The sequence below is a fragment of the Actinoplanes sp. NPDC051861 genome (assembly GCF_040681145.1).
Lineage (GTDB): Bacteria > Actinomycetota > Actinomycetes > Mycobacteriales > Micromonosporaceae > Actinoplanes.
This window is the reverse complement of record NZ_JBFAYE010000013.1, coordinates 57,672-99,575: the sequence shown is the minus strand read 5'-3', so window position 1 is coordinate 99,575 and position 41,904 is coordinate 57,672. Positions and strand designations below refer to the sequence as shown.

At 70.7% G+C, this 41,904-nt stretch carries 32 protein-coding genes (1 of these 32 cut by a window edge); 17 read left to right on the top strand and 15 right to left on the bottom strand.

Annotated elements, in window-relative coordinates; all coding sequences use genetic code 11:
- Nucleotides 1-601 precede the first annotated feature (601 nt).
- From AB0M02_RS29150 to AB0M02_RS29140, 3 genes are all read right to left on the bottom strand, one after another.
- Nucleotides 602-940: an RNA polymerase-binding protein RbpA gene (locus AB0M02_RS29150; protein WP_014689763.1), complete on the bottom strand. Its 339-nt coding sequence runs from the start codon at nt 938-940 to the stop codon at nt 602-604.
- Between the two features lie 424 nt (nt 941-1,364).
- Nucleotides 1,365-2,474 carry a serine/threonine protein kinase gene (locus tag AB0M02_RS29145; RefSeq protein WP_364232390.1) on the bottom strand — a complete coding sequence of 370 codons (1,110 nt, stop codon included), beginning with the start codon at nt 2,472-2,474 and terminating at the stop codon, nt 1,365-1,367.
- Between the two features lie 116 nt (nt 2,475-2,590).
- A complete protein-coding gene (locus AB0M02_RS29140) occupies nt 2,591-10,501 on the bottom strand; it encodes a hypothetical protein (RefSeq protein WP_364232388.1) in 7,911 nt (2,636 codons plus the stop codon).
- A gap of 120 nt (nt 10,502-10,621) precedes the next feature.
- On the opposite strand from AB0M02_RS29140, the gene AB0M02_RS29135 reads away from it, so the two are divergent.
- The 3 genes from AB0M02_RS29135 to AB0M02_RS29125 are packed head-to-tail and all read left to right on the top strand — an operon-like array spanning nt 10,622 to nt 13,090.
- The gene (locus AB0M02_RS29135; RefSeq protein WP_364232386.1) at nt 10,622-10,933 is read left to right on the top strand and encodes a hypothetical protein; all 312 of its coding nucleotides are present in this window, start codon (nt 10,622-10,624) and stop codon (nt 10,931-10,933) included.
- Between the two features lie 12 nt (nt 10,934-10,945).
- Entirely contained in the window at nt 10,946-11,371 is a 426-nt protein-coding gene (locus AB0M02_RS29130; protein ID WP_364232384.1) for an MmcQ/YjbR family DNA-binding protein, read from the top strand.
- A 9-nt stretch (nt 11,372-11,380) separates the two neighbouring features.
- Nucleotides 11,381-13,090 carry a trehalase family glycosidase gene (locus tag AB0M02_RS29125; RefSeq protein ID WP_364232381.1) on the top strand — a complete coding sequence of 570 codons (1,710 nt, stop codon included), beginning with the start codon at nt 11,381-11,383 and terminating at the stop codon, nt 13,088-13,090.
- Between the two features lie 25 nt (nt 13,091-13,115).
- Here the strand turns inward: AB0M02_RS29125 and AB0M02_RS29120 are convergent, their stop codons facing one another.
- Nucleotides 13,116-13,376 carry a hypothetical protein gene (locus tag AB0M02_RS29120; protein ID WP_364232378.1) on the bottom strand — a complete coding sequence of 87 codons (261 nt, stop codon included), beginning with the start codon at nt 13,374-13,376 and terminating at the stop codon, nt 13,116-13,118.
- 59 nt (nt 13,377-13,435) lie between these two features.
- Here AB0M02_RS29120 and AB0M02_RS29115 point away from each other — a divergent pair, with 59 nt between their 5' ends.
- Nucleotides 13,436-13,870, top strand: a complete 435-nt coding sequence (locus tag AB0M02_RS29115) for a VOC family protein (protein WP_364232376.1) — start codon at nt 13,436-13,438, stop codon at nt 13,868-13,870.
- Nucleotides 13,871-13,877: 7 nt separating this feature from the next.
- Here the strand turns inward: AB0M02_RS29115 and AB0M02_RS29110 are convergent, their stop codons facing one another.
- Both AB0M02_RS29110 and AB0M02_RS29105 read right to left on the bottom strand, forming a co-directional pair.
- Nucleotides 13,878-15,296: a DUF2993 domain-containing protein gene (locus AB0M02_RS29110; protein ID WP_364232372.1), complete on the bottom strand. Its 1,419-nt coding sequence runs from the start codon at nt 15,294-15,296 to the stop codon at nt 13,878-13,880.
- A gap of 115 nt (nt 15,297-15,411) precedes the next feature.
- On the bottom strand, nt 15,412-16,857 hold the full coding sequence (locus AB0M02_RS29105) for a family 43 glycosylhydrolase (protein WP_364232369.1): 1,446 nt from the start codon (nt 16,855-16,857) through the stop codon (nt 15,412-15,414).
- 202 nt (nt 16,858-17,059) lie between these two features.
- Between AB0M02_RS29105 and AB0M02_RS29100 the strand changes: the two genes are divergently transcribed.
- Nucleotides 17,060-18,547 carry a family 43 glycosylhydrolase gene (locus tag AB0M02_RS29100; protein ID WP_364232367.1) on the top strand — a complete coding sequence of 496 codons (1,488 nt, stop codon included), beginning with the start codon at nt 17,060-17,062 and terminating at the stop codon, nt 18,545-18,547.
- Here AB0M02_RS29100 and AB0M02_RS29095 read toward each other — a convergent pair.
- Both AB0M02_RS29095 and AB0M02_RS29090 read right to left on the bottom strand, forming a co-directional pair.
- Nucleotides 18,478-19,362 carry an NAD(P)-dependent oxidoreductase gene (locus AB0M02_RS29095; protein WP_364232365.1) on the bottom strand — a complete coding sequence of 295 codons (885 nt, stop codon included), beginning with the start codon at nt 19,360-19,362 and terminating at the stop codon, nt 18,478-18,480. The genes AB0M02_RS29100 and AB0M02_RS29095 overlap by 70 nt on opposite strands.
- A 10-nt stretch (nt 19,363-19,372) precedes the next feature.
- Complete coding sequence (locus tag AB0M02_RS29090; protein ID WP_364232364.1) at nt 19,373-20,611, bottom strand: saccharopine dehydrogenase C-terminal domain-containing protein; 1,239 nt, start codon at nt 20,609-20,611, stop codon at nt 19,373-19,375.
- Nucleotides 20,612-20,665: 54 nt separating this feature from the next.
- Here AB0M02_RS29090 and AB0M02_RS29085 point away from each other — a divergent pair, with 54 nt between their 5' ends.
- A complete protein-coding gene (locus AB0M02_RS29085; protein WP_364232361.1) occupies nt 20,666-21,391 on the top strand; it encodes a TetR/AcrR family transcriptional regulator in 726 nt (241 codons plus the stop codon).
- A 63-nt stretch (nt 21,392-21,454) separates the two neighbouring features.
- On the opposite strand, the gene AB0M02_RS29080 is transcribed toward AB0M02_RS29085, so the two are convergent.
- Entirely contained in the window at nt 21,455-21,862 is a 408-nt protein-coding gene (locus AB0M02_RS29080; protein WP_364232360.1) for a hypothetical protein, read from the bottom strand.
- A gap of 94 nt (nt 21,863-21,956) precedes the next feature.
- Between AB0M02_RS29080 and AB0M02_RS29075 the strand changes: the two genes are divergently transcribed.
- The 3 genes from AB0M02_RS29075 (at nt 21,957) to AB0M02_RS29065 (ending at nt 23,573) form a co-directional block, all read left to right on the top strand.
- Nucleotides 21,957-22,433 (top strand): GNAT family N-acetyltransferase, encoded by a 477-nt coding sequence (locus tag AB0M02_RS29075; RefSeq protein WP_364232358.1) that lies wholly within the window; start codon nt 21,957-21,959, stop codon nt 22,431-22,433.
- 88 nt (nt 22,434-22,521) lie between these two features.
- The gene (locus tag AB0M02_RS29070) at nt 22,522-23,232 is read left to right on the top strand and encodes an energy-coupling factor ABC transporter permease (protein WP_364232750.1); all 711 of its coding nucleotides are present in this window, start codon (nt 22,522-22,524) and stop codon (nt 23,230-23,232) included.
- Nucleotides 23,229-23,573 carry a PDGLE domain-containing protein gene (locus AB0M02_RS29065; RefSeq protein WP_364232356.1) on the top strand — a complete coding sequence of 115 codons (345 nt, stop codon included), beginning with the start codon at nt 23,229-23,231 and terminating at the stop codon, nt 23,571-23,573. The genes AB0M02_RS29070 and AB0M02_RS29065 overlap by 4 nt, the downstream gene beginning before the upstream one ends.
- A 121-nt stretch (nt 23,574-23,694) precedes the next feature.
- Here AB0M02_RS29065 and AB0M02_RS29060 read toward each other — a convergent pair whose 3' ends face one another.
- The 3 genes from AB0M02_RS29060 to AB0M02_RS29050 form a co-directional block, all read right to left on the bottom strand.
- A complete protein-coding gene (locus AB0M02_RS29060; RefSeq protein WP_364232353.1) occupies nt 23,695-24,252 on the bottom strand; it encodes an alpha/beta fold hydrolase in 558 nt (185 codons plus the stop codon).
- 56 nt (nt 24,253-24,308) lie between these two features.
- Nucleotides 24,309-24,638, bottom strand: a complete 330-nt coding sequence (locus AB0M02_RS29055) for a hypothetical protein (protein WP_364232352.1) — start codon at nt 24,636-24,638, stop codon at nt 24,309-24,311.
- Nucleotides 24,639-24,709: 71 nt separating this feature from the next.
- A complete protein-coding gene (locus AB0M02_RS29050; protein WP_364232351.1) occupies nt 24,710-24,865 on the bottom strand; it encodes a hypothetical protein in 156 nt (51 codons plus the stop codon).
- Between the two features lie 174 nt (nt 24,866-25,039).
- On the opposite strand from AB0M02_RS29050, the gene AB0M02_RS29045 reads away from it, so the two are divergent.
- A complete protein-coding gene (locus tag AB0M02_RS29045) occupies nt 25,040-28,498 on the top strand; it encodes a WD40 repeat domain-containing protein (RefSeq protein ID WP_364232350.1) in 3,459 nt (1,152 codons plus the stop codon).
- Nucleotides 28,499-28,558: 60 nt separating this feature from the next.
- Here AB0M02_RS29045 and AB0M02_RS29040 read toward each other — a convergent pair whose 3' ends face one another.
- Nucleotides 28,559-29,125: a hypothetical protein gene (locus AB0M02_RS29040; RefSeq protein ID WP_364232348.1), complete on the bottom strand. Its 567-nt coding sequence runs from the start codon at nt 29,123-29,125 to the stop codon at nt 28,559-28,561.
- Between the two features lie 199 nt (nt 29,126-29,324).
- On the opposite strand from AB0M02_RS29040, the gene AB0M02_RS29035 reads away from it, so the two are divergent.
- A complete protein-coding gene (locus AB0M02_RS29035; protein ID WP_364232345.1) occupies nt 29,325-29,903 on the top strand; it encodes an STAS domain-containing protein in 579 nt (192 codons plus the stop codon).
- A gap of 243 nt (nt 29,904-30,146) precedes the next feature.
- Here AB0M02_RS29035 and AB0M02_RS29030 read toward each other — a convergent pair whose 3' ends face one another.
- Entirely contained in the window at nt 30,147-31,385 is a 1,239-nt protein-coding gene (locus AB0M02_RS29030) for a serine hydrolase domain-containing protein (protein WP_364232343.1), read from the bottom strand.
- 97 nt (nt 31,386-31,482) lie between these two features.
- Between AB0M02_RS29030 and AB0M02_RS29025 the strand changes: the two genes are divergently transcribed.
- From AB0M02_RS29025 to AB0M02_RS29005, 5 genes are all read left to right on the top strand, one after another.
- A complete protein-coding gene (locus AB0M02_RS29025; RefSeq protein ID WP_364232340.1) occupies nt 31,483-32,016 on the top strand; it encodes an NfeD family protein in 534 nt (177 codons plus the stop codon).
- Nucleotides 32,017-33,522, top strand: a complete 1,506-nt coding sequence (locus AB0M02_RS29020; protein ID WP_364232338.1) for an SPFH domain-containing protein — start codon at nt 32,017-32,019, stop codon at nt 33,520-33,522.
- A 38-nt stretch (nt 33,523-33,560) separates the two neighbouring features.
- Nucleotides 33,561-33,929 (top strand): response regulator, encoded by a 369-nt coding sequence (locus AB0M02_RS29015; RefSeq protein ID WP_364232337.1) that lies wholly within the window; start codon nt 33,561-33,563, stop codon nt 33,927-33,929.
- A 169-nt stretch (nt 33,930-34,098) separates the two neighbouring features.
- On the top strand, nt 34,099-36,102 hold the full coding sequence (locus tag AB0M02_RS29010) for a transglycosylase domain-containing protein (protein ID WP_364232747.1): 2,004 nt from the start codon (nt 34,099-34,101) through the stop codon (nt 36,100-36,102).
- A gap of 48 nt (nt 36,103-36,150) precedes the next feature.
- A complete protein-coding gene (locus tag AB0M02_RS29005) occupies nt 36,151-38,871 on the top strand; it encodes an alpha-amylase family glycosyl hydrolase (RefSeq protein WP_364232335.1) in 2,721 nt (906 codons plus the stop codon).
- Nucleotides 38,872-38,875: 4 nt separating this feature from the next.
- On the opposite strand, the gene AB0M02_RS29000 is transcribed toward AB0M02_RS29005, so the two are convergent.
- Nucleotides 38,876-39,274: a hypothetical protein gene (locus AB0M02_RS29000; protein WP_364232333.1), complete on the bottom strand. Its 399-nt coding sequence runs from the start codon at nt 39,272-39,274 to the stop codon at nt 38,876-38,878.
- 76 nt (nt 39,275-39,350) lie between these two features.
- On the opposite strand from AB0M02_RS29000, the gene fxsT reads away from it, so the two are divergent.
- On the top strand, nt 39,351-41,904 hold the 5' portion of the coding sequence (gene fxsT / locus AB0M02_RS28995; RefSeq protein WP_364232331.1) for an FxSxx-COOH system tetratricopeptide repeat protein. It continues 2,171 nt past the right edge of the window; 2,554 of the gene's 4,725 nt are visible here — the first part of the coding sequence; it begins with the start codon at nt 39,351-39,353; its stop codon lies off the right edge, out of view.

Below are 41,904 nucleotides of genomic sequence, written 5' to 3'. Positions count from 1 at the left end.
CGCCGGCCGAAAAGGCGCCTGACGCACGGCCCACCCCCACGAGCCGTCCGACTGAACCCTCCCGCCGGCCGAAAAGGCGCCTGACGCACGGCCCACCCCCACGAGCCGTCCGACTGAACCCTCCCGCCGGCCGAAAAGGCGCCTGACGCACGGCCCAGCGCTGTTTTCGGCCGCGCCGTTTTGGCCGCCCGCCGCTTCTGTCGCGCTGCTTCGGGCACGTCTCGCTCCGGACGCGCTGCTCATGGCGCGTCTCCGCGCGTGCCGCTTGCCCCTCGCCGCGTTCCCCGCGTCACCATGCTGGGGTCGTCGTCGGCTGGCATCCGCGCAGGTCCGCCGCCGCTGAATGCTGCCTGCCAGCCAGCTGGCCCTGGGCGGCTGGCGGTGGGGTGGGTTTCGCGGGTGCGGGGTGGTGCGTGGGCGCCAGCTGGTGGGGGCCTGGCAATGCGGGGGCGGGGTAGGTGGGCTGTGGGGGAGCTGGGTGGGGTGGAACTGTGCGGAAGGTGGCGTTCTGGTTCGTTTTGTGGATAGCTGGGAGGGGGACGGCCGGAGCGACGAAAAGGCCGCCCCGGGAGTTCCGGGACGGCCTTTGGGCTGTTGGTGGTCAGCGGCCTCGGCGGGTGCGGACCTCCTGCAGCCGCTCGTTGAGGATGTCCTCGAGCTCGGCGATGGAGCGCCGCTCGAGCAGCATGTCCCAGTGAGTGCGCGGCGGCTTCGCCTTCTTCTGTTCCGGCTCGCTGCCGTCGACCAGGCGTGCCACGCTGCCGTCGAACTTGCACTCCCAGGTGGTGGGCACCTCGGCATCGACGGCGAACGGGACCTCGAACTGGTGACCCTTGACGCACAGGTACTCACGGGTCTGTCGGGGCGCCAGCTCGGTGTTACGGTCGGACTCGTAGCTGACTGCGCCTAGACGGCTGCCGCGCAGCATGCGTTCGCCCATGATCGGCTTTCCCCTCGCTCGTGGTGCTGCTCTCGTTGGTGTAACGAAAGGGGCGGCCGCTGGATTCCTGTCACGAGCCTGGATCCGGCGCCCGCCGAGTTGTCTGTCCGGACCGCCTGTATCGGCGGTGTTAACGCTATGAGCGTAACCGGCCACACCCATTACCCGGCAAACCGAGCCGGTGCGCGAGTGGACCTTGGTCCACTTTACGCACGTTTGCCCTATGTGCGGGTGGTGCGATGTTGGTCACTCACTCCGATTCATCAGTAATTTACTCACGCTTCGGTTAGCGTCCGGTCGTCAACCGGTAGCCATCTGGTAGCGGTAGGTGCCCTGTTTGGCCACACTTACCCCATCTCGGGGCTGCCCATACGTGAGAAATCTCGCCCTGTCGAGATGGTCGAGACGGTCGACGCGCCGGAGCTCAGCTGCCACTCGTTGGGACAGGCTGCGCGGGGGGCCGCATCCCGCCGAGCGATGCCAGCGCCGACGCGAGATCACTGACCTGGGACGTCAGTTGCGCCACTCGCTCCTGTGCCGCCGCGGCCTCGGCCTGTGTCCCGGTCAGCCGCCGCTCCAGATCCGCACGATCACGCGTTGCACGTTCAAGACCTTCTATGGTACGCCGGAGGCGGTCCCGCTCAGAAATCACGCCGGCCAGCTCTGACCGCACCTCGGCCAGTGATCCGGCAGTCGAATGCGCCGCCGCGACCGCCTCGTCCCGGCCGCGCTCGGCCGCGTCGGCCCGCGCCGCCGTCGCGGACTCGGCCGAGCGGGCGTGCGCGACCTCCGCGCGAGCGGCCGAAAGTTCCTCCTCGGATCGCAGTCGCGCGGCTTCCGCCGTACGCCTCAAATCTGACGCATCCTTGAGCGCCGCGGCCAGGTCTCGCTCCGCGGCGTCGCGTGATCCTCGCACCTCGGTGAGTTCGCGACGGGCCGCGCCCAGTTCCTCGGCCGCCGCGTCCCGTTCCGTCTCGGCCCGCTCACGCAGCGCAGCCGCCGCCGTCGCCGCCCGGACCGCCTCGTCGCGCGCTGTCGCCGCCTCCGCCGCCCGCTTGCCCGCTTCCTCGGCCGCGCGGTCCGCATCCGCCGCACGCTGCCGGGACTCGTCGCGTTCCGCGGTGGCCGCGTTGGCGATCTGCTGAGCCGCCGCCGTCGCCGTGGCCGCCTGCTCGGCGTCACGGCGCGCGTCGTCCCGCTCCGCGTGCGCCGCCGCCACCTGCCGCGACGTCTCCGCGCGCACCTCGGCCACCTGGCGCTCGACGCCCGCCGGGGACATCTCCGAGTGCAGCGCCTCGGTGAGCGTGCCGACCAGCGTGTCCAGGCGGTCGACCACCTCCCAGGTCCGGGCGACCGATCCGGCGAGGCCGGGGGAGGAGCGGTGGCGCATCCGGACGTTGCGGGACGCCCGCTGGCAATCGCCGTCGTTGTCGCGGCAGTAGCGGAACGGGCGGCCGGCGGAGGCGCGCTGCGGCACCGGGCGCCCGCAGTGGGCGCAGGGGCGGGTCTCGGATTCGGGTTCAGGCGCAGTCATAGCGCACCTACCCTAGGCCCGGGATCCGCCCCTGCCCGGTAACCACACCGGCGCGGTCACCGCCGGCGGCGATGCGACGCCCGCGGTCACCGCCGGCGGCAATGCAGCGCCCGCGGTCACCGCCGGCGGCGATGCGCGCCCGGACGGCCGCCGGTGGTCAGCACCAGGACGAAGCCGATCGCGAGGAACGCGGTGCCCGCCAGCATCACTCCGGCGATGTTGCTGCCGGTGATCGGGAGGGAGCCCTCGTCCGGGTCGGGCGCCGCGGTCTCGGTGACACCCGCCGTCGGGGTTGCCGAGGTCGTCGGGTCGGCCGTCGGTGCGATCGTCGCGGTGGCGGACACCGTCGGCGACGGGGTGACGCTGCGGGTCGAGGTGGGCGTGCCGGTCGAGGTGGGCGTGCCGGTCGCGGTCGACGACGTGCTCGGAGCCGGCGCCACGATGGTGGCCGGCGCCTTGCCCTCCGCCTGCGGACCGGCCTGGGTCGCGCCGGTCACGGTGGCCTCGTTGCGGTGTACGCCCTCCGCGATCTGCCCAGCCGTGAGGTGATAGGGCTGAGACACACAGGTGGCCCGCTCACCCGGAGCCAGCACCGTCGGCGTGCACACCACGTCGGCCGGCACCCCCGCCACGGTCAGCGCCCGGATCGTGACGTTGCCCGTGTTCACCACGATCAGCGTCGAGGTGATGGCGTCGGCCGGCCCGAGCAGGCCGTCGCCGTCCACGTCCTGCCAGATGGCGTTCTGCTCGGCCGTCAGCTGGGGCGCGGGCGGGTCGAGCGGCACACTCGCCGAGTCGGGCGCGAACGTTGCCGGGCTGCTCGCGCCGGGCTGCACACCGGTGGCCGCCGCCGTACGCCGCAGCGCCAGACCGGCGTCGATGTCCGCCTGGGTCACCTCGTACGTCCGGGTCGCCGTGCAGGTCATCGACGCTCCCGGTGCGAGCGTGCCGGCCGGGCAGTCGACGTCGTCGCCGAACGCGTCGGCCACCTCGACGTTCCGCATCGTGACGTTGCCGTCGTTGGTCACCACGTACTGGTAGGTGACCGTGTCACCGGCCACCGCGGCGGCCTGGTGCGCGGCCGGGCTGACCAGCGGGTTCACCTTGACGGCCAGGTCGGGCGCGGCGGCGATGACGGGCGTGTCGGTGCGCGTCGGCCCGTACGTCCGAGGGGTGCTCCCACCCGGCGGCAGGCCGGCGACGGTGGCCGACCGGGGCAGCGGCTGCCCGGCGTCGATGTCAGCCTGTGTGACCGGCCGCGAGCCCACCGACTGGCACGTCATCGAGGCGCCGACGGCCAGGACGGTGGCCGGGCAGTCGATCGCCCAGTCGCTCTTGATCCGGACCCGTTTCGCAGAGGCGGCAGCAGAAGCGGCGGCGGACGGCTCGTCGGTGACGACCACGTTGCTCATGGGCCGGTTGCCGTTGTTGGTCACCAGGTACCGGTAGGAGACCCGGTCACCGGCCCGCACCGCGTCCTGGTGCTCGGACGGCGTGACCACCGGCGAGATCAGCACGGTCAGCGACGGCACGCTCTGCACCACCGGGACGGCGGCGCTGAACGGCCCGAAGCTGTCGTCCGAGGACGCGCCCGGTGCCCGGCCGGTCACGGTTGCCGCGTCGCGGACCGGCGTGGTGGCATCCACGTCCGCCGTGGTGACGCGGTACCCGGCGGCCGGCGACGTGCAGGTCATCGACGCGCCGGCGGCCAGCGTGGCCTGCGGGCAGGTCGCCGCGCCCACCGGGGTGTCGTCCAGCGCGATCTGGCTCATCGTGACGTTGCCGGTGTTGGTGACCAGGTAGGAGTAGGTGATCTTGTCACCGACCTCGGCCGAGCCCTGGTGCGACGCCGGGGCGACGGCCGGGGTGACGGCGACGGTCAGCTGCGGTGCGGCCGTCGCGACGGTCACGGCGGTGGTCACCGGCGCGAACGGGGAAGGGCTCGCCGCGCCCGGCTCGCGGCCGGAGACGGTCGCGGTCGCGGAGATCGGTGCGGCAGCGTCGATGTCGGCCGCGGTGACCTGGTACGCCCCACCCGACACACAGGTCGTCGAGGAGCCCACGGCGAGGACCGTGACCGGGCAGGAAGCGGCCCCGGTCAGGCTGTCCTGGACGCCGACCTGGGTCATCGTCACGTTGCCGGTGTTGGTGACCAGGTACGAGTACCCCAGGTGCTCACCCGCGCGCAGCCCACCGGCGATGCCCGGCGTGACGGCCATGCTCAGCCGCCCGTCCGCGGCAACGACTCCGGTCCCACCGCTGGCCAGGGCCGACACGGTGGGGAGAGCGGCGCCGGGGGCGTACGCCTCGGCACTCGCCGACCGGTCGAGAGACTGTCCCGCGTCCACGTCGTCCTGGGTGACGTCGTACCGCAGCGTCGAGGTGCACCTGACGGTGGCGTTGACGTGCAGCGTGCCGGCCGGGCAGGTCACCGCGGCACCGGCCGAGTCCGTGACTCCGACCGTGTACAGGCTGACGTTGCCGTTGTTCGTGACGTGGTAGCGGAACGTGACCGTGTCACCGGCCTCCGCGGCACCCTGGTGCCCGGCGGGCGAAACCACCGCCTGGACCGTGGTGCTCAGGGCGGGGCCGCTGGCGACCACCGGCGTACCGGCCGTGACCGGCGCGAACGTGGTCGCACTCGGCGCGCCCGGTGCCCGGCCGCTGGCCTGCGCGGTCTCGGTGACCGGCAGACCGGCGTCCACGTCGTGCTGGGTGACCACGTGCGGGTGCGCCGCGGTGCAGGTCATCGACGTGCCGGCGCCCAGCGACGCCTGCGGGCAGGTGACCGTCCCGCCGAGCTGCGCGTGGATGTCGATCTGGTTCATCGTGACGTTGCCGTTGTTGGCGACGACGTACTGGAAGTCAACGCTGTCACCGGCCGCGACCGGGCCGGGCACCGACGGGTTGATCGTGACGGTCAGCGAGGGTGCGGCCGGCGCGGGCAGCGTGGTGGCGGTGAACGGGCCGAACGTGCGGGCGACGACCGAGTTCGGGATGCGGCCGGAGACGTACGCCGAACCCACGATCGGCGACTGCGCGTCGATGTCCGCGTTCGTGACCAGGTACGTGCCGCCCGAGGTGCAGGTCATCGACGCGCCCACGGCGAGCGGGGCGGCCGGGCAGGTCGCGGCGCCGGTCGACGCCTCACCCACGGCGATCGTGTTCATCGTGACGTTGCCGGTGTTGGTGACCACGAACGTGTAGCCGAGCGAGGTGCCGGCCGGGACCGGGCCGCCCGCCGTCGACGTGACCACCATGCTGAGCTGCCCGGTGGCCGGCGCGAGCGCCACGACGCCGGTGAACGGGCCGAAGCTCGCGGGCACGGCGTTCGTGTCCTCCGCGGTGACCGTGACCGACTCGGTGATCGGGTTGCCGGCGTCCATGTCGCCCTGCGTGATCGTGTAGCCGGTCGACGCCGTGCAGGTCATCGAGTCGCCCACGTTGAGCGAGGTCTGCGGGCAGGAGGCGGTGCCGCCCCGGCTGCCGGCCACGACGATCTGGTCCATCGTCACGTTGCCGTTGTTGATCACGGTGTAGGTGTAGGTGATCACGTCACCGGTCACCGCGGCGTTCGGGTGCGCGACCGTCGGGTCCACGGTGGCGTTGAGCGCGGCGGCCGCGACCGCGAGCGGCACGCTGACGGCGGCTGGCGACGACGTGGTCGAGCTGAGCGCGCCCGGACCGGTGCCGGTGGCCGTCGCGGTACGCGCGATCGGCACCTGGTTGTTCACGTCCTGCTGGACGACCGTGTGCACGTCGGTCGACTCGCAGGTCATCGACGCGCCCACCGCCAGCGTGGCGGCCGGGCAGGTGACCGGCTGGTTCGCCGAGTCGGTGACGGTCACGGCGTGCATCGTCACGTTGCCGTTGTTGGTCACCGTGTACCGGAACGTGATGGTGTCGCCGACGTCCGCCGCGCTCTGGTGCGAGCTGGGCGTGACCACCGCGTTCGCGGTGACGGTCAGCGACGCGATGGCGTGCGCGACCGGGATCGTCGCGGTGTGGGTGGCCGACGTGGTGGTCGTGCCGCCGGGGGTGCGGCCGGTGGCGGCGGCGGTCTCGGTGATCGGCAGGCCGGCGTCGATGTCCGCCTGGCCGACCGGGTACGCGCCGGTGCGGCTGCAGGTCACCGAGGCACCGACGGCCAGCGTGCCGGCCGGGCAGGTGATCGTGCCGCCGAGCGTGCCGGTCACGCCGATCGTGTTCATCGTGACGTTGCCGTTGTTGGTGACCACGTACTGGTAGGCGATCGTGTCACCGGCCTCCGCGGCGCCCTGGTGCGCGGCGGGGGAGACCGTCGGCTTGACCGTGACGGCCAGCGCTGATGAGACACCGGCGACCGTGACGCTCGCGTTGCCGGTCGCGGTGGCCGACGTGCTGCCCGGCCCGGACGCGGTGGCCGTGGCCGTGTCGGTCAGCGGCAGCCCGGCGTCCACCTGGGACTGGTTGACCGTCCACGCCTGGCCGGTGCAGATGACGTGCGCGCCGACCGCGACCGGCGCCGACGGGCAGGTGGCGGTCCCGCCACGGGTGCCGCTGACGGCGACCGCGGTGACGGTGACGTTGCCGGTGTTGGTCACCCGGTATCCCGGGGTCACGGTGTCACCGGCCTCCACGGCGTTCTGGTGCGCGTTCGGGGTGACGACCGGGTTCACCGTGACGGTGACGGCCGGGGCGGGCGCGGCGACCGGCACCGAGACGAGCGTGGGGCCGAAGCTCGACGCGCTGGTGGCGGCGGGGGCGTACCCGGAGACGAAGACCGTGTCGGTGACCGGCGAGGCGGCGTCGACGTCGGCCTGCCTGATCGTGTACGGGGTACCGGACGTGCACGTCATCGACGCGCCCGAGGCGAGCGAGCTCTGCGGGCAGGAGATCGTGCCGCCCAGCCCCGCGGTGACCGCGACGTTCGACATGGTCACGTTGCCGGTGTTGCGGACCAGGTAGGAGAACGCGACTGTGTCACCGGTCTGCGCGGCGCCCTGGTGCGCGGCCGGCGAGACCGCCGAGGTGACGGTGACGGCCAGCGACGATGCCGACGGGTCGATGGTCACGGACCGTGCAGCGGTGTCGTTGGAGCTGTCCGGGTCGGTGCTGTCCGCGGAGAGCACCCGAACCGTGTTGGTGCCGGTGCCGGCCGTCTGCGCGACACCGGAAAGGGTCAGCGTGGCCGTCGCGCCCACCGGCAGCGACGGGATCTGCCAGCGGCGCTGGCCGTCGTCGTACGTGCCGGTGCTCGGCGTGCCGCCACTGATCGCCAGGCTGCTCTGCGGCTGCTCGGAGACGATGACGTTGGTGGCGTCGGACGGCCCGTCGTTGCGGATCGTCACCTGGAACTGCACCGGGCTGGACTGGATGACCTGCGGGGTGCTGGTGGTCTGCGTCAGGCTCAGGTCGGCGACGTGCGCGACCGGGGTGCTCGCGGTGACCGTGTTGTCGGTGGTGTCCGGGTCCGGCGAGGTGGCGGTCAGCACCGCCGTACGCGAGTAGGTGTTGCCGCTGAAACCGGCCGGGATGCTCCCGGTGAACGTGATCTGCCACGTGCCGGCGGCGGCCAACTGGGAGAGCGTGCAGACGAAGTTGCCGCCGTCCGGGGTGACCGTCCCGGCCGCGCCGGTGCCCTGGAAGTCGCAGTGACCGGCGCCGGCCGCGACCGACGGGACCACCGCGCCGGCCGGGATCGACTGGCGTACCAGCAGGCCCTCGGCCCGGGTCGGCCCGTCGTTGGTGACCGTGACGACCTCCTGCATCGCCTGGCCGGCGACGGCGCCGCCGGTCAGCGTCTCGGAGACGCGCAGGTCGGCGTCGAGCAGGATGGTCAGGTAGACCGTGTCGGTGTCGTTCGCGTTGTTGTTGTCGGTGGTCGGCGACACGACGGTCGTGCTGGTCGAGCCGGGGCCCGCGGCGGCGTCGGCCTCGATCCGGGCCTTGCCGGTGATCACGACGGTGCTCTGCGGGTGCGGCGCGGGCGGCAGCGTCGGGATGGTGCAGCCCGAGGTGGTGCAGATCGCGCTGGGCGTACGGATGATCGTCACGCCCGGCGGCACCACCGTGTTGAACGAGACGTTGCGGGCCACGGACGGGCCGTGGTTGGTGACGGTGAGCGTGTAGTCGACCAGGTCACCCGGCTTGGCCGTGGCGACGTTGATGTTCAGGTCCACGCCGACGTCCGCGATCGCCGTGCCGGCCGTGCTGACCGAGGCGTTGTTGTTCGCGATCACCGGGTCGGGCGTCGACGACGCGATCGAGACCGCGTTGTTGATCGCGCCGCTGGACGGCAGCTGGAAGTTGATCGTGACGGTGCTGGTCGCGCCGGGCGCGAGGTTGGGCAGCGAACAGTCGATCGTGCGGGCGGTGCTGACGTACGCGCACGTGCCGCCGGTGACCGACGCGGCCGGGTCGGGCGCGCCGGCGTCCAGCGTCGGGATCGGGTTCGCCAGGGTGATGCCCCGCGCGGTCGACGGGCCGTTGTTGGTGACGGTTGCCTGGTAGGTGGCCATCGCACCGGCGACCGGGTTCGCCGGCGGTGTCAGCGTGACGGCGAGGTCGGCGCTGGCGGTCACCGGGTAGCTCAGCGAGGTGGTGTTGTCGACGCTGTTCAGCTCGAACGTGCCGGCCGTGACCGCGGCGGAGAGCTTGTACTGGGTGCCCACGGTCGCGCCGGCCGGAACCGACCCGGCGATCGTCATGACGTTCGAGGCGCCCGAGGCCTGGGTGGCGTACGTGCACTTCGCGGTCGTGCCGGTGATCGAGCAGCTGCCGCCGGGCGAGGTGGCGGTCACGCCGGTCAGCCCGGACGGCACGTCCGCGGTGAGCTGGACCGCCGACGCGGCGCTCGGGCCGCCGTTGGTCGCGGTGACCGTGTACGTCGCGGTGCTGCCCGCCACCACCGCCGCACCCGAGAGCGCGGCCGTGACGGCGAGGTCCACGGCCGGGTTGATCGTGGTGCCGGCCTCGTTGGAGGTCGACGTCCGGGCCGCGTTCGCGAGCGGGTCGGTGTAGTTGCTGGTGGCGTCGTTGAGCATCGTTGTGCCGGCCGCCGCCGAGGTCACCTTCACCTGGTACGACATCTGCCGCGACTCGCCCGGCAGCAGCGTGCCGCCCACCGACGAGGAGGCGTTGAGTCCCACGCGGGCCTTCACGGTGCGCGACGCGGCGTCGTACTCGCCGGTGTCGTCGCCGGCCGCGTCGGTCGGCTTGACCGTCGTCGACCCATTGATCGACTTCAGCGAGCCGGCCACGTACGTGGTGCCCGCCGGCAGCGTGTCGACGATGCTGCTCAGGTTCGCCGGGTTGCCGCCGTCGTTGCGCGCGGTGACCGTGTACGTGATCGTGTCACCCACGTTGGCGCTGGTCGCGCTGGCCGCCGTCGTCGTGAACAGGCACGCCGCCGTGCCGAACGAGATCGTGTCGAGGAAGTTGCCGAACGTCGGGTCACCGTTGGCCGAGGCGATCGACTTGAACGCGAACCGCGTGGTCGTCTGCCCGGCCGGCACCGTGTAGGTCCCCGAGTACCCGCCCCACGCCGTGTTGCCGTCCAGCATGTTCGCGCCCTGCTGCACCAGCGTGGCGTTCGGCTTGCCGATCTGCAGCGCCATCGTGTCCACGCCGGTGCGCCCGCGGTGCTTCAGCTCCCACCGCAGCACCTGGCCCGCCGCCGTCGGCAGGTCCTGGTACAGCGTCGACACCTGGTTCGCGTTCAGCTCGGCGTGCTGGCTACCCGTGTTGGACGGCGTGTTGTTGTACCCGCGCCACAGCTCGATCTTGCTGTCGGTAGCCGTCGTGAGCCATCCCGGCACGTCCGTCTCCGGCATGATGTTGACGCTGCCGTTGGCGATGACCGGCGTCTCGAAGTCCCCGTTGGCGAGCGTCACCGCGTTGTTGCACGTCGACTGCGTCGCGCTGGCGGTGCCCGCGAGCATCGGCACGGCCACCGCGGCGGTACCCACGAGCGCGGCGGCAACCGCCGCCCGGACAGCGTGCGTCAGGCGGCTGGTGCGACGGCGGTGCCGGCCATTACGCAGCATGAGGGTCCGTTCGTTTCGAGGCGCGTGATCCTGCTCCGTCTCAGATCGGCAGGCGCACACCCCGGACGAGCTTTCTTCGATACCGGCCGGTGGGCGCCCGTGCTGCCGGAGAATGGCCTGGTGACGACGATCACGCAGGGCTACCCGCTGTGGTGCGCCACGCGGGACGGCGCCGTCGTGCGGGCGGGCCGGGTACTCGGCTGGATGTCCGACCAGACGTCGCCCGAGGCTCTCGCCGCGGAGAAGATCGCCGACCGGGCCGCGGCATCCGGCGCGGAGGGCAGATTCTCACCGCTGGTGACCTGGGATCCACCACACGGCGGACTGGCCGCCGGCGTCCTGGTCAGATGTGGCAGGGACGAGAACGGCCAGTTCGTCCCGTTGCACTTCGGCAGCACCCGGGAGGAGGCAACAGCCGCGGTCACCACCTAGCTAAGGTGGCAGGTGTCCCTGAACGAGGATCGCCCCGCCACCGTCGAGGACGTGCACGAGCTGGCGCAGGCCATGCCACACGTCACCGTGGAGTACGGCGGCGGCGACAACCCGATCTACCAGGTCGGCCGTAAGTCGTTCGTCTTCTTCCGCACACCGCGACCGGACGCCGTCGACCCTGACACCGGCGAGCGCCTGACGGACGTCATCGTGTTCTGGGTCGAGTCGGAGTCGGACAAGCAGGCCCTGATCCAGGACGCCACGACCCCGTTCTTCACCACCAGCCACTTCGACGGCCACCCGTCGGTGCTGCTGCGCGCCGCCCGGATCAGTGAGCTGACCCACGGCGAACTCGCCGAGCTGATCCAGGACGCCTGGCTCGCCCAGGCCTCACCCCGCCGCGCAGCCACCTGGCTCGCCTCCCGCAACCCCGGATAGGGCAGGCATATGCACGGTCCCACCTTCGGTGTCCATGAGATCCCGTTCTCCTACCGCGGGTCATGGTTCGGCCTCTCGCCGGTGATCGCCGAGAAGAGGTACGCGGACGACCTGCACCTGGTCTCCCACCAGACCGGCATGCACGCCGTCCTGCGGTTCGTGCCGCTGCGCGGCGGCGTGCCCGCCGAGACCGCGATCGTCGCCACCCCGTCCCGGCTCACATGGCAGCACGCGGACGGCCATCGGATCGAGGCCGCCTACCAGAGTGCCGGCGCCCTTCGCGTACGCGGAACCGGCCTCGGCCTGCGCCTGGCCGTCGCCGCCGGCACGCTGACGCCGTTCAGTGGCAGCTACCTCTACCGCGACCCGGTGAGCGGCGGGCACGTGCTCACGTCGTACGAGACCGGCCGCCGCTACCGGATCACCGTGCTGGCCGGCGCGATCACCGGCACCGCGGGGGTCGAGGCACTCGGCGACGGGACCCGGCACCTGATCCTGCCCGCGGACCGCGGCTGGGAGATCGCGATCGAGGAGTACCGGACCGGGCATCCGCCGTTCGCCGCGACCGGCTCGTTCGACGAGGTCGCCACCGCCGCCGGGCAGCGGTTCGCCGCGTTCGTGGACGCCGTGGCACCGTGGCGCGGCGCGGGGACCCCGGCCGCCGAGCTCGCCGCGTACGTCCTGTGGTCCGCGACCGTCGACCCGGCCGGCTTCCTCGCCCGCCCCGGCGTGCTGATGTCCAAGCACTGGATGGACAAGATCTGGAGCTGGGACCACTGCTTCAACGCCCTCGCGCTCGCCGATGGGGAACCAGGCCTGGCGTGGGACCAGTTCCTCCTGCCGTTCGACCATCAGGACCCGGCCGGTGCGCTGCCCGACTCGATCACCCACTCCGAGGTGCTGCACAACTTCGTCAAACCGCCCGTCCACGGCTGGGCGCTCCGCCTGCTCCGCGAGCGGGTCACCCTGAGCAGGGACCAGCTGGAGGAGGCGTACGCGCGGCTCGCCGCCTGGACCCGGTTCTGGCTCGACCACCGGCGGGCACCAGGTCGCGATCTGCCGCATTACCAGCACGGCAACGACAGCGGCTGGGACAACGCCACCACCTTCGACGGCGAGCGGGTCCTCGAGACCGCCGACCTGGCCGCCTTCCTGGTGTTGCAGTTGCGGGAGTTGTCGGACGTCGCCGAGGCCCTCGACCGCCCGGATGACTCCCGTCAATGGCGGAAGACCGCCGATACCGTACGGGAGGCGTTGTTCCGCGACCTGTGGCAGGAACCGCGTTTCGTCTCCCGGGCCGTTCACTCCGGGCAGCAGCGCGCGAGCAGGAGCCTGCTCGACCTGATGCCGATCGTCCTCGGCGAGGATCTTCCTCCCGGGACCAGCGCACAGCTCGCCGCCCGGATCGAGGACCATCTGACCGTTCACGGCCTGGCCACCGAACCACCCGCCTCACCGGACTACCTCGCCGACGGCTACTGGCGCGGGCCGATCTGGGCGCCCTCCACGGTGCTCATCGAGGACGGCCTGCGCCGCGCCGGCCACATCGGGCTCGCCGACCGCATCCGCGAGCGCTTCCTGGCGCTGTGCGAGAGGTCCGGCTTCGCGGAGAACTTCGACGCCGAGACGGGGGCCGGGCTGCGCGACCGCGCCTACACGTGGACGGCGAGCGCCTACCTGCTGCTGGCCGCGGCAGACCGTCAGCCGCCGCCGGCTTGAAAGGCGATGAACCGGTTCACGTGGATCAGTCCTCGGCGTTGGTGGCCTTGATGGCCGCGGACATGTCTGTCAGCACGGTTGACATCGGAATGCCGGTGTTCTGGGAGAGCGCGAACGCCAGACCCGCGGCGAGCTGGGTGAGTCCGATCACCAGGTTCTCCGCTGCCGCCGGACTCTGCTCGGTGAGGTTCCGCAGGTGTTCTGCGTGCTCATCCAATGTCGGCTCGGCCAGCCATGCGTCGACGAGGGCGACCGCGCCGTCGATGCCTACCGCGGTGGGATCCACGTCCCCAACGTAGGCGAGTCACCCGAGGCTGTCCCGAAGATCGCCTCTATGGTGGTCCGATGGTGTCGGTCAGGCAGGTTCAGGTCACGTTCGACTGTGCCGATCCGGAGCGGGTCGCCCGGTTCTGGTGTGAGGTTCTGGGGTACGTGGTGCCGCCGGTGCCGGACGGTTTCGGGAGCTGGGACGACTACCACGCGGCTCAGGCGCCGGAGGAGCGGAACTCGTGGTTCGCGTGCGTGGACCCGACCGGGGCCGGACCGAGGCTCTTCTTCCAGCGCGTGCCCGAGGGCAAGGTCGTCAAGAACCGGGTGCACCTGGATGTGCGGGCCGGCACCGGGCTCGTCGGTGACGAGCGGCTGGCGACGCTGCAGGCGGAGCAGGCGCGGCTGGAGGCCCTCGGCGCGTCCCACGTGCGTACGCTGGTCGCCGACGGCGTGAACGAGTCGTGCGTCGTCATGCAGGACATCGAGGGCAACGAGTTCTGCCTGGACTGATTCGGCCTCAGCAGGTCAGGGAGCCCTGCTGCAGGGTGACGTCGCGGCCGGTGAGGCGGATCCGCAGGCCGTCCGGCAGGACCTCGACGCCGGTGTAGGCCAGGCCGGGCGGCAGCTCGCGCAGCGCCTGGGTCGTCTGCTGGGGTGCCACTTCGGCGAGGACGTTCGCGGCTGGGAAGCGTACGCCGAACATGTCGATCCGGTCCGGTGAGATGTCCAGCGTGCTGCCCTTGATCACGGGCCGGCCGTACAGCACGACCGGGGTGTCCTTCTCGGGTTCGCGTTTCGTGGTGGCGGTCAGCAGGCCGTTCTCGGCGCCGAACACCGTCGGGGCGCCCGGTGGCTGCTTCAGCACCGAGAACGGCCGGGTCGTGACGCCGCCGATGACGACCTTGATGCCCTGCGGGTCGACGCTGACCGAGCGGTAGGTGACCCCGCCGGGCAGGGCCGGCAGCTCACGCCGGAGCGCGTCCTGGTCGACCTGGCCCAGCACCAGCCGAGCAATGGGGGAGTCGGGCTGGTGATCCACGCCGAGGGCGCGTACCCGCCGGGGTACCAGGGTCAGCGTGCCGTCGCCGAGAACCGGCTCGGTGTGGATGGTCAGCGGGAGCCCGATCGCGGTGGTGTTGATGCCCAGCAGGCCGCCGGCCGCCGAGTACGAGACGGTGCGCTCGCCGATCCGCGTGGGCAGCGTGTTCAGGGCGGTGGTGGAGACGCCGCCGATCTCGATGTGCACACCGTCACCGCGCGGGACGATGGAGCGGTAGGTGACGCCGTCCGGAAGAGGCGGCAACTGCTGGCTGCGTACCCCTCCCGCCAGATCGCTGACCTGCGCGGCCGGAACCGATTGTCCGAAGATCTCCAATCGCTCCGGCACCGACTGCGCGGTGTCGCCGCGCAGGCGCATCTTCATGAACAGCTTGGCCCGGATGCCGACGGCGGCCTTGGCCGGCATGACCACGTCGACGGAGAGACCGCCGTCGTCCGCCTGCCGGTAAGTACGTTTCGGGGTGCCCTCCGGCGTGGGCAGGTTCTCGAAGCCGACCGTGATGTCGGCGTCCATGCTGCCGACATGCGTGCCGCCGGACGGCTGGGTGACGTCGCGCATGGTGGCGGTGAACCGGGCGTGCGGCACGCCGTTGAGGGTCGCGTCGGGCACGGTCAGGCGGACCTCGGAGAGGCGCTGCCGCACGGCCTGCCGCACCAGGGGCCCGCCGCCGACGGTCACCTCCGTGCGGACCTCCGCCGCGCCGGGGCAGGCGACCTGGCTGCTCACCTGGCTGACGATCCGGTCGCGGAGATAACCGTCGAGGAGCGGCACGGGTACGGTCCACGCGATCACGCCGACCACCACGACGAGCGTGACGCCGCCCGCCGTCCAGGCCGCCCATCGGGCACGCGGGCTGCGATGTTTCTTCGGGGTCATCGCGACACCTCCCAGCCTTATTAACGGGCCGGTAACATCGCGCGGTTCATCGACCGCCGTTTTCATGAACAGCGCCGGCCGCCCCGTGGCGGCCGGCGCTCGGTGATGGAGCGGATCAGCCCATTCGCCACAGCTGGGCGCCCGTGCCGTTGCACGGATACAGCGACAGCCGCGCGCCGTTGGCGTTGTTCCACGCGTAGTTGTCGAGGCACATGTTGCCGGCGACGTTGCGCAGCGAGAACCAGCCGCTGCCCCGGTCCTGGACGATCCACTGCTGGGCGGTGGACCCGTTGCAGGTGTAGAGGCCGACATCGGCGTTCGACGCGGTGTTGAAGTTCAGGTCGTCCAGGCAGGTGCCGGTGTTGCGGTTACGGATCTCGTAGTGGGTGGGTGCCCGGTAGGTGAGTTCCCACTGCTGGGCGGTGCCGCCGTTGCAGTCGTACAGGCGGACCAGGGCGCCGAGCGTGGTGTCCCGGTTGTAGTTGTCGACGCACCGGTTGCTGAACTGGCCCCGGATGCCCGGGTTGGTGACCGTGCTGGGGATCGGCTGGCCGAAGAACGGGTCGCCGTTCTCCCGCCACAGCAGCTGCTGCATGCGGGTGTGCCGGTTCGGGTCGGTCAGCGCGTCCGGGTTGGGCGTGGCGTAGTCACGGGCGTGGTAGACGAGCATGTCCGTGACGCCGTCCTCGGCGACCGTGAAGCTGCCGTGCCCGGGACCGTAGACACCGTTGGCCGTCTGGAACACCGGGTTGGGGTGCTTGTACCAGGAGGCCGGGTTGAGCAGGTCGACGTTGTCCCAGGACGAGAGCAGGCCCAGCTTGTACCGCGAGTCCGTTGCCGACGCCGAGTAGGCGATGTACACCCGGCCGTTCTTCACCAGCGGCGACGGGCCCTCCACGACGCCTGCGACGCCCTCCTTCTCCCAGGCGACGGTCGGCCGGGCGATCTCCACGGCGGAGCCGGTGATCGCCGTGGGCCCGTTCATCCGGGCGATGTACATGTGGCTGTTGAAGTTCGTCGACGGGCTGTCCTGTGCCCAGGTGAAGTAGCGGACACCCCGGTTGACGAACGACGCGGCGTCGAGCTGGAACGACTCCCAGCCGGTGTTGAACCGCTGCGGCGCACTCCACGAGCCGGTCATCGGGTTGGCGGAGGTGTTGCGGATCCAGTACAGCCGCTGGTCGAAGACGGCGGTGCTGGGCGACGCCGAGAAGTACATGTACCAGGCGCCGTCCACGTACTGGATGTCCGGAGCCCAGATCCAGCCGCTGAGCGCTCCGCTTCCCGGCGCGACGAACGCGTTGGTGGTGGCGGCGGTGCCCAGGCCCTGGAGGGTGGTCGCGCGGCGCAGTTCGACGCGCTTGTAGTCGGGCACCGACGCGGTCATGTAGTAGTAGCCGTCGGTGTGCTTGAAGATCGCGGTGTCGGCGCGCTGGGAGATCACCGGGTTGCGCACGGTGATGAACTGGGCGGACGCCGGTGCGGAGAACCCGGTCAGCAGGACGACGACCAGGGCCAGCACGACCGCCGCCTTGCGACGGATGCGAGCGGGGATACCCATCGATGACTTCCTTGAATGCGGGAGCGGGGGAGACGTGCATGTGTGATCGCTAACATGCACGCCACCCGGGGAGCCCGTCAAGAAACATCGATGAAACAGGCCCGATTCGGCAATCAGAAAATTTTCGACCTTGTTAGGCATGTCGATGTCTCGTAACATGCCCGTCAACTTTGTGAGCGCTAACGAGAGACGGGACTTCTCCGTGCGACGCTTGATCACCGGACTGCTGACAGTGGCCGCTCTCGTCGTCTCCCTCGTGGCCGCGCCGGCCCCGAGCAGCGCCGCGGTCGGAGCCTCGTTCCAGAACCCCGTCGTCGGAACGCCCAACAGCGCCGACCCGTGGCTCGGCTACCACAACGGCAACTACTACTACGCCGCCACGACCTGGACCGGGCGCGTCCTCATCCGCCGGTCGGCCACCCTCGCCGGCCTGCGCACCGCCGCCGAGACGACCGTGTTCACGATGTCGCAGCCGAACGCGGTGTCGAACATGTGGGCGCCGAGCCTGCACCTGCTCAACGGCCCGAACGGCCAGCGGTGGTACCTGTACTACTCGGCCGGGCCGTCCGCCTGCTGCGGCGGGCAGCGCCAGCACGTCCTGGAGAGCGCGGGCACCGATCCGATGGGGCCGTACACGTACAAGGGCGCCCTGGTGCTGATGCCGAACAACGGCTGGTCGATCGACGGCAGCGTGATGACCGTCGGCGGGGTCAACTACTTCGTCTTCTCGGCCTTCAACAACAACAGCGGCTTCGAGAACGGCGGACTGCAGAGCCTCTACGTCTCCCGGCTCACCAACCCGTGGACGCCCGCCGCGCTCGGCTCGCTGATCTCCGAGCCCACGCTCTCCTGGGAGCGGCAGGGCAACCCGGTCAACGAGGGCCCGTTCGTGCTGCAGCGCGGCGGCCGCACCTTCCTCACCTACTCCGCCAGCTACTGCGGCACGCCGGACTACAAGATCGGAGCGCTCGAGCTCACCGGCTCCGATCCGCTGAACCGGGGCTCCTGGTCGAAGTTCGCCAGCCCGTGGTTCCAGCGCTCCGACGCCAACGGTGTGTACGGCCCCGCCCACCACTCGTTCTTCAAGTCGCCGGACGGCACCGAGGACTGGATCGTCTACCACGCCAACGACTCGTCGTCGCAGGGCTGCGGCACCACCCGGACCAGCCGGGCGCAGCGGATCGCCTGGAACCCGGACGGCACGCCCAGCCTCGGTGTCCCGGTCTCCACCACCACTGTCCTGGCCGGTCCCTCCGGCGAGCTGGGCAACCCGGGCGCGGTCACCGTCCAGCGGCTGCAGTCCTACAACTTCCAGGACCGGTACGTGCGCCACCAGTCCTACGGCGTTCGCATCGATGCGAACGTGACGCCGGCCCTGGACGCCCAGTTCCGGGTGGTGCCCGGCCTGGCCGACAGTGCCGCGGTGTCGTTCGAGTCGGTGAACTTCCCCGGCCACTACCTGCGGCACAACAACTACGTGCTGCGCCTCGAGCCGAACACCGGCACGGCGACGTTCCGGCAGGACGCGACGTTCCGCCAGGTCGCCGGGCTCGCGGACGCTGCGTGGTCGTCGTTCCAGTCGTACAACTTCCCGGACCGCTACATCCGGCACAGCAACTATCAGCTGCGGATCGACTCGATCACCACGGCCGCCGGGCGGTCCGACGCGACGTTCCGGCGTACGTCCTGAGCGTTGATGGCCTTGACCACCGCCGCCATGTCCTCGCCCCCGAAGCCTGCCGCGGCCGTCGAGGCCAGAAGGTCGCGGCAGACCCGGAGCAGGGGTGAGGGCGCACCCTCCGCGACGATCAGCTCGCTGTTGTAGAGGACGTCGCTGACCGCCGCCTGCACCTCGAAGTCCCGCTCGGCCAGCTTCCGGGCCTTCACGCGGGAGACCGCGCTGGCCATCGGTCCCGCATCGAGGACCGTGCGCAGGACCGACAGGTCGAGGCCGGCGCGGGCGGCGAAGTCGAAGGACTCCGCCAGCCCGGCGACCATGCTGATCAGGAACGTGTTGACCGCCAGCTTCATGCGCAGCGCGGACGGTACCGGGCCGCAGCGGACCACCGACGCGCACATCGGTGCGAGCAGCGGCGTGATCGCGTCGACGTGAGGATCGTCGCCGGCGACCATCGCGACCAGCGAGCCCGCCTCGGCGGGCCCGCGCGAGCCGGAGACCGGGGCCTCGACATAGGCGCCGCCCGACGCCGCGATCCGGGCTCCGAGGGCGGCCGAGTACGCCGGGGCCACCGTGCCCATGTTCACCACGATCCGGCCGCTCACGTCGCAGCCGTCGAGGACCTGGTCGGCGACCCGGTCGTTCGCGAGCATCAGGATCACCACGTCGGCGCCGGTGAAAACATCGGCGGGGGAGACGGCCGCGCGCAGGGGAGGGGCGGCGCGGGAGGCGGTGCGGTTCCAGACGATCAGGTCGGTGCCGGCGCGGGCGAGGTTGCGGGCCATCGGCAGGCCCATCACCCCGAGGCCGAGGAAACCTACGGTCACCCGCCCGACGTTAGGCGGCCACCTGCGGGGACGCCGAAGCCAATCGGCCGGGATTGGTCTGCTCCCGCATGCCCCAGGGGGAGCCGTACGCGGTCAGCAGGTCCAGGAACGGCCGGGGCGGGAAGGCCTCCGGCCCCAGGACACCGGTGCCCGTCCAGACGCCGGTCGCGAGAAGTTCGAGGGCGACGACCGGGTTGATGGCCGTCTGCCACACCACGGCCTGGCTGCCGTACTCCGCCATCGACCACTCGTTGTCGACGACGTGGTACAGGTAGACCTCCCGGTTTTCGCCCGCGTGCTTTCCGCGTACCCAAGTCCCCGCGCAAGTCTTTCCTCGCATGCGCTCGCCCAACGAAGCCGGATCCGGCAGCGAGGCCGCGACCACGTCCCTCGGTGAAACCGTGCCGCCCGGCACGGTGACCGATTCGGTCCGGTCCAGACCCAGTTGGTGCAGCGTCTTGAGCGTGCCGATGAACTGCTCACCGAGACCGTATTTGAACGTGACCCGCCGTGCGCCGACCCAGCGCGGGATCAGCAGCACCTCCTCGTGCTCGACGTTGACGCACTCGACCGGGCCGATGCCCTCCGGGAAGTCGAACACCTCCGGCTCGCTGAACGGCGCCGTGGTGAACCAGCCGCGGTCCTTCTCATAGACGACCGGCGGGTTGAGGCACTCCTCGATGGTCGTCCAGATGTTGAAAGAGGGCGCGAAGTCGTAGCCGTCGACGGTGAGGTTCGCGCCGTCGCGTACCCCGATCTCGTCGATCTCGTCGAACAGCTCGTCGGCCGCGAAGCGCGCGAAGATGTCCGAGAGGCCGGGCTCCACACCGATGCCGACCAGGGCCAGCAGGCCGGCCCGCTCCCACTGCGCGGACTGCTCGAACTGGGCGTCGCCGAGCTTGACGCCGCACTGCTCGTAGGGCCGCGACGGGTGCGGCCGGGACAGCGACATCGCCATGTCGAGGTACGTCGCGCCGGCCGACCGGGCCGCCTCGAACAGCGGCATCACGAAGCGCGGGTCGGTCGCGTTCAGCAGCACGTCGCAGCCGGTGTCGCGGAGCAGGGCCGCGACCGCACGCCGGTCGTTCGCGTCGATCCGCACCGCACGCATGCGGGGATCGCACACCGCGGCCGATGCCCGCGCCAGGTCGTAGTCGGCGACCACCATCTCGTCGAAGAACGGGCGCCGGGCGGCGATTCGGGCGATCGCCGTGCCGACACCCCCGGCACCCACCAGGAGGATTCGCATGACCTGATGAAACGCGGCTTGCGAACCTAACGTCAACCGTGTTGGCATAAGGGTATGGCGAAGCCAGTGGTCCCCGAGGAGAAACGCCGCCGGCGCCGCCCGACCCGCGGCGGAACGGTCCTGTCCGAGCGGCTGATCGTCGAGGCGGCCCTGCGGCTGCTTCGCGAGCACGGCAGCTCCGGGCTCAGCGCGCGCCGGCTCGGCCTGGCGCTCGACTGCGACCCGAGCACGCTCTACCGCTACTTCCGCGGGATGGACGAGGTGATCCTGGCGATCGGCGACGCGCTCATCGGCCAGGCGCTGACCGGCTGGTCACCCACCGGGCGGTGGCGCGACGACCTGCGCGCGCTCGGTCTGCGCATCCATGCGGCGTACACCGCGCACCCCCAGGCCGCCGTGCTCACCACGAGCCGGGTCACCGGCCGTCCCAACGAACTCGCGGCCGACGAGACCGTGCTGTCCGTGCTCCGCGGCGCAGGACTGCCGCCGCCGCTCGAGGTCCGGGTCTACCACGCCTTCATCGACCAGACGCTGGCGTTCGCCGCTCTCGACGCCGCCTCGCTCGCCCTGCCCAACGCCGCGCTGCTCGCCGAGGAGGAGGTGTGGCGGTCCACCTACGCCCGGCTGCCGTCGGCCACCCACCCGCACGTCGCCGAGGTCGCGCCGCTGCTGGCGGCCGAGATGGTGGGCAGCGCATACCCCGCCGCGCTGGAACTGCTTCTCGACGGGGTCACCCTTCGCGTTCCTTTTTACGGTACGGGCAATCGCGCTCTGCCCTGACCAGACCCGCGGCGATACTGCCGCGCGAGGCCGCAGCGCGCCCTACGGCGCCCACTGCGTGGTTCAGCGTTCGGCCAGACCGTACTGATAGAAGGTCAGCAGGCTGTGCTCGGGCCCGTGCTCGAGCCGCTTGGCGACCTTGTTGTGCGGATAGGCCTGCAGGCCGTTGGGCATCGCGACGACCGCCGCCTTCTGCCTCGGGTCGTACTCCCAGCGGCCGCCACCGTGACGTACCAGCAGCTCACCGAGGTACGCACCCAGACCCATGATCATGTTGTGCTTGTATTCAGGGGGTGGGTTCGTGGCCAGGAAGCCCTCGCACAGCGCGTCGAGGCGAGCGGCCTCGGTCCGATCCCATCCGAGCCGCGCGGTGCCCGTGCGGAAGGTCTCCGCCAGATCGATCATGATCGTGGCAGTCTCGGCGCCGGTGGGATCCGGGGGCTGCCGCCGGAACCGGTCCAGGATTCCCATGATGTCCTCCCCGATGAAAACGGGGCGAGCGTACCAGCGATTTCATGCCATGATCCCTCATTGATCAGGTCATTTTCACCGGATGAGGTGCGCCGTGCGGATCAGGGAAGCGGTCGCGGCCGACGTGCCGTTCCTGGAGGAGATCGTCCTGGCGGCCTACAACTGGTCCGGGCCGCGCTTCACCCTCGACTGGGTGCGCACCGACGAGATGGCCCAGCGCTACCTCGCCGGCTTCCCCGGGCCCGGTGACATCGGGGTGGTGGCCGTGATCGACGGCTGCCCGGCCGGTGCCGTCTGGGGTCGTGCCCTGCCCGCCGACCGCGCCGGTTACGGCTTCGTGGCCGCCGACGTCCCGGAGCTCACGGTCGGCGTCGTCCCGGAGGCCCGCGGCCGAGGCGTGGCGTCGAACCTCCTCGCCGAGATCGCCGCGCTCGCCGTGCAGCGGGGGATTCCCGGTTTGAGCCTCAGCGTCGAGGACGGCAATCAGGCCCGCCATCTGTACGAGCGTGCGGGCTATCAGGTCGTCGGGCGCACCGGTAACTCGGACACGATGGTCCTGCGGCTCCTATAGCTGTGCGCTGAACCCCACAGTTGCAACTTCTTGGCAACAACCCCATGCTGTCAATATGCTGCTGCCTGTGAGCCAGGAGGGGCGTGCCATGGACAACGCAGTGGCGATGCACATCGCCAACGGGATCATCGACGGTCCCGTTTCCCTGATCTTTCTCGTGATCGCGGTCGCCGGGCTGGCGTTCTGCGTGTGGAAGGCCAAGGTCGATCTCGACGACCGGCTGGCCCCGATGGCCGGCCTCGTCGCCGCCTTCATCTTCGCCGTGCAGATGCTCAACTTCCAGGTGCTGCCCGGTGTCTCCGGTCACCTCCTGGGCGGCACGCTCGCGGTGATCCTGGTCGGGCCGTGGGTCGGCTCGCTCTGCGTCGCCACCGTGCTGATCGTGCAGTGCCTGATCTTCGCCGACGGCGGCCTCACCGCGATCGGCCTGAACATCACCAACATGGCCCTGCTCGGCACCGCCGCCGCGTACGTTCTGGTCGCCGGCCTGCTCCGGATCCTGCCGCGCACCCCCGGCGGCCTCGGAGCCACCGCCTTCATCGCCTCGGTCATCGGCGTCGTGGTGGCCTCGCTCGGCTTCGTCCTGGAGTACGCGCTCGGCGGCACCACCCAGCTCTCGATCGGCGGCGTCGCGGCCACCATGGCCGGCGTGCACGTCCTGATCGGTATCGGCGAAGGCCTGATCGCGGCCACCACCGTGGTCACGGTCGCCCGGGTCCGCCCCGACCTGGTCTACGCCCTGCGCGCCTTCCGCAAGACCCCCACCAGCACCCCCGTCGAGGTCGGAGCCGCCGCATGAACAAGAAACTCGGCTGGTTCCTCGCGGCCGGCCTGCTGGTCGCGTTCCTCCTCGCCGGCGTCGTGAGCAACTTCGCCTCCGGCAGCCCCGACGGCCTCGACTACGCCGCCCGCGAGGGCTGCACCTTCAACGCCGACGACGAGATCACCGGCGGCACCTGCATGGCACAGCAGGAGGGCTCCCACCAGCTCGGCGACAGCCCGCTCGCCGACTACGGCATCCGCGGCATCGACAACGAGTTCCTCTCGACCGGCCTCTCCGGCGTCCTCGGCGTCCTCATCACGTTCGCGGTCGGCGGCGGCCTGTTCTGGCTCGTCCGGCGCCGCCCCCAGAAGGTCTGAGAAGCAGCGCCCCGGCTCTTGGCCGGGGCGCTCCGTCTCAGCGCGCGCTGCGCGGGTGGGTCGTCTCGGCCCGCGCTGCGCGAGTGGGTCGGCTCAGCCCGCGCTGCGCGGGTGGGTCGTCTCAGCCCACGCTCTGGAGGCGGGCCGCGAAGCCGGCGGGGTCGCGCAGGTGCGGAAAGCCGGCGCGAGCGTCGGGCTGAGGCCCGATCCAGTCGCGGTAGGACCGCCTCAGCCCGGAGTCCTGACGCGGCACCGCGAACTGCCGATACGGCTCCGGGATCTCCTCCTCGCCCGGCGGCCCGCTCCCGACCCGGATGACCGTCCTGGTCACGAACCGCTCCGCGAACGCCGCCGCCAGCAACGCCGACTCCGCGTGCGCCACCAGGATCGGCGCCCGCCGCAGATCCAGACCATGCACCAGCATGGCCAGGTCATGAGCGACCGCGTCGAGCCCGTAGTCCTCCCTCGGCGCCGACTCCCCGTGCCCCGGCAGATCGACCGCCACAGCCGCACACGCCGCCCCGAGCTCAGCCGCAACCGGCCACCACATCGTGCGGTCGTAACAGAGCCCGTGCAGCAGCACGACCGGCCGGCCGAACCGCCCCCAGCGGTCATAGACAATCAGATTCTTCGGCGTCCCATAGGCATGCGTGGTACGCCGCGGTGGTTGCGGGTGCACAGTGGATCGTCCTTCTGTTCTGCGGGACATTTCGGGTGACTGGAGGCAAAAAGCTCCTACACCCGCAGAACCCCCAGCAGCTTCAGATCCGGATCCGGGCGCTCACCAACCCCCGCACACGGCTCCACCGCCCGCGCCGGCACCACCGGAACAATCGTGACCAGCGCGGACTGAACCATCGGCCGCGCGCGGTGCCCCAGATTCGGCACCCACTCGTTGCCGTGCCGATGCTCGTGAGCCGGCTCCTTCACCACGTCGTGCGGCGTACAGACGTGGTGGACGTGCCCATGCGCGTGATGAACACTCCCGGCGGAATACAGCACCCCGGCCGCGAGAACAGCGAGCAGCATGAGCAGCACACCGGCTGTCCTCCACTCGCGGGTCACCCGCCAAGTTAACCAGGCACCGCTCACACCACGCTTTCGCACGAATCACCCGAACGGCTCACGGTTTCCGGTTACTCGAGATCCGCCATCTGCTTGGTGATTCGCATCCGCATCTTGCGTGCCTCGCCCGGCTCGATCAGGCCACGCTTCGACCAGTCGCGGAGCGCGAGCAGCTTCAACTCGGCTTGGTTGATCTTTTCGGGGGTGGAGGGCGTGGGCGCGGACACCGGCGCCTGACCGGGCAGCGTCAGGAGATGCCACCAGGCGACGGCGGAGAGGGCGAGGCGGTCGCCTGGTGGCCTGGACCGGGACCGGGCGGCGGATGACGCCGAACGTCCTTCGCCCTCCGGTCGCCACTCCAGTTAACCTGACTGTCCTCATCGGCGGGCAGGGAGTACCGGGTGCGAAGAGTCGGCTGGCTGCTCCTCGTCCTCGTCGCCCTCGCCGCGGGCGTGGTGGCGGCCACCACGGTGTCGGTGGCGGTCAACCTGGCCACCGAGGTCGGTGTGGGCCGGATCGAGTTCATCCGCCGGGATCCGTGGTGGTGGACCCTGGGAGCGACCGCTGTGGCGTTCCTGGCCGCGTGCGGCGCCTGGTGGACGCAGCGCCGGTTCGACCGGGCGGCGGCGGGCCGGCGGATCCGGCCACGGCGGCCGTCCTGGGTTGTGGACCGGCCGGACGAGGTGCGCCAGGTGATTCGGGCGCTGCACACCGACCGCGGCACCGCGGCGATCACCACCGGGGTGTACGGCGCCGGCGGCTTCGGGAAATCCACGGTCGCGCAGCTTGTGCGTGCGGACCGGCGTGTCCGGCGACGGTTCGGCGCCGAGGTCTACTGGGTGACCGTCGGGCGTGACGTGCGCGCCGGCGCGCTGGCCGAGAAGGTGAACCGGCTCGTCGAGGAGATCGCGCCGGGCCGCATGCAGCCGTACCCCGAGGTGTGGCGGGCGGCGGAGAACCTGCTCGCCGTCCTCGACTCCGGGCCGCGGCGGCTGGTGATCGTCGACGACGTGTGGTTCCCGGACCAACTGGACGCGTTCCCGCCCGGCCGCAGGTCCGTGCGGCTCGTGACCACCCGCAGCCGGTTGCTGGTGGACGGGCTCGGCGTGTCGATCAAGGTCGACCAGATGTCGGAGGAGCAGGCGCGGGCGGTGCTGACCGCCGGACTGCCGCACCTGAGCCCGGGTCTCGTAGCCTCGCTGCTGGCCGAGACCGGGCGGTGGCCGCTGCTGCTGCGCCTGATCAACCGGATCCTTGCGGAGTCGCGGCTCGGGCCGGAGGACGTGCTCCACCGGCTCCGGGGCGGGATTTCCCAGGTGGATGATCTCACCGGCACGGCTGCGCCGGCACTCGATCTCAGTGACCCGGAGCAGCGGGTGCGGACCGTGCGGGCGACCCTTGAGGCGAGCCTCGGGCTGCTCGCCGAGGACGAGCGGGAACGCGTGGCCGAGCTGGCGGTCTTCGCGCGCGACGAGGCGGCGCCGCTGCCACTGGTCGAGGCGCTGTGGGCGGGCACGTGCGGGATGGAGCCGCTGCGGGCGCGAACGTTGCGGGACCGCCTCGAACACCTCGCGCTGATCACCACGACTCCGGACGGTGCGGTCGAACTGCATGACGTCGTCCGCGACTACCTGTCCGGGGAGATGGGGGAGGAGCGGCTCTGCGCGGCACACCGCGCGTTGATCGTCGCGGCCCGCCCGGCGGACGGATGGTGGGTATTGCCCGAGTCGTCCCGCTATCTCTGGGACCATCTCGTCGAGCACCTGATCGCGGCCGGCGACCGCGACGGCGCCGGTGAACTGGCCGTCGACCTCCGGTGGGTGGCCGCAAGTCTGCAGGTCAACGGCCCGGCCGCCCCGATGCGTGACATGGCGGTGGCCGGCACCGACCGGAGCCGGCGCCTGCGCCAGGCGCTGGGCCAGGTCGCCCACCTGCTGGCGCCCACCGACCCGGCCCACTCGCTGACCGACATCCTCTACCAGCGGCTGGGCGAATTCAGTCCGGTGCCGGAACCGGCCGGGCCTGCTCTGATCAGCGACTGGCCGCTCGCGGACCGGCCGGATCCCGCGGCCCGCCGCACCCTCACCGGACATCGCACCCGGCTGACCTGCGTGGCTGTCACCGCGGACGGCTCGACCATCGTCTCCACCGACGCGTCCGGAACGGTGATGATCCGGGACGCCGACAGCGGCCGGTTGATCCGGACGTTCACCGGCGTCCTCCACACGACGCCGGCGCCGGTGGTCACGCCCGACGGCCGGTGGCTCATCGGCCGGGCTCACCGTCCTGACAGCAGCGCGGCGTGGCGTGTCCCGACGATCGTGGACCTCGAGACCGGGGATCAGCGCCTGCTCCCGCCGGACACCGCCGACCACCAGGACATGCTCCATGTGGCGGTGGGCCGCGACAGCGGCTGGCTCGCGGCCGGCTACTCCGACGGCACGATCCAGATCTGGGACCTGAGGACGGACACGACGCGCCGCGTCCTGACGGCCGGCGGGCGTGAGGTGACCGCTTTGGCGGCCGGCCCCGGCGACGGGCTCGCCGTGGCGTCGCCGGCGGGTGCGGAGCTCTACGGCAAGCACGTCGTCCGGGTCTGGGACGTCGGCTCCGGCGAGGTACGCCACAGGCTGCACTTCGACGCCGAGGTCCGGACGATCGCATCCGACCCGGCCGGCGCGTGGGTGGCGACGGTCAGCGACGCGACAATCAGGTTCTGGGACCTGGCGACGCGTGTCGAACTTTCGCTGATCGCCGGGCCCGATCGCGACAGCGTGCGGACGATCGCCGTCTCGCCGGACGGCGCCTGGGTCGCGGCGTCGCTGCACGGCGGCGCGATCGACATCTGGAACCTGCGGACCGGAGCGCGTCTGGCCACGCTCAGTGGTCACAGCGACCTGGTCAACGCGCTGGCCTTCGCGCCTGACTCGGCATGGCTGGCGACCGGCGGTGACGATTGTTCCCTCCGGACCTGGCAGGTGAGCGCCAACGCACGGCTGTTCGATTCGCGGGCAGCGGCCATAACCGGCCCGTTGCGGGCGGTCGCGGTCACCGCCGACGGCGAGTCCCTGGTGACCGCGGGTGCCCGCGGCGAGATTCTCTTCCGGTACGCCGATCACGGCTACCTGCACCGTGACCTCGGCGCCCACGCTGGCACGCCGAAGACGGCCGCGGTGGCGCCTGACGGCAGCTGGGCGGCGAGCGTCGGCGGCGACGGCCTGGTCAAGTTGTGGGACGTGGTCCTCACCCGGGCGTTGGGGCAACTGAGCGCGAAGGCCCGCGCGGTTGCGATCGCACCGGACGGCACCTGGCTGGTCACCGGCGGCTTCGACCGGCAGGTGCGGATCTGGGACGCGCAGACCCGCACCGTACGGTCGAACCTCACTGACGGCGCCGGTGACGTCAACGCCGTGGCCGTCTCGCCGGACGGCACCTGGGTCGCCGCGGTGGATCGTGACGGTGGGCTGACCGCATGGGACGTCGCCCGTGCAGCGGTGCTGACCCGGGTGGCGACCTCGTCCGGCCCGATGAACGCGATGGCGATCGAGCCCGGCGGGAAGTGGCTCGTCACCGGCGGCTCCGGCACGGTTCGCCGCTGGGACACCACCACCTGGCGGGTCACCGGGCAGCTGCGCCCCCGGTCCGGGCGGGTCAGCGGGCTTGCCGTCGCCCCGGACGGCGACCTGGTCGCAGCGGTCTGCGACGACGGGACTGTCCAGGTCTTCGAAGCCGCGTCGGGGCGCGCGCTGGCGATGACCCGCATCGATCAGGCTGCGCACTCGTGCGTGTGGGATCCGAAGGGCCGGGCGCTGTTCGTGGCCGGCGAGGCGGGACTGTTCCGGTTCACGCTGCGCCGTTGAGCGCGGGCGGGGCACCGGTAGCGGGCCGGCCTACCCCGTGTACGCAGATCGTCCCAGGGATCAGGCGGTCAGGGTCGTGGTGAACGAGGAGCGGGCGCCCGAGGGCAGGCGCAGGGTGACGGTCAGCTCGGTGCCGGGGGCGAGCGCCGAGGTCAGCGCGGAGAGGGCGAGGCGGTCGCTGATGGCCTGAACCGGGACCGGGCGGCGGATGCCGTGGTGGTGGGTGGTGGCGGACCAGGCGGTGACCGGGCCGAGGGCGGGGTCGGCGCAGAGGTGGATCAGCGTGGTGCTGTGGGCGCGGGTGTGTTCGGTGCGGATGCGCAGGGTGCCGTGGGAAGTGGCGATCGCCTGGGAGGTGCGGTCGGGGCACGGCCCGGACGGTGGGGAACCGAGCAGGGCGGGGTTGGCGATCAGGGCGCCGGCGCCGGGAATCAGGAGCAGCAGGGCGACCAGCGGGAGGGCGAGCGCGCCGCGGTGGCGCCGGGAGCGTGGTGGCGTGGTGCGGGGCACGAGGACCGGGCGGCCGTTCAGGTGGAGAACCCGCAGGTGAGGGCGGCCGGCGAAGCGCGGGCGGTGCCGGCGGGGGCGGTGTGGGGACGGCGGTGCCGGGCTGTCGTCGTTTCCCATGGTGGCCCGCCTCCGCGCTAGATCATCATCTTCAACCCGGAAGTCGGTCGAAAGGTGCGCCCAGTTCCCGGCGACCGGGGCGGTTTCACCAAATCGGACGATCTTGTCACGTGTCTGTCATATCGGTCTGTCAGGGTTTAGGAAGGCACCACTTCGGTCAGTCACGATCACGGCGGCGAATGACGTGGGGAGCGCGCAGATGACGGCTGTTCCAGCCAGGCGGGGTACGGGCGTGGAGCTGACCTGTGACGGCTGCGGCGTGGTCGCGGCGCCCGGTGGTTACGGGCTGCACGACACCGAGGTGGTCTATGTGACGGTTGCCGGCACGGGGTGGACGGGCACGGCGTTCGCGCGGGGGCCGCACCACTGCCCGTCCTGCTCGGCGACCTCGGTTGCGGCACGGGCGCTGCGCGTGCGGACGGCGACGGGTGACCAGGTGTCGCTGGAGATCGGGCCCGCTGCCGCCGTGGTGCGGGTGACCGGCGACGTCGATCTGGCCGTCGCTGACGAACTGCGGGCGGTTCTGGAGTCAGCCGCCGTCCAGCGCCGCGTGATCGTCGTCGACCTCGCCGAGGCCGGCACGATCGACTCGACCGGCGTGGGCGCGCTGGTGCGCGGCCGCAACGCCGCCCGTCGCCGGGGCGGCGACCTCCTGCTGGCCGCCCCGTCCCGCTTCCTGCAGATGATGCTCCGGACGATGCGCCTGCACACCGCGTTCGCGACCTACCGCTCGGTGCCACACGCCCTCGCCTCCACCACCGACCGGCGGGCCGCGTAACCACCACCCAGGCGCCGGTCAAAGGAAGGAAGGCGCGGCCCACGCAGGCGGCGGCAAGGAAGGCGTGGCCGGCAATTAGCGGAAAGGACCGGCGGCGGCGAGGGAAGGCAAGGCCGAACAGGCGGCGCGCCCACGCGGCTGGCTGGCGGCGGCTGCGGGGAAGGCGCGGCCGAGCGGGCGCCGCCCAGCCTGCGCGACGGAAGGCACAAAAGGCCACACGGCGCCGGGTTGGGGTTGGAAGAGTCAGGTGGCGACCGCGTCGGCGACGGCGGCGCGGATCGGGTCGGGGTTGGACCAGGTCCAGTTGGGGTGGGCGCGGTTTGTCAGCAGCACCAGGACCAGTGAGCGGGTTGGGTCCACCACCAGCGACGTGCCGGTGAAGCCGGTGTGGCCGAACGTGGCGGGGCCGGACAGCGCGCCCATGAACCACCGCTGGTTCAGTACCACGCCGAGTCCATGGTCGGCGGTGCGTTTCGGGCGCTCCGGATCGTACGCTTTCTTGCCTTTATTGGCATTTATCAGCATTTGCTGGACGATTTCGGGGGAAAGCACGCGTCGGCCGTTGAACGTGCCGCCGTCGAGGAGCATCTGGCCGATCACGGCGACATCCCGGGCCGTTGCGAAGACGCCCGCGTGCCCGGCCACCCCACCGAGGTCGTTGCACACGTCGTCGTGCACGACCCCGCGCAGAAGTCCTCGGGAGCTGCGCGCGTCGGTGGCGACCAGGCGGGCGGGTGCGCGGACCCACTTCAGCGGCAGGAATCCGGTGTCGGTGAGGCCGAGCGGCGTGGTCAGGTTGTCGCGCAGGGCCCTGTCGAGGGTCTTGCCGGTGAGCTTCTCGATCAGCTGGCCGGCGACCATGAGGCCGGTGCTGGAGTACCGGAAGGCGTCGCCGGGCCGCGCGCCGGACACGAGTGGGGTCGTCAGCACCGACTTGCGGGAGAGGCCGGTGCGACGGACGCCGACCGGCAGGCCGCTGGTGTGGCTGAGCAGCATCGCGACCGTGATGCGATCCTTCCCGGCGCCGGTGAAGCCGGGGAGGTAGGTCCGCACCGGTGCGGACAGGTCGAGTTTCCGCTGGTCGACGAGCTGGAGCGCCAGGATCGCGGTGTAGACCTTGGTGAGCGACGCGGTGTCGAAGATCGAGTCCTTCCGCATGGCGACGCGCTTGGCGGGCGGCAGCTCGCGAGGGCCGGCCGTGTAGCGCAGTGCGTGCCCGACCGCGACGTGTGTCGTGATCCTGCCGTTGACCATGACCAGGGCGACCGCACCGGCGTATCCGGGGTGCTTCGGGTTGGCCGGCGTCGGCTTCAGGTGGCGTTGAAGAAGCGGAGTGAGATCAACCGAAGCAGCCGGAGCGACAGGAACGGGAGCAGCGGACGGGGCAGCCGCGGCCGGGGAGACGAACGTGGGGGAGGACCGGCAACCGGCGAGGGCGGCGGCGAGACCGGCACCCAGGACAGCGCGGCGACCGAGAGGCATCCGCCGATGATGCCAGCTCAGGCGCGGAAATGTGGAAGTCGTCGACTACCCTGTGGCAGCGGTCGGAAGACCGGGGTCGAATGGGGGAGGTTCCGGATTGACGGCGGCGACCGTGGTTTTTCTGGCGATCGGGGCCGTCGGAGTCGCACTCCTCGCGATCGCACTGCTCGGCGGTGAGATCCTGCACCTCGGGCACATCGACGCGGATGGGCTGTTCTCCCTCGAGGCGGTGGCCGGCTTCCTCGGGGCGCTCGGGTTCGCCGGTGCCGTGATGGCCGAGGTGCTCGATGCGCGTACACCTGCTTTGATCGTCCTCTCGGCGGCTGTCGCCGCCGTCGCCGCGGTGATCGCCGCCTGGCTCGCGTTGCGCCTGACCCGCGCTGCGCGCAACATGCGCACCGACGCCACCCCCACCCGGCAGCATCTGATCGGCACTCTCGGCGTGGTGGTCACGCCGGTGCCGGCCGGTTCCGGTTACGGCGAGGTCCGCGTCCGGCTCGGCGGGCAGCCGGTGAAACTCAACGCCCGCGCCGACCAGGCCCTGCCGGCCGGCACCCAGATCTTCGTGGTGGAAGCACCCACCGAAACGTCGGTCGTCGTCGAGGCGACCCCGGACCCCGGAAGGGAATAGATGTCACCTTTGCTGATCGCGATCGGCGGCGCCCTGCTGCTGGCCATTCTCCTCGTCCTGTTCGTGCTCTCGCGGATCAAGGTCGCCGGGCCGAACGAGGCCTTCATCATCACCGGCCGCAAGGGCCGGGTGACACAGTCCGCCGACGGCACCAGCAGCACCGACCTGTCCGGGCAGAAGGTCGTGATGGGCGCCTCGGTGTTCGTCATGCCGGTCGTGCAGCGGCTGCAGTCGCTCGACCTGTCCAGCCGCCGCATCGACGTCGGGATCAAGGGCGCGGTGTCGAAGCAGGGCATCCGCGCGGAGCTGCACGGTGTCGCGATCGTCAAGGTCGGCGGGACCGAGGACGCGATCCGCGCCGCCGCGCAGCGGTTCCTGCACCAGCAGGCGGAGATCGAGGACTTCACCCGTGAGGTGCTGGCCGGTGCGCTGCGCTCGATCGTCGGCCGGCTCACCATCGAGGAGATCATCCGGGACCGGGCGGCGTTCGCCAGCGCGGTCGCCGAGGAGGCCGAGCACTCGATGACCAACCAGGGTCTCGTGCTCGACACGTTCCAGCTGCAGGACATCCTGGCCGAGGGGTCGTACCTGCAGGATCTCGGCCGTCCGGAGGCCGCGCGCGTGCTGAAGGACGCCGCGATCGCCGAGGCCCGCGCCCGCCAGGCCGCCGAGCAGGAGCGGCTGCTCGCCGAGGAGAAGATCGCCGAGGCGAACCGGAACCTGGCGCTCAAGCAGGCCGCCATCCAGGCCGAGATCGACGCGGCGAAGGCGCAGTCCGCGGCTGCCGGCCCGCTCGCGCAGGCGGAGCGGGACCAGAAGATCCTGGCCGAGCAGCAGAAGGTCGCCGAGCAGAACGCGGAGCTCAAGCAGCGCCAGCTCGACACCGAGGTGCGCAAGCCGGCGGACGCCGCGCGGTACAAGGTGGAGCAGGAGGCGGAGGCGTCCCGCAACGCGTCGGTCATCGGCGCCGACGCGGCGCGGCAGGCCACCATCGCCGCGGCGCAGGCGCAGGCCGAGCAGGCCCGCCTGACCGGTGAGGGCGAGCGGGCCCGGCGTGCCGCGCTGGCCGAGGCGCACGCGATCGAGGGTGCCAAGGAGGGTGAGGCGGAGCAGCGCCGGAGGACCGCGATCGCCGAGGCGATCGAGCGGGAGGGCGCGGCGGAGGCGGCGGCCATCCTGGCCCGTGGGCAGGCGGAGGCCGAGGCGATGGCGCGCAAGGCCGACGCGTTTGCGGCGTACGGTGAAGCGGCCGTTCTTGATCTTCTGGTGAAGGTGCTGCCGCAGGTCGTCGAGGCGGCCAGCGCTCCGATGGGCGCGATCGACAAGATGACGGTGATCTCCACCGATGGCGCGTCCTCGCTGACCAAGTCGGTGGCGAACAACGTCGCGCAGGGCCTGCAGCTGGGTTCCGACCTGACCGGTGTCGACCTGTCCGGTCTGCTCGCGAAGCTGGGCTCCAGCGCCGCCGCCAACGGGCGCGCGCTGGAGAAGACAGACAACGAATGATCCTCAGGGTTGCCGTGCCCGGGCCGATTGCTCCGGGCATGGCAACCTTGACCCCCGCGGCGTCCACGGTCCTCGTCGTCGACGACGACGAGGGCGTACGCGAACTGATCGCGTTCCTGCTGAACCGCGCGGGTTACCGGGCCGTCACCGCCGCCGACGGCCTGGAGGCCATCGACCTGCTTGCCACCACGCGACCGGATCTGGTCGTCCTCGACATGGTGATGCCGGGTCTGGACGGCCTCAGCGTCTGCGCTCGGATCCATTCGGACACGCCCGTGGTCATGATGAGCGGCCGCGCGTCGAAGGCGGAGATCGCCTCGGCATTCGAGTCCGGCGCGGTGGAATATCTCGACAAGCCGGTGCACCCGGGAGAATTGGTGTCCCTGCTCCGCATGCTTCTGAAGTGATCTCTCAGCATCTTCATAGGCGGATTCAGGTTTCACGGCGGCCGCCGTGGATAGCCTGGATCGAGTGAATTCCGGGAAACACCCCCTCCTGCGCAGTGCGGTCGTTCTCGTCGTGTGCGGCGTGCTGGCCGGCCTCGTGGTCGCGGCCGCGTCGTTCCCGGCCGTCGCCATGTCCGGGCTGGCCGCCAAGACCGGTTCGGAACAGCTCGGTGAGATGCCCGAGGGCCTCGTCGAGCAGGCGTCGCCGCAGGTCAGCCGGGTCTATGCCAACGACGGCAAGACGCAGATCGCGGTCATGTACGACGAGTTCCGCAGCGACGTGCCGCTCGCCAAGGTCTCGCAGAACATGCAGGACGCGATCGTGGCGGCCGAGGACCACAAGTTCTTCGAGCACGACGGCGTCGACCTCAAGGGTGTCGCCCGCGCTTTCGTGAACAACAACCAGGGCGGCGCTCAGCAGGGCGCGTCCACGCTCACCATGCAGTACGTGCGGATGGCGCTCGCCTATTCGGCGACCGATCCGCAGGAGGTCGTGAACGCCACGGCCGACACCGCGGAACGCAAGCTCACCGAGATGAAATACGCGCTGCAGGTCGAGAAGGAACTCACCAAGCAGCAGATTCTCGAGCGCTATCTCAACATGGCGCCGTTCGGCAACGGCGCCTACGGGGTGAACGCCGCCAGCCAGGTGTACTTCGGTAAGAAACCGGCCGACCTGACCGTCGCCGAGGCCGCGATGCTGGCCGGCATGGTCAAGGCGCCGACCGCTTTCGATCCGACGACCAAGAGCGGATATCCGCAGGCCGTGGAGCGTCGCGACTACATCATCGGCAACATGCTGGAGCTCGGCCAGATCACCGCCGCCGAGGCCGCGACGGCGAAGAAGGTCACGGTCGGCCGCACCACGAAACGGCCCAGCAGCGGCTGCGTCTCGGTGGCCAAGAACCAGTGGGGCTTCTTCTGCGACTATTTCTACCGGTGGTGGCTGGGCCAGGAGGCCTTCGGCCAGACATCGTACGATCGTGAGCGCCTTTTGAAGAGCGGTGGCTTCCGGATCGTCACGACTCTGGACGTCGACGCGCAGGCCGCCGCTCGCAAGGAGATCTCCGAGCGGCAGAAGGACACCAGCCGCAACGCCCTGATGCTGGCCGCGGTCCAGCCCGGCACCGGCGAGGTCCGCGCTCTCGCGGCGAACCGTCGCTTCAAGATCGACGACGGGAAGAACCCGCTCTCCTCGAACCCGGCCGACGCGCGCAAGGACGTGCACGCCACGTACCCGAACACCACGAACCCGATCATCACCGGCAGCAGCGGCATCCCCGGATATCAGGCGGGGTCGGTGTTCAAGATGTTCACCATGGTCGCGGCCCTGGAAGCGGGCATGGGGCTGGACACGACGATCAACGCGCAGCAGCGGTACAAGTCGAGCTACCGGGACTCGTCCGCGCCCGCGCAGTGCGACGGCTACTGGTGCCCGACGAACTCGTCGGTGAGCGAGTCCGGGAACTTCAACATGTGGACCGGGTTCGGGCGGTCGGTGAACACGTACTTCGTGCCGCTGCAGGAACAGGTCGGCGCGGAGAAGGTCGTGGACGTGGCCGAGCGTTTCGGTATTCAGTTCCGCGAGTCGGGCGACGCCGACCGGGCGAACGACCCGGACCAGGCGCACAACTGGGGTGCGTTCACGCTCGGGGTGTCGTTGTCGACGCCGCTGGACATCGCCAACGCGTACGCGACGCTCGCCGCCGACGGCACGTACTGCACGCCCACGCCGATCAAGTCGATCACCACGGCGGACGGCGCGGCGGTCGACGCCGGCAAGTCGCGCTGCCTGCGGGCCACCAGCACGGAGGTCGCGCGCAAGGCCCTCGACGCGGCCCGGTGCCCGGTCGGCGACCAGGCCCAGCTGGGGTCGTGCGGCGGCGCGACGGCGCGGGCGGCGCGCGGCGCGGTCGGCCACCCGGTGTTCGGCAAGACCGGCACGACCGACAACGACAAGACGGCCGCCCTGGTGATCGGGACCAGGTCGCTGGTGGTGGCCGGCTATCTGGCGAACCCGGACTGGGCCGCGCACACCGACCGGATGTCGCACGACATCGTCAATCCCGCCGTTTATGAGACCCTCGCGGACTACATGCGAGGTAAGCCCGTCGAGGAGTTCCCGGTGCCTTAAGGCGTTTCGGCCTCCCGCCCCGGTCCCGAATGCGTACCATGCGTACGCATGTCGATACGTCGCGTCGTGGCGATGATCGCTTCCGCGGTCGTCGTGGGAACGTTGGCCGTCTCGCCGGTTCCGGCGGCGGCGGGATCGGGCGGGCTACCGGGGCGGCACTCGCTGCGGGAGCCGGTCACCGACGAGAACTTCTACTTCGTCATGGCCGACCGCTTCGAGAACGGCGATCCGGCCAACGACCGGGGCGGGCTGGCGGACGACCCGCTGGTGTCCGGATTCGATCCGACCCGGAAAGGTTTCTACAACGGCGGCGACCTCAGCGGGCTGCTGAAGCGTGTCGACTACATCCGGGGGCTGGGCACCACGTCGATCTGGCTGACGCCGAGCTTCAAGAACAAGCCGGTGCAGCCGGAGGACGGGCCGTCGGCGGGCTACCACGGGTACTGGATCACCGACTTCACCCGGATCGACCCGCACCTCGGCAGCAACGAGGAGCTGCGGGCGCTGGTGGACGCGGCGCACGCGCGGGGGATGAAGGTCTACTTCGACATCATCACGAACCACACGGCCGATGTGATCGGGTACGCGTCCGGCGCGCGGCAGCCCTACGTCTCCAAGGACGTCTCGCCGTACCGGTCCGCGGCCGGGGTGCCGTTCGACGATCGCGACTATGCCATCCCACCGCTCGACCCGGCGGTCTCGTTCCCGTACGTGCCGGTTCTCGATCCCGCCGAGCGCGATCTGAAGGTGCCGGCGTGGCTGAACGACGTCACGCTGTACCACAACCGCGGTGACACCACGTTCGTCGGCGAGAACTCGTACTACGGCGACTTCTTCGGCCTCGACGACCTGTTCACCGAGCACCCGCGCGTGGTCAGCGGCATGATCGACATCTACAAGACGTGGATCCGCGACTTCGGGATCGACGGGTTCCGGATCGACACCATGAAGCACGTCGACGACGCGTTCTGGCAGCGGTTCGGGCCGGAGGTGCTGTCGTACGCCCGCTCGCAGGGCAAACGCGAGTTCTTCATGTTCGGTGAGGTCTTCGACACCAGCCGCAGCTTCACCTCACAGTTCGTGACCCGCAACCGCATGCAGGCCGTGATCGACTTCCCGTTCCAGGAGGCGGCGCGGAACTTCGCGTCGCGTGGCCGTCCGGCCAGTGAGCTGGGCACGTTCTTCGCGGGCGACGACTGGTACACCGATGCGGACTCGAACGTCTACCAACTGCCCACGTTCCTGGGCAACCATGACATGGGCCGGATCGGCAGCTTCGTGGTCGCGGACAACCCGGGCGCGGGGGATGCCGAGTGGGTCGCGCGGGACCGGCTCGCGCATGAGCTGATGTACTTCTCGCGGGGCAACCCGGTCGTCTACTACGGCGACGAGCAGGGATTCACCGGGCCCGGCGGGGATCAGGACGCACGGCAGACGCTGTTCGCGAGCCGGGTACCGGAGTATCTGGACGACGATCTGCTCGGGACGTCGTCGACGCACGCGGCGGCCAACTTCGTACCCTCGCATCCGCTCTATCAGGCCATCAGCGGGCTGGCTTCGGTGACGCGGCAGCATCCGGCCCTGCGCGACGGGGCGCATCAGCATCGGTACGCGGATTCTTCCCTCTACGCCTTCTCGCGGATCGCTCAGGGGCGGGAGTATGTTGTCGCGCTGAACAACAGTGCGGTTGCCGCTACAGCCTCGATCCCGACATTCGCCACCAAGAGCGGATTTTCCCGGATTTATGGTAGTGGGCCGGCGCGGGTGAAGTCCGCCGCTGACCGGACGCTGACGGTGACGGTTCCGCCGCTCTCCACCGTGGTCTACGCGCTTGACGGGCGCATCCCGCGCTCGGCCGCCGCACCTGCCGTCACCCTGGAACCGCCCGCGCCCGCCGCCGAGACGCGCGGCCGGATGCAGGTCACGGCGAACGTCGCCGGCTCGTCCTTCTACGAGGTCAGCTTCTACGCCCGCACCGGAAACGGCTCATGGGCGCCGATCGGTACCGACGACACCGCTCCCTACCGGGTGTTCCACGACGTCAGCTCGCTGCGCGCCGGCACACCCGTGGAGTACCGGGCGGTCGTGCTGGACAACGCCGGCCACACCGCCACCAGCCGGGCGCGGGGCGCCCGAGTGCCCGTGCCACTGGTGACCATCGAGGCGCCGGCCGAGAACAGCAACGTCCGCGGCCGCGTCGAGGTGCGCGCCGTTGCCGACCCGGAGCGCGGCACGCACGTCGTCCGCTTCGAGCGCAGCATCGCCGACGGGCCCTGGACGACCATCGGCACGGACAGTTCGTCGCCGGCGTACACGGCCTTCGACGATCTCTCCACACTGTCCCTGGCGCCCGGCACCACGATCCGCTACCGCGCCGTACTCGCCGAACCACGTTCCACCAGCGCGGTGCGAACCGTCCGATACGCCGGCCCGCCGCTGCGCACCGCCACCCTGCACTACCAGCGCCCGGCAGGCGACTTCGACGGCTGGGGCCTGCACCTGTGGGGCGACGCGGTGGATCCGGCGCTGCTCGCCCAGATCGCCTGGGACCGCCCCATGCCACCCACCAGAATCGAGAACGGCTGGGCCGAATACGACATCGCCCTGGTCGACGACACCAAGCCCGTCAACTTCATCATGCACCTGCCCAACGGCGACACCGTGCCCACGTCCCGCGAACCCGGCGGCGACCGCTCCTTCCTCCCGATCAACACCCCCAACGTCTGGATCAAACAGGGCGACCCCGCCGTCTATCCCAGCCAGCCGTAGGGAGTCAGGTGGTCTCGGGTGGCGGAGCGGGTTGCTGCTCCGCCACCTCCGTGGTCAGCAGCTTCTCCATGACCGCACGTACGGTCTCGTCTGATATGTCCTCACCGGTCAGTTCGATCTCGGTGCCGTTCTCGCCGGTGTGGACAGTCAGTCTCAGGCGACGGTCACGGTCGCGGCTCAACCAGAGCTGAATCACCCGGACGATCCCGGCGATCACCCCGGAGCCACTGAGGACCACCGCGACGTCCGTGACGACGCCCTTGGGTGGGCCCTGCTGTGGGGTGTCCCGGACCGTGTCCGCAACCCGCAGGCCCGGCTCGTCCTCGAGGTAGGTGAGTAGCTCGTCGCGCGCGTTTTCGAGGTCGGCGGCGACGGGGGAGAGAACGAGCGACGCGGGCACCATCAGCGGACTCCTGATTGTCGGCGGCTTGGTCGTAGGGTAGAGGCCGGGCGTACCCATCTCCAGCCGAGGAGCGGGCGTGCATCGTGCCTTCATCGTTTGCAATTCGGTTTACGAGTCCGATCCCGCGTCCTTCGACCGCCTGTTGGGGCCCCGGTCGGACGGCCCTCGTCTCTGGCAGGCGCTCACCGACCCGGTGACCGGCATGTTCCGGCACGAGAATGTCCGTGCCATCCCCGAGGGCACCGCCGGGGCCATCCTTGAGGAGGCGGAGAGGTTCTTCTCCGAGTCCGAGCCCGACGACGTCGTGCTGTTCTACTTCAGCGGGCACGGCTGGCGGTCCAACCGGCAGTTGTTCCTGTGCGCGAGGAACACCCGCGTCAACGGGCTTCAGGCAACCGGCGTGCCGGACGACACTCTCAACCGGATGGTCGACGCCTGCGCCGCACGGTCGAAGATCATCGTTCTCGACTGCTGTTACAGCGGCGCGTACAAGGGACGCCAAGCGGCCGAGCGTTTCGCCGGTCAGGGGCGCTTCGTGCTCGCCGCCTCGCCCCCGAACCAGCTCGTCAAGGACGCCGAGCGCGACGGCCAGCTCAGCCCGTTCACCAAGGCTCTGGTGGACGGGCTGACCGGCGGAGCGCAGGACCGGGACGGGGATGGCCTCGTCGACCTCGATGATCTCCACGCCTTTCTGGTCGGCGCCTTGGCGGGCGGTCCGCAACCCTTCCGGAGGTGGACCGGATCGGGGAATGTGAACATCGCCCGCCGGCCCGTCGCCGCGCAGGAGTCTCCGCCCGCCCCGGAGACGGTGGATGTGGCGGCACCACTCGACCCGGGCGACGACCGCGCGTTCCTGGACCGCATGACCGCGGCGACCTCGTACAGCGTGGAACGGGTGCGTGCGTTCCGGGAGGACCTGCGTGACGACATCCCGGCCGAGCTGACGGCCGACCTCCCACCGCTCCAGTTTCTTCACCAGGCCCACCTCATGAGCGCGGGCCGGCTCACCCTGGCCGGTGCTCTGCTGTTCGGTGCGAGCCCCGCCGCCATTCTGCCGACCGCCATCGTGCAGTGCACCCGGATCGACGGCGCCGACCGGAGCGCACCGATCAGGAAGCGGGTGTTCCGCGGCACCGTGCCGGAGCAGATCGTCGGTGCCCGGGACTTCGTCGCGGAGGCGGCGATCCGGGGCGAGGCGCCGACGGAGTACGCCGCCCAGGTCCGGCCCGTCTTCGAGTACCCCATGATCGCGGTCCGCGAGATCATCGCCAACGCGCTGGTGCACCGTGACTACCAGAACCACGAGTCCTGCGTGCACGTGCGGGTGTTCGCCGACCGGATCGAGGTGGTCAACCCCGGAACGTGGACCGGATCGGCACTCATGACCGGGACAAGGCAACCGCTGGCAGGGCTGGCGACCGAGTCGCGACGCCGCAACTTCCGGCTCGCCGAGGTGCTGAGCTGGATGAAGCTCGTGGAGGGCGAGGGGGCCGGCATCCCCCGGGCGATCCAGGAGTGCCGGCAGGTGGGCGCGCCGGAGCCGGTGGTGGTGCAGGAGGACGGCCTGGTGGTCGTCACCATCTATCCGTTGCGGGCGGCGCATGGCGACGCAACCGCTGAGCAGCCACCTTCCTGGGACGAGAAGCAGCGCCTGTGCGACGCGCTGCTCGAGGTGCCCGGGTTGCTCGACGGCGATTCACGCAGCTTGTACCTGGCCGAGGTTTCACAACGGCTCGGAAAACCGATGACCGTGAAACGGCACGCCGACGTCCGCCACGACCTCCTGGCCATCGTCAACACCTGCCAGGCGATACCCGGAGGGCTGCGCGCGTTAGTCGAGGTGGTCAAGGCGCTCCATGGAGGGCACCCGGCGCTCGCGGAGGTCGAGCGGCTCCTCGAAGAGTCCGAGGCGGCGCTGATCGGTGCGGATGACCGTCTGGAACTCGTGCAGATGCTCCGGGAACTGCCGCCGGTCCGGACCGCCGAGGCGTTCCGCAGGGCTGTGGAGGGACTCCGCCTCCCGGATCCGCCACCGTCCTGGCAGGACGCCCTCGCCGTCGTCCGGCGCCTCGAGTCGGCAGCGAGCCGGGACGGTGCGCCGCCTCCGCTGATGGTCTTCGTCGAGGAAGTGGCGCACAGCAGCGGCCGGGCCGACAGCCGCCACCTTCACGAATGGCTTGACGGGGTCGCCCCGGCGGTCGGCATGGATCAGGCCGCTGTTAGGGCCCTGTGCTCGTCCATCGGTGGCCGTGATCTCCCCTCGACCGTCCTCGCGTCGAGCCCGGAAATCACCCTCCCCGCTGTGGCAGTGCTCCCGCGCTCGGTGATCCGGGGTGACATCCCGGTTCGTAACCCGTATTTCGTCGGTCGGCATCGTTCGCTGGATGAGGTGCGGTCCGAGCTGAGTAGCCAAGGAAAGGTCGTCATCCTGCCGCAGGCTCTGCACAGCCTGGGCGGGGTCGGTAAGACGCAGCTGGCGGCGGAGTACGTTCACCGCTTCGCTGACAACTACGACCTGATCTGGTGGTTGCCGGCCGGCGACCCGCTCATGGTCCTGGATTCGTTGTCGCGTCTGGCGGAGCGTCTCGGCATCTCCGGCAGTGAGGATCGCCGGCAGACAGCGGGCATGG

Coding starts and splice junctions, on each gene's coding strand:
- AB0M02_RS29125 (WP_364232381.1), top strand. CDS start 11,381: ATGCACGGTCCCACCTTCGGTGTCCATGAGATCCCGTTCTCCTACCGC.
- AB0M02_RS29000 (WP_364232333.1), bottom strand. CDS start 39,274: ATGGTGCCCGCGTCGCTCGTTCTCTCCCCCGTCGCCGCCGACCTCGAA.
- AB0M02_RS29030 (WP_364232343.1), bottom strand. CDS start 31,385: ATGCCTCTCGGTCGCCGCGCTGTCCTGGGTGCCGGTCTCGCCGCCGCC.
- AB0M02_RS29085 (WP_364232361.1), top strand. CDS start 20,666: ATGGCGAAGCCAGTGGTCCCCGAGGAGAAACGCCGCCGGCGCCGCCCG.
- AB0M02_RS29035 (WP_364232345.1), top strand. CDS start 29,325: ATGACGGCTGTTCCAGCCAGGCGGGGTACGGGCGTGGAGCTGACCTGT.
- AB0M02_RS29140 (WP_364232388.1), bottom strand. CDS start 10,501: ATGCTGCGTAATGGCCGGCACCGCCGTCGCACCAGCCGCCTGACGCAC.
- AB0M02_RS29020 (WP_364232338.1), top strand. CDS start 32,017: ATGTCACCTTTGCTGATCGCGATCGGCGGCGCCCTGCTGCTGGCCATT.
- AB0M02_RS29145 (WP_364232390.1), bottom strand. CDS start 2,474: ATGACTGCGCCTGAACCCGAATCCGAGACCCGCCCCTGCGCCCACTGC.
- AB0M02_RS29115 (WP_364232376.1), top strand. CDS start 13,436: ATGGTGTCGGTCAGGCAGGTTCAGGTCACGTTCGACTGTGCCGATCCG.
- AB0M02_RS29105 (WP_364232369.1), bottom strand. CDS start 16,857: ATGGGTATCCCCGCTCGCATCCGTCGCAAGGCGGCGGTCGTGCTGGCC.
- AB0M02_RS29090 (WP_364232364.1), bottom strand. CDS start 20,611: ATGCGAATCCTCCTGGTGGGTGCCGGGGGTGTCGGCACGGCGATCGCC.
- AB0M02_RS29070 (WP_364232750.1), top strand. CDS start 22,522: ATGGACAACGCAGTGGCGATGCACATCGCCAACGGGATCATCGACGGT.
- AB0M02_RS29010 (WP_364232747.1), top strand. CDS start 34,099: ATGTCCGGGCTGGCCGCCAAGACCGGTTCGGAACAGCTCGGTGAGATG.
- AB0M02_RS29080 (WP_364232360.1), bottom strand. CDS start 21,862: ATGGGAATCCTGGACCGGTTCCGGCGGCAGCCCCCGGATCCCACCGGC.
- AB0M02_RS29015 (WP_364232337.1), top strand. CDS start 33,561: ATGGCAACCTTGACCCCCGCGGCGTCCACGGTCCTCGTCGTCGACGAC.
- AB0M02_RS29040 (WP_364232348.1), bottom strand. CDS start 29,125: ATGGGAAACGACGACAGCCCGGCACCGCCGTCCCCACACCGCCCCCGC.
- AB0M02_RS29065 (WP_364232356.1), top strand. CDS start 23,229: ATGAACAAGAAACTCGGCTGGTTCCTCGCGGCCGGCCTGCTGGTCGCG.
- AB0M02_RS29150 (WP_014689763.1), bottom strand. CDS start 940: ATGGGCGAACGCATGCTGCGCGGCAGCCGTCTAGGCGCAGTCAGCTAC.
- AB0M02_RS29110 (WP_364232372.1), bottom strand. CDS start 15,296: ATGACCCCGAAGAAACATCGCAGCCCGCGTGCCCGATGGGCGGCCTGG.
- AB0M02_RS29005 (WP_364232335.1), top strand. CDS start 36,151: ATGTCGATACGTCGCGTCGTGGCGATGATCGCTTCCGCGGTCGTCGTG.